The sequence below is a fragment of the Actinomycetospora sp. C-140 genome (genome assembly GCF_054796175.1).
In genome coordinates, this window is sequence record NZ_JBTWNF010000003.1 from 392,242 (window position 1) to 447,655 (window position 55,414).

The window sequence follows — 55,414 nt, forward strand, 5'->3', positions numbered from 1 at the left end:
TCGTGCCCACCGCGCGCTCCGGCCGGCGGGCGGCGGTGCGCCGGCCCCGGGGCCGCAGGTCCAGCACGCCGCCGACGTCGTCCTCGGCGACGGGGGAGAGCCCGGCGCCGCGCAGGGCCTCGAGGACGTCGACCAGCGGCTGCTGGCTCACGAGCACGGTCGGGGCGATGCGGCGCAGCTCCAGGCGCTCGGCCTCGGGGTGGGCGAGGACCTCCGCGATGAGGGCCTCGTCCTCGGAGCGCAGGAACGAGGCGGCCGCCCCGCCGCGGAGGCGTCCGTGGCGCCGGGCGACGTCGTCGACGAGGTACGTCAGCCCCTGGGGCACCGGCGTGGCGGAGCGCGTCGAGAACAGCTCGTGCAGGTCGGCGGCGGTCTGCCCGAGGTCGAGCGCGCGGCGCACCGTGGCCTCGCTGATGCGGTAGACGGTGGCGCTGCCGGCGGACTCGACGTCGGCGACGCGGTCGAGAGCGGCCGCCAGCCCGGGCTCGAGGCGACCGGGCGCGATGGCCGTGAGGTCGGCCTGCAGGAGCACGTGGTCGACCGGGTCGGGCAAGGAGCGCCGCAGGGCGGCGGCCGCGGCGCCGTCGGGATCGTCGCCGGGGCCGCGGGCCACGGTGAGCAGCTCCCGGGCCGCGGAGGTCAGCGCATCGTGGGCGACGAAACCGATCGTGGTGGCCTCGCGCAGCACCGTGCGGATCATCTCGTCGCGCTGCCGCCCGCCCTTGCGGGGGGCGCGCCAGGCCAGGGAGGCGACGAGGTCGTCGGCGGTGGGCGGGCCCTCGCCGTCGGGGAACTCGGCGAGCCGGTCGAGCACCCGGCGGCGCAGCGCGGGCGCCCAGGGCCGGCGGGCCTCGTCGGACAGCGGGCCGATGAGCTTGTCGCCGACGTCGCGGGCGCCGACCAGGGACGGGGCGCGGGGGGTGTCCAGCCAGCCGCGGGCGAGCGTCGTCCAGCGCACGTCGGGGCCCGCGGCGAACCAGCGGTCGACCGTCACCGTCGGGGTCCACGCCGCGTCCGCGCCCTCCGACACCGCGACCAGCCCGGCCCCGGCGAGCACCTCCACGAGCAGCGCGGCGTCCTGCTCGGTGAGGCCCTCGTCGCGGGCCACGCGGCGCAGGTCGCGCACGCCGAGCCCACCCGAGCGCAGGACGGACGGCGGGCGGTCGGACCACGCCGTGAGCACCGACTCCGCGTGCCGCACCAGCTCGAGGATCTCGCCCGCGGCCGTGGCGTCGACGTCGGCGGGGTCCTGGCGCCGCGGCGACGGCATGGGGTCGGCGAGGGGGACGTCGCCGAGCGGGCGGTCGGCCCGGACGCCGAGGGCGGCCTCGCGGGCGAGCTCGACGGTCTCGTGGTCGACGCGGTGCAGCAGGCCTGCCGCGAGCAACCGCCCGACCGGGCCGTCGTCAGGCCCCTGCGCCCGGCTGCGCCCGATCGGGCCGTCGGCGGCCAGCGCGTCCACCACCGAGCGCTCGTCGGCGGACAGGCCGGCGACGATCTCCGCGGGGTCGTCGGCCAGCGCGATCTCGGAGAACTCCGGGGCCGGGCGCCCGAGGCCGCCGGGGTAGCGCACCGACACGTCGCGCAGGGCCGGGACCGCGCGCCACCCGGCGGTCGCCGCGGGGTCGGCGTGCGGCAGCGCGGGCGGGACGGTGGAGCCGTCGGGCCACGCGAGAGCGCGGCGCTCGAGGTCGGCGAGCGCGGCGCGCCCGGCGTCGGCGCGGTCGGCGCCGAGCAGGGCCAGGACGTCGCCCGCGGCGGCGGGCGCCTCGTCGGCGCGCACGACGAGCAGCGCGTCGACCACCTGCAGGGTGAAGGCGTCGAGGTCCTCGCACGCCCGGCCGACCGACATCCGCACGCTCGCCCGGGTGGCCACGACGCCGGTGTCGGCGGGCGCGGGCAGCGCGAGGTCCGGGCGGGCACGCAAGAGCGCGCCCAGGGTGTCGTCGTCCTGGGCGCGCAGGTGGTCGAGCAGGGACTTGCCGGACATCGTCTCTCCACGGTAGTCGGGCTCCGGCGCGCACACCTCGCAGGTGCGGCAGACTGGGGCTCCGCCGTCCGGGCGGGCCGCACGTACGGCGGGAGGAGCCGGAGAGAGATGGCCGACGACCACGCGACCGGAGAGCAGCCGGAGCACGAGAGCCCCGTGCGCGGCGGGGAACCCTGGTGGCCCGAGGTCGAGGGCGACCACCCCGTCACCGAGCTCATGGCGCCGACCCAGGGATCGCCGTCGCCCTTCGGCGACACCGAGTTCCCGCTCCCGGCCGACCAGCTCGGCTACGTCCATCCGGTCACCGAGATCAACCGCTGAGCCGCCAGGTCGCAGGTCTCCTGCTCGCGGCCGGCGGCGGCCGGCGGATGGGCCGCCCGAAGGCCGCCGTCGAGCTGGACGGCGAGCCGCTGGTGCGCCGCGGGACCCGGGCGCTGGGCGCGGCGGGGCTCGACCCGGTGGTCGTGGTGCTCGGCGCCGGACTGCCCGGCACGGCCGACCTGCTCGACGCGGGCACCACCTGGGTGCCCGCGCCGGGGTGGGACACCGAGGGGCAGGCGGCGTCGCTGCGGGCCGGCCTCGACGCGCTGAGCGGCACGGACGCCCTCGCCGTGGTCGTCGCCCTCGTCGACACCCCCGGCATCGGTCCCGAGGCGCTCGCGCGGGTGGCCGCCCGCGCCACCGCGCCGGACGTGATCGCCCGCGGGGCGGTCGGCGGCCGCGCGGGCCACCCGGTGCTGCTCGGCCGCGACCACTGGGAGGCTGTGCGCGCGGCCGCCACCGGCGACGCGGGCGCGCGGGGCTTCCTGCGCGGGCGCGACGACGTGGTCGCCGTGGAGATCGGCGACGTCGCGGTCGACGACGACCTCGACACGCCCGAGGACCTGCAGCGATGGAGGGAGACAGCACGGTGACCGTCCCCGGACCGGGTTACGCGATCACGGCTCGCGTGGAGGCGCCCGCGAGCGCGACCGCCGCGGGTGACCTCGCCGTCGCCGTCGGGCGGGTCGGCGGTGTCATGACGGCGTTCGACGTCGTCGAGTCCCGCACCGACTCGATCATCGTCGACATCAGCTGCAACGCCCTCTCCGAGGAGCACACCCACCAGATCACCGACGCGCTCGACGCCCTCGACGGCGTGCGGGTGCGCAACGTCTCCGACCGCACGTTCCTCGTCCACCTGGGCGGGAAGATCGAGGTCACGCCCAAGGTCGGCCTCCGGACCCGCGAGGACCTCTCGCGCGCCTACACGCCCGGGGTCGCCCGCGTGTGCCAGGCGATCGCGGCCCGTCCCGACGACGCCCGCAGCCTGACGATCAAGCGGAACACCGTCGCCGTCGTCACGGACGGCTCCGCCGTGCTGGGGCTGGGCAACCTGGGGGCCGCCGCCGCGATGCCGGTGATGGAGGGCAAGGCGGCGCTGTTCAAGCGCTTCGCGGGCGTCGACGCGTGGCCGGTCTGTCTCGACACCCAGGACACCGAGGAGATCATCCGCACCGTCGAGGTGCTGGCGCCCGGCTACGGCGGGATCAACCTCGAGGACATCGCCGCCCCGCGCTGCTTCGAGATCGAGGAGCGGCTACGGGAGAAGCTCGACATCCCCGTCTTCCACGACGACCAGCACGGCACCGCGGTGGTCGTGCTCGGCGCGCTGCGCAACGCGCTGCGCGTCATCGGCAAGGAGATGAACGACTGCCGGATCGTCGTCTGCGGTGTCGGCGCCGCCGGCTCGGCGATCATCCGGCTGCTGCTGCCGCTGGCGCCCGCCGATCTGCTCGCCGTCGACGTCGAGGGGATCATCCACCCCGACCGACCCGGCCTGCACCCGAGCCTGCGCTGGGTCGCCGAGCAGACCAACCGCGAGCACCGCACCGGCGACCTGCACGACGCGATGCCCGGGGTCGACGTGTTCATCGGGGTCTCCGCGCCGGACCTGCTGCACGAGGCCGACGTCGCGGGCATGGCCGAGAAGGCTGTCGTGTTCGCGCTGGCCAACCCCGACCCCGAGATCGACCCGTCGATCGCCCAGCGGCACGCGTCCGTCGTCGCCACCGGGCGCTCGGACTACCCGAACCAGATCAACAACGTGCTCGCCTTCCCCGGCATCTTCCGCGGACTGCTCGACGCGCACGCCCGCGGCATCAGCGACGTCATGCTGCTCGCGGCCGCCGCGGCGATCGCCGACGTCGTGAGCGAGCCGAACCCGCTGTTCATCGTGCCCAGCGTCTTCGACAGCACGGTGGCCACGGCCGTCGCCGCCGCCGTCCGGAAGGTCGCCGAGCAGGACCGCGCGGGCGAGGGCGTCCCGGTCGGCGAGGCCCTGGCCGTCGGCGAGGAGACCGCCCGCGCCGCGGAGGACACCGATGAGTGAGGGCTCCGGGCTCACGCACGTCGACGCGACGGGCGCCGCGCGGATGGTCGACGTCGGCGACAAGGAGGTCACGCGGCGCACGGCGACCGCGACCGGCGTCGTGCGCACGACACCCGAGGTCACCGCGGCCCTGCGCGACGACACCGTGCCCAAGGGCGACGCGCTCGGCGTCGCGCGGGTCGCGGGCATCATGGGCGCCAAGCGCACGCCGGACCTCGTCCCGCTGTGCCACCCGATCCCGCTGGCCGGCGTGACGGTCGACCTCGAGGTCGGCGACGACCACGTCGCCATCACCGCGACCGCCCGCAGCGCCGACCGCACCGGCGTGGAGATGGAGGCGCTGACCGCCGTCGCCGTCGCCGGGCTGACGCTCCACGACATGATCAAGGCGCTGGATCCGGCGGCGACGCTGGACGCGGTGCGTCTCGAGCGCAAGGAAGGGGGCCGCTCCGGTGTCTGGACCCGACCCGACGGCCGGTGACCCGACCCGCCGCGCCCGGGTGGTGACGGCCTCGAACCGCGCCGCGTCGGGCGTCTACACCGACCGCGGTGGGCCGATCATCGTCGAGTGGCTCCGCGGGATGGGCTTCACGACGCCCGACCCGGTCGTCGTGCCCGACGGCGAGCCGGTGGCCGCCGCGCTGCGCGAGGCCGTCGCCGACGCGACCCACGTCGTCGTCACCACCGGCGGCACCGGGATCTCGCCCACCGACGCGACGCCCGAGGCGACCCGCGCGGTCATCGACTACGAGATCCCGGGCCTCGCCGACGCCGTGCGGCGCGCCGGCGCCGACGCGGTCCCGACCTCGGTGCTCTCGCGTGGCGTGGCGGGCGTCGCCCGGCGCACCCTGGTGGTGAACCTCCCCGGTTCCCCGGGCGGGGTGCGCGACGGCCTGGCCGTGCTCGAGCCGATCCTGGCCCATGCCGTGGACCAGATCCTGGGAGGGGACCACACATGACCGGGACGCGAAGCAGTGAGGGGAGCACGCCGATAGGGGAGCCGGGCCCGACGGTCCGGGCGCGGGTCCTGCGGGCGACCGTCACCGAGGAGTCGCTCGACGTCTCCGAGCACGCCGCGCTGGTCGACGACGCCGCCGCCGGCGCCGTGGTGACGTTCGCGGGCGTCGTGCGCGACCACGACCACGGCCGGTCGGTCACCGCGCTGGACTACGAGGGCCACCCGAGCGCCGCGACGGTCGTGGAGAAGGTGGCGGCCGAGGTCGCCGGGCGGTTCCCCGGCGTGCGGGCGCTCGCCGTGACCCACCGGGTCGGCGCGCTCGGGATCGGCGACGTCGCCCTGGCCTGCGCCGTCGCCGCCGAGCACCGCCGCGAGGCGTTCGACGCGTGCAGTGAGCTCGTCGACGCCGTGAAGCGGGAGCTGCCGGTGTGGAAGCGCCAGGAGTTCACCGACGGCACCGAGGAATGGGTCAACTGCCCCTGACCCGTTCCCCGGTCCCGGAGCGAAGGCGCCCCTGACTGCGTGGGACGCAGCGAGGGACGCCCTCGCTCCACCTCGGGAGCCGCGTCAGCTCATCGCGAGCGTCTGCCCCGGGAAGATCATGTTCGGGTCGGTGATGACGTCGCGGTTCGCCTGGGCGATCGACTGCCAGGACGCCCCGTGCGAGGAGGCGATCGAGCCGAGCGTGTCGCCCGCGCGCACCGTGTAGCTGCCCCCGGACGCGGGGGCGGTGTCGCGCACGGCACGGGTCTCGCCGTCCGAGGAACTGCCCGACGAGGCGTCCGAGGAGCTGTCCGAGGAGTCGTCCGCCTCGTCGTCGGAGGACGACGACGAGGAGGACGACGAACCCGCCGAGGGCACGCTGCTGTTCGGGGAGTCGTCGGTCTGGCCGGTCTTGCGCGAGCAGGTCGGCCAGGCGTTCATGCCCTGCTCGGCCTTGACGCGCTCGGCGACCTGGATCTGCTCCTCGCGGCTGGCGTCCTCCGGGGAACCGGAGCCGCCGAAGGCGTTCCAGGTCGAGTCGGTGAACTGCAGGCCGCCGCCGAAGCCGTTGCCGGTGTTGATGCTCCAGTCGCCGCCGCTCTCGCACTGGGCGAGGGCGTCCCAGTCGGTGTCGGCGTGGGCGGCCGGGGCGGCGAGCAGCGCCGCGGGCACGACGGGGGCGCCCGCCGCGACGACGGCCAGGGTGGCCCGGCCGAGGCGACCGGGGCGGTGGGGGGCGCGGTGGCGCCCGGGGCGCGCTGCGGGCAGCACGGAACGGTTCTCCACGAATCTCCACGAGGCCGCGCCTGCCGCGTCCGCCGGGCCGTCGCGAGGGGGAGCGGACGGGGGGAGTCCCGGGGCTGTCGGGTCCTGTCCGGGCACTGCTCCGGCGGGGCGGATCCCGCCGGACAGGACGGCGCTCGGGTTCCGGTCGGCACCGCCGCACGGGCCGACGACCTGACGCTAGATCCGTCGACGAGTCACGGCTTGTCGCTCTCAGTTTCGTGAGGAGGGCGCTGAGGTCACGAACGAGTGACGAACGTGCAGCACAGAGGACTCGGTGTCACCGACGGTTCTGACCGGCGCACGCAGTGTCGCTGAGAGCTGTGACGCGGATCACCAGCAGAGACACGACGACCCCGGCTCCGGGGCTCGGGAGCCGGGGTCGTCCGCGCCGGGACGAAGCCTCAGTCGTCGTCCGAGGAGGACGAGGAGGAGCTGTCGCTCTGCCCCGTCTTCTTGGAGCAGGTCGGCCAGGCGTTCATGCCCTGCTCGGCCTTGACGCGCTCGGCGACCTGGATCTGCTCCGAGCGGCTGGCGTCCTCGGGCTGGCCGGAGCCGCCGAACGCACGCCAGGTGGAGTCGGTGAACTGCAGACCGCCGCCGAAGCCGTTGCCGGTCTGGGTGCTCCAGTCGCCGCCGCTCTCGCACTGGGCCAGTTGGTCCCAGTCCGTCGTGTCGGCGGACGCGAGCCCGGTGGTGAAGGCCATCGGGGTGGCCGCGACCGCGCCCACCAGGGCGACCTGCGCCGCCCGACGTCCGAGGGCGCGCGCCAGCGACTCATCGGTGTTGCGAAGCATGACCTCTCTCCGTACCGCGCCTCGCGGGAGGGACCTCTCGGTCGGGTCGACGGCCGGTTCCACGCGGCCTCACCGCCCGCGGTGCTCTGCGCACCCGGGTCACACGTCCTCGCGCCCGTCCGGTCCGCCACTTTCGTCTCGGGGCAGTCACCCGGGTCGCTGGACGGGCGCCGGCGCGGCGACCTCGGGGGTGTCCGGCCTCCCCCGCACCGGATTCGGTGCCGCGTCGGGGAGCCGGACGCGAACGGTACGGAGGACACGGCGTGTTTCAACCCGGCGGTCGTGCGAGCGATGTCACCCGAACGACACGGTCCCGTGACTCCGTCGGGAGAAGCTGCGCAGCTCAGAAGCAGAGATGATCTCGGCGTGCCGGGAATGTGACGCCCTGTCGCAGATCCGTTGTGTGCACGGCCTCACGGCCGGAACACCGCCGTTCAGAGCAACCCGAGGCCTCCACGGGTGGCTCCCCGATCAGCGCTGCGGGATGCTGGTGGGGTGACAGCGAGCACCGCACCCACCAGCCCGGACGACCTGGCGCAGGCCCTCGACGGCACCGGCTACCTCGCCGACGCCGGCCTGGCGTCCGCGGCGTTCCTGGCACTGCGCATGGGCCGCCCGCTGTTCTGCGAGGGCGAGCCGGGCACCGGCAAGACGGCGCTCGCGCAGGCGCTGTCCGAGGCGCTGGCGCTGCCGCTGGTCCGGCTGCAGTGCCACGAGGGCATCGACGCCTCGCAGGCCCTCTACGACTGGGACTTTCCGCGCCAGCTGCTGCACCTGCGCGCGCTCGAGGCGTCGGCGAGCGCCTCGCGCTCCGAGCTGGACGTCGACGCCGTCGAGTCCTCCCTCTACGACCGCCGGTTCCTGCTCGCGCGCCCGGTGCTGCAGGCGCTCCAGGACGCGCCGTGCGTGCTGCTCGTCGACGAGGTCGACCGTGCCGACGACGAGTTCGAGGCCTTCCTGCTCGAGGTGCTCGCCGAGAACTCCGTGACGATCCCCGAGATCGGCGTCGTGCGGGCCGAGACCCCGCCGCTGGTGGTGCTCACGTCCAACCGCACGCGCGAGGTGCACGACGCCCTCAAGCGCCGCTGCCTCTACCTCTGGCTCGAGCACCCCGACCTCGCGCGCGAGACCGCGATCCTGCGCCGCCGGCTCCCCGGGCTGCCCGAGGAGCTGGCCGAGCAGGTCGCCCAGGCGGTCCACGGGCTGCGCGGGCTCGATCTGCTCAAGCCGCCCGGGGTCGCCGAGTCGATCGACTGGGCGCAGGCGCTGCAGCTCGTCGGCGCCCGCCGGCTCGACCTCGCGTCGGCCACCGCGACGCTCGGCGCGGTGCTGAAGTACCGCGAGGACGCCGACCGGGCGCGCGACAAGCTGGACGCCCTGCTCGCCTCATGAGCACCAGGGGCGAGCGGAGCGACCTGGAATGACCACAGCCGACCAGGGCGGGAGCAGCGACGCGCCGGCTCCCCGCCCGCACGCGGGCGCCGTGCTGGCCGCCGACGTCGTCGACAGGCTCGGCGGCGGTGCCCCGCCCGACGACGAGGCGGTCCTCGAGGACTTCGTCGCGTTCACCCGCCTCGTGCGCAACGCGGGCGTCCCGGTGACCACCGACCGCGTCGCGGCCTACCTCCAGGCGCTGCGGCTCTCCGACCTCACGAGCCAGGTCGCCACCTACTGGGCGGGCCGGCTGACGCTGTGCGCCGACCCCGACGACGTGGTGCGCTACGACCACGCGTTCTTCGCCTGGTTCTCCTCCGACCCGCGCGACCAGCGCATGGGCCGCCCGGGGCCGCCCAAGCCGCGCATCTCGACGATGGCCGCGCTCACCGACCCGCCGCCGGGCTCGGGGGAGGGCGAGGACGAGGAGACCCCGGAGCTGCGGGTCGCGGCCTCCGGCGAGGAGGTCCTGCGCGACCGCGACATCGCCGAGCTCTCGATCGGCGAGCGCGAGCACCTCAAACAGCTGCTCGCGCTGCTGCGCCCCGCCCCGCCGCGGCGCCGGGCCCGACGCCGCCGGCCCGCCCGGCGCGGCGAGCCCGACCCGCGGCGCACGCTGCGGGCCGCGCTGGCCAACGGCGGCGAGATCGGTGACCTGCGCCGCCGCGCCCGCCGCGAGCGCCCCCGGCGGGTGGTGCTGCTCATCGACGTGTCGGGCTCCATGAGCCCGTACGCGGACACGCTGCTGCGCTTCGCCCACGTCGTCACCCGGCGCACGCCGCAGGCCGTCGAGACGTTCACGCTCGGCACCCGGCTCACGCGCGTCACCCGCGAGCTGCGCCAGCGCGACCCGGAGCGCGCGCTGGTCGACGCGGGGAAGGCGATCCCGGACTGGTCGGGCGGCACGCGGCTCGGCGAGGTGCTGCGTGCGTTCCTCGACCGCTGGGGCCAGCGCGGTGTGGCCCGGCGGGCGGTCGTCGTGGTGTTCTCCGACGGCTGGGAGCGCGGCGGGGCGGAGCTGCTCGGCGAGCAGGCCGCCCGGCTCGCCCGTCTCGCGCACCGGGTGGTCTGGGTCAACCCCCACGCCGGCAAGCGGGGATACGCGCCGGTGCAGGGGGGAATCGCGGCGGCCCTCCCGCACGTTGACCGTTTGCTGGCGGGACACTCCCTGGCCACGCTGGCCGAGCTGCTGGAGGTGCTGCGGGATGCGTGACGTTCTGCCGACGCTGGAGTCGTGGTGGGCCGAAGGCCGCCCCACGGCGCTGGCCACGGTCGTCGGGACCTTCCGGTCCGCCCCGCGCCAGCCGGGCGCCTCGATGCTGGTCGGCAACGACGGGCAGGCCGTGGGCAGCGTGTCGGGCGGCTGCGTCGAGGGCGCGGTCTACGAGCTGGGCTCGGGGATCCTCGAGGGCACCGACGAGGCGACCCTGCAGCGCTACGGCGTCTCCGACGACGACGCGTTCGCCGTGGGGCTGACGTGCGGCGGCATCCTCGACGTCTACGTCGAGCAGGTCGACCGCGAGTCCTTCCCGCAGCTCGGCGAGATCGCGAAGGCCGTGCGCGAGCACCGGTCGGTGGCCGTGGCCACGGTCGTCTCAGGCCCGGCCGAGCGCATCGGGCGCCGCCTGGTGGTATGGCCCGAGGAGGTCGAGGGCAGCACGGGCTCGGAGCGCCTCGACGACGCGCTGCGTGACGACGTGCGCGGGCTGCTCGCCGCGGGCCGGTCGGCGCTCGTGTCCTACGGCACCGACGGGGAGCGCCGCGGCGAGGGTCTGCAGGTGTTCGTGGAGGCGTTCGCGCCGCCGCCCCGGCTGATCGTCTTCGGTGCCATCGACTTCGCCGCCGCCGTCGCCCGGATCGGCACCTTCCTGGGCATGCGCGTCACGGTGTGCGACGCGCGCCCGGTGTTCGCGACCTCGAGCCGCTTCCCGGAGGCCCACGAGGTCGTCGTCGAGTGGCCGCACCGCTACCTGGCGAAGGAGGCCGAGGCCGGGCGCATCGACGGCCGGACCTCGCTCGCCGTGCTCACCCACGACCCCAAGTTCGACGTGCCGCTGCTCGAGGTGGCGCTGCGCCTGCCCGAGATCGGCTACATCGGGGCGATGGGGTCGCGGCGGACCCACGAGGACCGCCAGCAGCGGCTGCTCGAGGCCGGGGTCACCGAGGCCGAGCTGGCCCGGATGTCCAGCCCGATCGGGCTCGACCTGGGTGCGCGCACCCCCGAGGAGACCGCGGTCTCCATCGCGGCGGAGATGATCGCCCAGCAGTGGGGCGGCCGCGGCACGCCGCTCTCGGACCGTCAGGGCCCGATCCACAGCGAGTCGAACGTCGAGCCCGCGATCTCGGCGGCGTCGCTCACCGCGGCGGGCGGATCCTGACGGACCCACCCGCCGCGAGCGGGGACGTCACCCGTCGGCGGTGGCCGGCCCGAACTCGCCGCCGACCTCGGTGACCCGGTCCGCGGGGAAGCCGCCGCGGCGCGCGTGCTCACGCACCACCTCCGCCGACACCGCGGAGTGGACGCAGTAGATCGTGTCGCCCGCCGCGAAGCTCTCGTGCCAGGTGTAGGGGGTGTCCAGCCCCTCGACGACGGCGTTGGACGTGCGGGCGATCTCCCGCAGCTGCTCCGGGCCCAGGTCGCCCGCGCCGGGGACGGTGCGCTCGATGATGAACTTCGGCATGGCGTCACTCCTCGTGATCCCTGACCGGCCCCCTCGGCCGGTCACGGGAGGAGCGTCGCCCGACGGCCGGGCCCCGATCGTCGGGACGAGCTCCCCATCTTCGGCGCGGCCGCTCCCTACACGACGCGGGCGGTGACCAGCAGGTACTCCCAGTCCATCGTCCCGCCGCCGCGGTCGTGGCGCGCCGCCACACCGGCGATGTCGGCCTCGAGCGCGGCCGTGCGCTCGGCGTCGTCGGCGACGTTGCGGTACGCGACGATCGTCGGCCCGTAGGTCTCCTTCCAGTAGGCGCGGAACGCGTCGGGCGTGGCGAACGCGGACACGGTGACGGTCTGCCGGCGCGTCTCGAGGTCGGTGACGCGGTCCCCGAGCAGGGCGCGGACGTGGGCCTCGTCGCCCCAGAGCGGCGGCGGCTGGGCACCGGGCGGGGGCGGCGGCGCGTACGGCTTCATGGTCTTGAACAGGTCCCCGACGAAGCCCTCGGGCGTCCAGCTGATGATCCCGATGCGCCCGCCGGGGCGCACGACGCGGACGAGCTCGTCGGCGGCCTGCTGGTGGTGGGGGGCGAACATGACGCCCACGCAGGACGTGGCCACGTCGAACGCGTCGTCGGCGTAGGGCAGCGCCTCGGCGTCCCCCTCCTCCCACGCGACCGCCACACCCGCACGCTCCGCGGCGGCCCGCCCCGCGGTGAACAGCTCGGGGGTCAGGTCCGACGCCACGACGTCCGCGCCGGCGCGCGCCGCCGGGATCGCGACGTTGCCGGTGCCGGCCGCGATGTCGAGCACCCGCTCCCCGGGACGGATCCCCGTCGCCGTGACCAGGCGGGGTCCGAGCTCGGCGATGAGGGTGGCGGCGACGTCCGGGTAGTCGCCCAGGCCCCACATCGTGCGGTGGCGTGCCTTGAGGGCCTGATCGGCCGCGCTGCCGATGCTGGTGTCGGTGCTGGTCTCGGTGGTCGTCTCGCTCACGATCGTCTCCTCGTTCCGGTGACCGGATGGTGGGCCGACGCTCTGTGCGGCCCGTCACAGTCAGCGTGGTGGAGGGTGACGAATCGGTCATGGGGAGGCGCTCCCCATGTTTCGACGGACCGTGACTAGGCCGTTCGGGACATTCCCCGGGTGAATTCGATCACGTACCGTGATCAGTGTGGAGCTGCTCGAGCGCGACGACGAGCTGCGCCTCCTCGACCGGGCCTGGCGGGAGGCGCGAGGCGGGTCCGGATCGATCGTGCTGCTCGCCGGCGAGTCGGGGATCGGGAAGACGTCGCTCGCGCGGCGGTTCGCCGACGGCCTCGACGTCGGCGAGCTCCTCTGGGGCGTGTGCGACCCGTTGGGCGTGCCCCGTCCCCTCGGGCCCCTGCACGACGTCGCGGCCGACCTCGGCGACCCCGTCGCGTCGCTGCTCCACGTCGGCGCCCCGCCGCACGAGATCCACCGGGCGCTGCTCGAGGCGCTGTCCGCCCGGCCGCGGGTCCTCGTCGTCGACGACCTGCAGTGGGCCGACGAGGCGACGATCGACCTGCTGCGCTTCCTGCTGCGCCGCATCGCGGGCACCCGCTCGCTGGTGCTGGCCACCTACCGCGCCGACGAGCCCGACCCGCAGCCCGAGCTGCGCGCGCTGCTCGGCGACGTGGCGCGCACCCCCGCGGCCACCCGTCGTGAGCTCGGCCCGCTGTCCGTCGCCGCGGTGACCGCGCTGGTGGGTGAGCGCGACATCGACCCCGCCCGCCTGCACCACCTCACCCGTGGCAACTCCTTCTTCGTCACCGAGGTCGTCAGCCAGGGCGGGGAGCTGCCGCTCTCGGTCCGCGACGCCGTCCTGGCGCGCACCGCGGGCCTCGACGCCGACGCCCGCGACCTCGCCGACCTGCTTGCGTGCGCGCCCGGTCCGGTCCCCGACACGCTGCTGCCCGCCCTCGGGGTCGGCATCGCCCCGCTGCGCACGCTCGACTCGGCCGGGCTCCTCGCCCGCGACCGGCGCGGCATCACCTACCGCCACGACATCTGCCGGCTGGCCGTCGCGGACGCGATCCCGCCCGGCGGGGAGGTCGCGCTGCACCGGCGGATGCTCGACGCGCTCGAGACGCTGTCCGACGCCGACCCGGCGGTGCTCGCCCACCACGCGCTCGCCGCGGGCGACGACGGCCGCGCGTTCCGCTACGCCTCGCGGGCCGGCCGGGTGGCGGCCGGGTCGGGAGCGCACACGGAGGCCGCGCGGTTCTTCGCCACGGCGCTCGAGCGCGCCCCGCGCGACGCCCGCGGGGCGCGGGCGGGGCTGTGCGAACTGATGGCCAACGAGCTCTACCTCACCGACCGGCTCGACGAGGCGGTCGCGGCCTGCGAGTGCGCGGTCTCCTGGTGGGAGGCCGACGAGGACCCGGACGGCGTGGGCACCGGGCGCCAGTCGCTGGCGGTGTTCGAGTGGTACCGCGGCAACCGCCGCACCGCGGAGGAGAACGCCGCGGCCGCGGTCGCGGTGCTCCGGCCGCGGGCCACCCCCGGGAGCCGCGCGGGCGGCCTGCTCGCCAGCGCGCTCACGGTGCAGGGGTTCCTCGCCCTGCACGGCAGCGACCTGGCCGCCGCGCGCCGCCTCCACGACGAGGCCCGTGCCGCGGCGGCGGGGGTCGTCCACCGCGACCTCGACGTCCAGCTCACCGTGGTCGACGCGGTGGCCGCCGTCCTGGCCGGCGACCTCGCCGAGCGCGACCGGCTGCTCGCCGTCCTCGACGCCGCCGGGGACGGCTTCACGGAGTCGCACTCCACGGGCTGGAGCAACATGGTCAACGTCGACGTCGAGCAGCGGCGCCTCGACGCGGCCGAAAAGGCCCTCGACCGGGCGCTGCCGCTGTCCGTGCAGTGGGACGTGCCGCTCTGCTACGGCTGGCAGCGCGGCGTGCGCGGCCGCCTGCGGATGCTGCGGGGCTCCTGGGACGAGGCCGTGCTCGACGCGGGAGCGGTGCTCGGCGAGAGCGCCTCGCTGCTCACGCACACCTGGCCACGCCTGGTCCAGGGCGTCGTCGCGCTGCGCCGCGGCGAGCCCGGATCCGACGCCGACCTCGAGCGCGCCTGGGACCTCGCCGTCCGCTACGCCGAGCCGCTGCGCCTGCTGCCCGCGGTGTCGGCGCTGGCCGAGCGGAGCTGGGTGACCGGCGAGCCGGACATCCGCCTCGACCGCGCGCCCGAGATGCTGGCCGACGCGGGCTCCCGCCCGGGCGCGGAGTGGTCGGCGGGCGAGCTCGCGGTGTGGCTGACCCGCCTCGGGTACACCGTCGACGCGCCGGCGCTGCCGGCCGACTGCCCGTTCCGGTTCTCGCTCGACGGCGACCACGCCGCGGCGGCCGAGCGCTGGGCCGAGCTGGGCGCGCCCTACGACCGGGCCCTCGCGCTGGTCGACGCCGGCGAGCCGGCCGACGTCTTCGCGGGCCTGGAGACCCTCGACCGGCTCGGCGCCGAGGCGGTGGCGGCCAAGGTGCGCCGCGACCTGCGCGGGCGCGGTGTCAGCGGCGTGCCCTCCCGGCCGCGCGCGGCCACCCGCGCCAACCCGGCGGGGCTCACGGCGCGCCAGGTCGACGTGCTGCGCCTGCTCGCCGAGGGCCTGACCAACGCGGGCATCGCGTCGCGGCTGTTCATCTCGGAGAAGACCGCCGACCACCACGTCTCGGCGATCCTGGCCAAGCTCGGCGTGGGCACCCGGCGCGACGCCGCGTCCGCGGCCCGCTCGCTCGGCCTCGCCCCCGACCGTCGCCGGGTGCCCACCGGCATGTGAGCACGCGGCGCACCCCGACGTAGGGAGTGACGCAGCGCAATGTAGGGAACGGTCGCCGATGCCGTGACTCCCCGTCCGGCCGCATCGTTCTCGGCATGGATATCACCCTGCGTCACACTCCCGCCGCCGAGGTCCGGGTCGCGCTCCGCGATCTCGCCTCGGTCGCGGTGGGTCTCGCCCCGTTCGCGGTGCTGATCGGCGTCACCGCCGTGCGCACCGGCGCCGGTGCCGGCGCGGGCGTGCTCTCGTCCGTCACCGTCTTCGGCGGGAGCGCCCAGCTCACCGCGCTCGCGATGATCGGGGACGGCGCGTCGCCCCTCGCCGTGATCGCGGCGGTCACCCTCGTCAACGCGCGCTTCCTGCTCTACGCCGCGGCGCTGGAGCCCGGCTTCCGGGACCAGCCGTCGTGGTTCCGGTGGCTGGCACCGCACTTCGTCGTCGACCCCTCGTACGCGATGGCGTCACGGCGCCCCGATCTCCTCGAGGACCCGTCCCGGTTCCGCCGCTACTGGCTGACCGCGGGCCTCGGGCTCGCCGCCACCTGGGTCGGGCTCACGGCCGTCGGCGCCCTGTTGGCGCCGGTGCTGCCGGCCTCGTCGGCACTCGACGTCGCCGCCCCGGCCATGTTCCTCGCGGTGCTCGTGCCGCAGCTGCGCGCCCGGCCCGCTCGAGCCGGCGCCGCGGTGGCCGCGGTCGTCGCCGCGACCGCCTCGCCCCTGCCCGACGGCCTCGGTCTGCTGTGCGGCATCGCCGCCGGCGTCGCCGCGGCCACGCTGTCCGACCGGAGTGCGTCATGATCATGCTCGGTGCGGCCGCCGCGACCTACGCGCTGCGCGTCCTGCTCATCACCGTCGTCCCCGCCCGCCGCCTGCCGCCGGCCCTGCGCCGGGGCCTGGGCCACCTCGCCCCGGCCGCGCTCGCCGCGCTCGTCGCGACCGCCCTCGTCGGCCACCGCGGCCTCGGCGCCCTGGTCACCCTGAGCCCCGCCCACGTCGGGCTCGCCGTCGCCGCGCTCGTCGCGCTGCGGTTCCGCAACCCCGCCGTGGGAGTCCTGGCCGCCGTCGCGGTCGTGCTCACCTGGGAGGTCCTGACGTGACCCGCACCCTGCTCGGCGTCTGGGCCCACCCCGACGACGAGACGTTCCTGTCCTCCGGGCTCGTCCTGGCCGCCCGCGAGCGCGGCGACCGGGTCGTGCTCGTCACGGCCACCCGCGGCGAGCGGGGCACCGACGACCCCGCGGCCTGGCCGCCCGAGCGGCTCGGCCGGCTGCGGGAGCGCGAGCTGGCCGACGCCCTCGCCGTCCTCGGCGTCGACGAGCACCGCTGGCTCGGGCACCGCGACGGCGATTGCGCCCTCGCCACCGAGAAGCTGGCCGCGCGGGCCGTCGCGACGATCATCGAGGAGGTCCGTCCGGACACGATCGTGACCTTCGGGCCCGACGGCGTGACCGGCCACGACGACCACCGCGCGGTCGGCCGCTGGACCACCCGCGCCCGCGACGCGGTCGCACCGGAGGCGGAGCTGCTGCGCGCCGTCCTCGTCCCCGACTTCACCCGCCGGTTCGCCGACGTCAACGACGCCCTCGGCATCTTCATGGACGAGCCGGCCGCGGAGGTCGTGCCGGACGTGCACACCCGTCTGGAGGGGGATCGACTCGACCGGAAGATGGCAGCGATGCTCGCCCAGGACAGCCAGACCCGTCGTCTGGTCGACGCTGTCGGGTTTCCGGCGTTCCGACGCTGGTGGGCAGAGGAGGCCTTCCTGCGTACCCCGCCCGCGGTCACCGCCATGGCGGCCTGACGTGCGATGACGCACCGTGGTCGTCCGTGCGGGACCTGACGTCGATCGGACGCGACCGAACCCCGTCGTCACCCTGCCGTCGCCCGCCGGTCCTCTGTAACGTGGCCTACATCGTGCACCGGCAGGGAGGGGGCAGCGTGGTCCTCGTCGACAGCGTCACCCGCGCGGGAGGTTCGGTCATCGCACACCGCCGCTCCGGAGAGCAGCCGGTGGGCGGTGCGACCGTCGCCCCGACGCGGAGCCCGGCCGACCGGGCGACGACGCGTCCACGCACGGGCACGCCGCCCCGGCTCGCGAAGTTCCACGTCCCGGAGATCCTCTTCGGCCCGGGCTCGCTGTCGGAGGCCGCGCACGCCGCGGTCCGGCTCGGCGCCCGCCGCCCCCTGCTGGTCACCGACCCGGGGCTGTGCGCCGCCGGCTGGCCCACCCAGCTCTGCGCGTACCTCGCCGAGGCCGGTCTCGTCCCCACGGTCTGGGAGGGCGTGACGCCCAACCCCAAGGACCACGAGATCGCCGCCGGCCACGTCGTCTACCGCGAGCAGGGCTGTGACGTCATCGTCGCCCTCGGGGGCGGCTCGGTGATCGACGCGGCCAAGGGGATCGCGCTGCTCGCCGGCAACGGCGGGCTCATCACCGACTACGAGGGCGTCGACCGGATGGCGCTGCCGATCCCGCCGATGGTGATGGTGCCGTCGACGTCGGGCACCGGCGCGGACGTCTCGCAGTTCTGCATCGTCACCGACACCGCGCGCAACACCAAGATCACGATTCTCGGCCGGGCGCTGGTCCCGGACATGTCGATCGTCGACCCGCACCTGCTGACGACGATGCCGGACTGGCTCAACGCCGCCACCGGCCTCGACGCGCTCACCCACGGCATCGAGGCCTACGTCTCGCGCGCCCACAACCCGCTGACCGACCACCACGCCCTGCAGGCGATCGCGCTGGTCGGCGAGCACCTCGAGCGCACCATGGACCACCCCGCCGAGGAGGCCGCGCGCACCTGCATGGCGCAGGCGGCGCTCGAGGCCGGGCTCGCCTTCACCAACGCGATCCTCGGGGCCGCGCACGCCATGAGCCACCAGGTGGGCGGCCTGCTCGACCTGCCGCACGGCGTGATCAACGGCGTCCTGCTGCCGCACGTCATCCGGTTCAACGCCGAGCCCGACCCGCACCGGTTCGTGCCGATCGCCCAGGCCCTCGGCCTGCCCGGCGACATCACGCCGGACTCCGACGCCGGCGCCGCCGAGGCCGCCGAGTGGGCCGCGGTGGAGGTGCGCCGTCTCGCCGACGAGCTCGGGGTGCCCAAGGGGCTCGGCGAGATCGGGGTGACCGAGTCCGACGTCTCGGTGCTGTCGGCCATGACGCTGGCGGACGCCTGCCTGTCGACGAATCCCCGCGAGGCCGACCAGGCCGACATCGAGACCCTCTTCCGGGCGGCGCTGTAGTGGGGTCGCGCGGTACGGCGGCCGTCTGATGAGCGTCGACCACCACGATCTGGACCAGCTCACCGGCATCCGGTCGGGCAAGCCGTCCTTCTACATCGAGTACCTGGCGTCGGCCGAACGGCTGCGCCGGGTGATCCACGCGCTGGACCGGATCTCGCGCGCCCTCGTGCGCACCACCGAAGGGCCGGGCACGCTCGTGCGCTCGGTCGCCGAGGCGGCGGCCGACCACCTCACCGCGCACTGGGTGGTGTTCGCGCTCGCCGAGGGCGCCCTGCCCGAGGCCGCCCCCCGCCACCTCGTGCTCGGCCCGGCCGGCGAGGAGGTCGACGCGGCCGACCCCGACCTGCCGCCGTGGGTCGTCACGCACCTCGAGGCGGTGCGGTCCGGCGCGGGCCACGTGCACCACGACTCCACCGGGGACGTCAGCCGCAGCAACGGCGCGGACGGCGACCACGCGCACGACCCCCACCACCTGCACGTCCCGGTGCACCTCGACGGCGACGTCGTCGGCGAGATCGTGGCCTGGACCGGGGCCGAGCGGGCGATCGACGCCACCGACGCCTCGGTGCTGCGCGTGCTCGCGGGCCAGACGGCCGCCGCCCTGCAGAACTCGGCGCTGCACCAGCGCACGATGACGCTCTACGGCGAGGCCAGCCGCCACGCCGAGGACCTCGCGGCCCGCAACGACCAGCTCCAGCGCACCCGCGACGCGCTCACCGTCGCCCGCCAGCGCGAGACCCTCGACGCCGAGCGCCACCGGATCGCCCGCGAGCTGCACGACTCGGTGACCCAGTACGCCCTCTCGGCCGGGATGCAGATCGAGGTCGTGCGCTCGGAGATCCGTGACGAGCGCCAGCGCGAGCGCCTCGAGACCGCGAAGGCGCTGACCCGGCGCGCGGTGGAGCAGCTGCGCTCGGCGATCTACGCGCTGAACCACTCCGGCGACCGCGGGCCGCAGAGCCTGCCCGCGATGCTCGAGGAGCTCGGCACCGTCCACATGCCCTCGGACCTGCGCGTCGAGGTGCGGCTGGAGGGCCGCCCGGTCGCGCTGTCGTCCGGCGCCGAGCGCTCGCTGTTCCGGGTCGCGGGCGAGGCGCTGTTCAACGCCGCGGTGCACGCCGAGGCGAGCGTCGCCGTCGTGCGCCTGGCCTACCGCAAGGACCGGCTCGTGCTCTCGGTGTCCGACGACGGCACCGGCGACCCGGAGCACGTCCGCCGCTCGCTGCGCGTCGCCGCGGCCGGCGACCTCGACGGCTCCCACCGGGGCCTCGCCAACATGGCCGACCGCGCCCGCGAGATCGGCGGCACCCTGCGCATCCGCCGCGCACCCCAGGGCGGGATCCGGGTCGAGGTCGGCGTGCCCCTGGGCTCGCCTGCTCCCGCCGAGACCGCCGAAGAGTCCAGGAGCCGGTCATGACCGAGATCCGCGTGCCCGCACGCACCACCGCCAAGCGCGGCGAGGTCCGCATCGTGCTCGTCGACGACCACGCGATCGTGCGCCAGGGCCTGCGCTCGGTGCTCGAGCGCGAGCCCCAGTTCTCGATCGTCGGCGAGGCGTCCAGCGCCGCCGAGGCCCTCGCCGTCGTCGCCCACCAGCGCCCGACGATCGTCCTGCTCGACCTCAAGCTGTCCACGAGCTCCGACTCCGAGGGCCTGCAGCTGTGCCGCCAGCTCACCCAGGCCCACCCCGGCGTCGGCGTGCTGGTGCTGACGACGTTCCTCGACGACCGCCTCGTCGTGGAGGCCGTCCACGCCGGCGCCCGCGGCTACGTCGTCAAGGACGTCGACACCACCGAGCTCACCGGCGCCATCCGCGCCGTGTCCCGGGGCGAGTCGGCGTTCGACTCGCGCTCCGCGGCCGCCGTCGTGCGCTCGCTCAACGGCCAGCAGCCCCACGGCGACCCGCTCACCGGCCGCGAGCTCGACGTCCTGCGCCTGCTCGCCCGCGGCATGTCGAACCGCACCATCGGCCGCGAGCTGTTCATCTCCGAGACGACGGTGAAGTTCCACGTCGGCAACCTCATGCGCAAGCTCGACGTCACCCGCCGCGCCGAAGCGGTCTACGCCGCCTCGAAGATGGGCCTGATCTAGCCGGAGACCGGGGTCGACGTGGTTGTCAGCCTGGCGTCCATGCTGATGTCAGACATCAGGAAAGCCACCACGATCACTCAGAGCATCGTGACGTCCAGCCCGGCGAGCATCTCCGGGTCGGCCATCATCTCGATCGCCGCGATGCGCCCGTCGACGACGACGATGTCGAACGCCGAGTAGAGCTTCCCGCCCGGCGCGAACGCCGCCCCGAGGAGGCCGTCGACCAGCGCCGGTTGCGCCGCCCGGGCGCGCCCGCAGAACACGCGGGCGACGGCGTCGGCGCCGCTGACGGTCTCGGTGACGTCCGGCGCGCCCGGGTTGCGGGCGGCGGCGGCCACGGCGACGCGGTCGGCGCGCAGCTCGACGTCGGGGTCGAGGACGGCGAGCAGGCCGGCGAAGTCGCCCTCGCGGGCGGCGGTGAGGAAGGCGTCGACGACCTCGCGGCGCCGCGCCGGGTCGGCCTCGGCCGTGTCCGACCCGCCCTGCACGCGCCGCCGGGCCCGGCTGGCGAGCTGGCGCGCCGCGGCGGGGCTGCGCTCGACGACCGTGGCGATCTCGGCGAAGGGCACCGCGAACAGGTCGTGCAGCACGAACGCGAGCCGCTCGGCCGGGTCGAGGCGGTCGAGGACGACGATCAGCGCGGCGCCGAGGGCGTCGGCCTGCGCCGCGCGCGCCTCCGGGCTCGGCTCCGGGTCGGTGGCGTCCGGGGCGTCGTCGATCGGCGACTCGGCCCGCGTGCCGCGCGACCGCAGCATCGACAGCGCCACGCGGCCGGCGACGGTGGTCAGCCAGGCGCGGAGGTTCTCCACCTCGGAGACGTCGGTGCGCGCGAGGCGCAGCCACGTCTCCTGCACGGCGTCGTCCGCCTCGGCCGAGCTGCCCAGCAGGCGCAGCGTCACGGCGCGCAGGTGCGGTCGGTGGGTCTCGAAGGTCGCGGCGAGTGCGGTCTCGTCCATCGGTCACATCCTCGCGTCGTGGGGCGTCACCAGGGAGACCGCCGCGCACCGGCGGATGTGACCACGAGCGAGGAGTTCGTCATGACCGCACGACTCGAGCACTTCACCCGCGCGCTGCCCGGCTTCGGCGAGGCGGTGGGCGCGATGATCGGCACCATCCGCGCCGCGGGCGTGCCGGACACGACGCTGGAGCTGGTGCACCTGCGGATCAGCCAGATCAACGGCTGCGCGTTCTGCGTCGACACCGGGACGAAGGGGCTGCGCAAGAACGGCGAGTCCGACGAGCGCCTCGACCACCTGCCGGTCTGGCGGGAGGCGACGGTGTACTCGGACGGCGAGAAGGCGGCGCTCGGGCTCGCCGAGGCGGCGACGCGCATCGCGGACCGCCCGGACGCCGTGTCGGACGCGGTGTGGGGCGAGGCGGCCCGGCACTTCGACGAGACCGCGCTGGCCGGGCTCGTCGCCCAGATCGCCCTGACGAACCTGTTCAACCACGCCAACGTCGCGATCCGACGGCCGATGGGCGCCTGGTGACACGTGAGCGAACTTCCGGGCTATAGCCCGGAAGTTCGCTCACGTAGGTCAGGGCAGCGGCGTCAGGAGGCGGTGGGGGCGGCGGAGGGCGCGGCTGACGGCGTCCTCGCGCTCGCGGGCCGAGCGCTCCCCGTCGTCGGGGTCGAGCGGGCGGGTCTCGAGCGACGCCGGACCCGGCAGCGTCCCGCACGCCGGACACACGGCGCCGGCGGCGAGGTCGGCGCCGCCGGCGGGGCAGTCGGCGTGGCGGAACCGGCGCCGCCCGTGCGTCGGGCCCACCCGGTGCCGGTCGCCCCAGTGCGCGAGCGTGAACAGCACGGGCCAGAGATCGAGCCCGGTCTCGGTCAGCACGTACTCCTCGCGGCCGGGGGCGTACGGGCGCCGTTCGAGGATGCCGGCGTCGACGAGCGTCGCGAGCCGGTCGGAGAGCACGGCACGGGGGACGTCGAGGTGGGCGCGCAGGTCGGCGAAGCGGCGCACGCCGAAGAAGCAGTCGCGCAGCACGAGCAGCGTCCAGCGCTCGCCCACCACCTCGAGCGCGCGGGCGAGGGCGCACTCCTGGCGGTCGTAGTCGCGGCCCAGTGGCACGCCGACCACGGTAGCGCGTCACACCGCATCAGGTTCAATGACCGAACCGAAGCTGCTAGCGTCGCTGCTCGTGACCTCGCCCCGCGCCACCCTCACCGTCGCCGCGGCCGCGACGTTCCTCGCGCTCGTCGTCTTCACCACGCCGCTGGCGACGCTGCCGTCGACCGCCGGCGCGCTCGGCGCCGGCCCGGAGGCGCAGGCCTGGATCCTCAGCTCGATGAGCATCGGTCTCGGCGTCGCGCTGCTCTCGGTGGGCGCGCTGGGCGACGACCTCGGGCGGCGCCGCGTCCTGGTGCTCGGCGCCGTCGTGCTGGCGGCGTCGTCGGTGCTCGGCGCGCTGGCGCCGAACGCGCTCGTCCTCGTCGTCGCCCGGATCCTGCAGGGGATCGGCGCCGCGGCCCTGGTCGCGTGCAGCCAGGGGTTGCTCGGCCACGCCTTCCCGGCCGGCACGCACGAGGCGCGCACGGCCAGCGGCATCTGGGGCGCGAGCCTCGCCGCCGGGATCGCGGTCGGCCCGTTCCTCGCCTCGGGCCTGGACCGCGTGGTCGGGTGGACCGGCGCCTACTGGGTCGCCGCGGTCGCGTCCGTCGTCCTCGCGCTCGCCACCCAGCGGCTCGTGGCGGAGTCGCGCGCCGCGGAGCCACGTCCCCTCGACCTGCCGGGCGTGATCGTCCTGGCGGCGGGGCTCGCGGCGCTGCTGGCCGGGCTGACCGAGGGCCGCTCCGGGTTCGGCCGGCCCGGGGTGCTGGCCCTGCTCGCGGCGGGGGTGGTGCTGCTCGTCGTCTTCGTCGTCGTCGAGCGACGCCGGACCGCGCCGATGCTCGACATGGGGCTCTTCGCGACGCCCGCCTTCGTCGCCGCGACGGTCGGCGCCCTCGCGACCGGCCTCGGGATCATCGCCTCGTCGTCGTTCCTCTCGACCGTCGTCGAGCGCGGCCTGGGCAGCACCGCCCTGGTGGGGGCGACGCTGCTGTTCGCGTGGTCGGGCACGAGCGTGGTCACGGCCCTGCTCGCCCGGCGCCTGCCGGCCGCCTGGTCCGGGCGTCTGCTGCTCGCGGGCGGCCTGCTCGTCATCGCCGCCGGCCAGCTCCTGCTCCTGGGCCTCGAGCCGGGCGACTCCCCGGCGACGCTCGCCCCGGGTCTCGCCCTGGCGGGCGCGGCCACCGGCGTCGTCAACGCCGCCCTCGGACGCGAGGCGGTCGCCAGCGTGCCGCCGGGGCGCGGCGCGATGGGCGGCGGGGCCAACAACACCGCCCGCTACGTGGGCTCCGCGATCGGCGTCACGATCGTCGCCGTCGTGGCCACCCGCCCGTCCCTGGGCGCCGGCCCGGCCGCCCTCGTCGCCGGCTGGAACGACGCGGTGCCGATCGCCGTCGCGTTCTCGCTGCTCGGTGCCGTCGCCGTGGCGGCCTGCCGACCCCGGCGGGTGCGGACTCCCGTGACGACCGGGTGACGCAGAGCCACGTCCGGGGGAGGATCACGGGTATGGACAAGACGAAGCTCGCCGAGACCCAGGGCCCGCTCAAGTCGCAGTACAAGGAGGACCCCGAGTCGGCGGTCGTCACGCTCAAGGCCGACGGTGACGTCGACGGCTCGGGCATCGCCTGCCGCGTGCAGACGTCCCAGGCCCTCGTCGAGGCCGGCCTGCACCCCGCCACCGGCGGCGACGGCACCCAGCTCTGCTCGGGCGACATGCTGCTCGAGGCGCTGGTGGCGTGCGCCGGCGTCACCCTGCGGGCGGTGTCGACGTCGATGGGCGTCGAGATCCGTGGCGGGAACGTGCACGCCGAGGGCGACCTCGACTTCCGCGGCACCCTCGGTGTCGCCAAGGACGCACCGGTCGGGTTCCGCGAGGTGCGGCTGCGCTTCGACATCGACACCGACGCGGACGCCGACACCCTCGCGACGCTGCACAAGCTCACCGAGCGGTACTGCGTCGTGTTCCAGACCCTCGCGAAGCCGCCGGAGCTCTCGGTCGAGATGACCCCGCGCCAGGCCGCGAGCGCCTGAGGCACCGACACGACGAAGGCGCCGCCCGGCGGGCGGCGCCTTCGTGTGTGATCAACGGGGAGTTCAGACGCCTAGAAGCAGCGAACAGCGCGTTCGCTGCAACACCGGGACCTCGCTCAGTCCGTGTGGTACGGGTCGTAGTGGATGTTGAGGAACGGCGTGCCGACGTCGAGGAGCGCGCCGACGGTCGCGCGCACCATCGGCGGCGAGCCGCTGACCGTGATCTCCCGATCGGCCCAGGCACCGTAGCGCGCGACGACCTCGCCGAGCGTCCCCGTCTCGGCCCCGTACTGCCGTCCGTCGTCCTCGACGACCGGCACGACCGTGAGCCACGGGTTCTCCTGCGCGGACCGGCGCAGGGCGTCGATGTCGTAGAGGTCGGCCCAGCTGCGACCGCCGACGAACAGGGCGACCTTGCGGTCGGTGCCCTCGGTGACCAGCTGCTCGATGATCGCGCGGGCCGGTGCGAGGCCGGTGCCGCCGGCGACCATGAGCAGGTCCGACTGCGAGCGCGGGTCCAGGGTCATCTGGCCCATGGGCGGCCCGATGCGCCACACGTCGCCGACGCGGGCGTGGGAGACGATCGCCCGGCTGACCCAGCCGCCCGGCACCGTGCGGACGTGGAACTCGAGCACGCAGTCCGGCCCGGGGGCGTTCGCGGGCGACATCGAGCGCCACATGCGCGGGCGCTGCGGGGTCTCGACGCTGACGTACTGGCCGGCGAGGTAGGGCACCGGCTGGCTGGTCTGCACCCGGACCACCGCGAGGTCCTGGGAGACGCGGCGGTGCTCCATGACCCGGGCCATCCACACCGCGGGGCCGCGCTCGGCCTCGGCGGCCTCGCGCATCAGCTGCGAGACGATGCCGTAGGCGCCGGTCCAGGCGTCCTCGACCTCGCGCGTCCACAACGGCCCGGCGATCTCGCGCAGCGCGCCGAGGAGCGCCTCGCCGACCTTGTCGTAGTGCTCGCCGACGACGCCGAACTTGCGGTGGTCGCGCCCGAGCTGGCGCAGGAAGACCGAGAGGTCGTCGGGGCGGTCGACCATCTGCACGACGTGCACGAGCGCCCGCAGCAGCCGGGTGCGCTGCAGCTCCATGGTGACCGGGAACAGCTCGCGGGTCTCCGGCGCGATGCGGAACAGCAGGCCGTAGAAGAGCTGCGTCAGCTCGTCGGACCGGTGCGCGACGGCGTCGAAGCTCGACCTGATGATCGAGACCATGTCGTTGACGTCGTTCGACGCGGCCTCGCGCGGCGTGGGCAGGCCGACACCGTCGGCCCCGGGGGGCGCCGAGGGCACGGACGGCGTCGCCGGCGGCGAGGGCATCGGCGGCGGGGGCGCCGTCGGGATCGGGCCGACCGACGTCGGCCCCGAGGGCGGGCCCGTGTGCCGGCCGGTGAACGGCGGCGGCGGCGCGGCCGCGGGGGTGGACCCGGGGTAGGGGGTGCGCAGGCCGGCGGGGGGACCGTGCGGCCCGGGCGGGTAGGTCATCGAGCTCCCCTCGGAACGGTGGGAACCCGGGAGGCCGGGTCCGGGCACGGACGACGCGGTGGTGTCCAGTCGTCCGTCGCGACGGTCGTCCGCGATGTCGAAGACCGAGCTGTCGTGTTCACCGGGGGCGCCGGGACGGCCACCCTCCGCGGGACGGAACGAGGTCTCGTAGCCGTCGGGTTCGCGGCGCGAGCCGTACCACGGCTCCCGGCCCCGGCCGTCGGTCTCGCGATCGTGCGCACCGGTGGCGCGGCCGAGCGGTCCCCCGGCCAGGGATCGATCGTCCCTCGCTGCGGTCACGTCTGGTCGACTCCTCGTCCCGGATGGCTGGGCTCCCCGGCGCCGCGCCACCCTAGCGGTTGTCCCCGCTCGGGAAACGCTACTCCGTGTCGTTCCTCGCGCCGCACTGTCGTGTGTTCGTGCGGTCAGCGTACGGCGACGCCCGGTGAGCGGGACCTTCGCGCGCCCGGATCGGGTGACGCGGCCGAACGGCGGCGTCATCCGTCGTCGCCCGGCGACCGTTCCCCGTGCAGGCGGGGACGACGGGGGCGACGAGCGTCGCCGGGCGGGCGTCAGTTCGCGGTGACGTCCCCGCCGTCGGATGGGGACGACGTCGTCGACGAGCCGCCGAGACCGTCGAGGCCCGGGTTCGCGACCGCGGCGTTGCGCTCCGGAACGCCCGTCCCGCTCGGGCCGCTCGCGCCGGTCGTCGTGCCGTCGTCGTCCGCGCGCGGTGTCGGCCGCGGGGTGGTCGAGCGCGGGGTGGGCGACGACGACGGGGGCCGGCTCGCCGTCGGCCGCGGCGTGCTCGTCGCGCGCGGCCGGGAGGTCGGAGTGGTCACCCTCGGCGGTCCCGCCGGGGACGGCGCGCGGGTGGCCGCGGCCGACGAGGGCCCGGCATCGGGCGCCCGGGTCGGGGGCCGGTCGGGCTGGGCGGGCTGCAGGGCGTCGACGACGCCGGTGCCGACGGTCGGCACGGTGCTCTCCGGCGTCTCGGGGACCGGCGTCTGCTCGGCCGGCACGTTCGGCGCGCCGGGGAGCGCGAGCTGCTGACCGGCCTGCTGGGCGTCGAGGCCCATCGCGATGCCCACGCCCCCGACCGCGACCGCGGCGAGGACCGCGGCGGCGGCCGGCAGCGACGACGACACCCCGCGGCGGGCGCGCCCGGCCGGCGCCGCCCGGGCGAGCAGGTGCGCCATCTCGTCCGCGCGGGCGCGCATGTGGCGTGAGGGACGCGGGCGGCGCCGGGCCGCCGGCTCCTCGGGTGCGACGACCGCGTCGACCGCCGGGCGGCCGGGCGCGGCGATGTCGGCGATCGCCGGGACCTCCGGCACCGCGCCCGCGGACCCCGCGCCGGTGGTGCCGCTCGGGGAGCCGGCGGCGTCCGCTGCGTCCAGGGCGGCCGCGGCGGCCGAGCCGGACATCGGCGGCGCCGCCGCGGGAACGGCGGGCAGGACCGTGGTCGGTGCGTCCCACCAGCTCGTCCCGCGGCCGGCGGCGGACGCGCTCCCCGGCGGCGGGGTGGCGTGTGCCGCCCCTGCGCCGTCCGGTTCGTCGCCCGCGGGCCCCGGGGCTCGCGTCACGGTGCACCTCCCGGCCCCGCGGGCGCGTCGTCCCCGACGACGTGACGCGCTGTGTACGAGGCCATCACACGTTGTTGATCGGACAGCGTGCCAGACGTGGTCGACCGGCGGCGGACGACCCGGTGCCGCGGGCGGCCCCCGGAAGCCCCCGGTGTGTGCGGGTGGTGGCCGGACCACCCTCTAGAGTGGCCGCACTGTGGAGCCGTCACGAGGCGCCGACGGGCGTGCGGAGCCGGGAGCGCGACACCGCGTGACCCTCGTCCTCCTCGCGTACTCGTTCGTGGTCACCGTGCTCGGCACATCGTTGTCGACCTTGCCGCACCCCGCTCACCAGCGCAGACGGGGTCGCGAGCGCGTGATCGGACCGGTGCGGCTGCACCGAACGGACCATCAAGGTTCGGATGACCACGTCGGGGATTGATCCGATCGGCGAGATCCGGGCCGGATACCGGACCGGCAGAGTGGACCGGCGGCCGCGCGGGGACGGCACGACACACGGAGGTGGCATGACGCGCGGCGTGGCGTTCGATGTCGTCGGCACCGAGGACAGCACCGCGACTCCGGCGACTCCGGCGACCCCGGCGACCCCGGCGACCCCGGCGAGCCCGACGGCACCCGCGGTCCCGACCCCGCACCCCCGGGACCGCCGGCCGCGCCCCCACCCGACCGGTGGCGGCGAGCCCCCCGAGGGGACGCCCGCGGGACCGGGGACGCCACACACGTCGCGCCCCGGCGGCGCGCACGGCCCGGCCGCGTCGGTGTCGGCATCGGCATCGGCATCGGCGGCCTCGGTGTCCACGCCCGCGTCGGCTCCGGCGGCGTCCCCGACGTCCCCGGCGTCCGCCACGCCGAGCGCCGGCACGGCGACGGCCGACCCCGCGATCCCCGCGCCGTCCACCGGCGAGGCCGACGCCGGTGCCGCGAGGGGCCCGGAGACCCGCCCCTTCGCGCGCGCGGTCGAGCGGGCCGACGGGCACACGACGATCGAGGTGCCGCCGGAGGAGACGGCCGCGGCCGCCCCGCCGGCCACGGCGGCCCCGGTGTCGGCGGTCGACCCGCGGGAGGCCGAGGAGTTCCTCCGGCTCTTCCACGACGAGAACCCGGCGGCCGGCCCGGTCGAGCCGCGCGTCGCCGCGGTGCTCGACGAGATCGCCCGCACCGGCACCTACGTCCACACCGCCGACGAGCTCGCGTTCGGGGCGCGGGTCGCGTGGCGCAGCTCGGCGCGCTGCATCGGGCGCCTCTACTGGCGCAGCCTGCACGTGCGCGACCGGCGGCACGTCACGACACCGGACGAGGTCGCCGCCGAGTGCGTCGGGCACCTGCGGGAGGCCACGCGCCGCGGCCGCATCCGCTCGACGATCACGGTCTTCGCTCCCGACGGCCCGTCCGGCCCGGGCCCGCGCGTCTGGAACGAGCAGCTGGTCCGCTACGCGGGCTACCGCGCCGGAGGCCGGGCGCTGGGCGACCCCCGCTACGTCGGGTTCACCGACACGGCGCGCTCGCTGGGCTGGATGCCGCCGAGCCCGATGGGCCAGTTCGACGTGCTGCCGCTGGTCGTCAGCGGCGGCGGCGAGCACGCCGCGGGCGGTCCGCAGGTGTTCGAGGTGCCGCGCGACGCGGTGCTCGAGGTGGAGCTGACCCACCCCGAGCACGCCTGGTTCGCCGACCTGGGCCTGCGCTGGCACGCCCTGCCGGTGATCAGCAACATGCGTCTTGACATCGGCGGCATCTCGTATCCGGCCGCGCCGTTCAACGGCTGGTACATGGCCACCGAGATCGCCGCGCGCAACCTCGCCGACGCCGACCGCTACGACCTGCTGGGCGACGTCGCCGAGGCCATGGGGCTCGACACCTCCAGCGACCGCACCCTGTGGCGCGATCGCGCGGCGATCGAGCTCACCGCGGCCGTGCAGCACTCCTTCGACGAGGCCGGCGTGTCGCTCGCCGACCACCACGGCGAGTCCCAGCGCTTCCTGCGCTTCGTCGAGAAGGAGGAGGCGGCGGGGCGGAAGTGCCCGGTCGACTGGAGCTGGATCGTCCCGCCGATCTCCGGCGGCCTCACCCCGGTGTTCCACCGCTACTACGACGAGCCCACCGACACCGGGCCGATGTTCCGGCTCGACGACCTCGCCAAGGCCCGGGGGCGCGGCTGCCCGGTCTGAGCGGCGCGGTCAGTCACGCTCGTCGAGGAAGGCCTCGACGAGGGGTGCGAGTTCGCCGGCCTCGGTGACCAGCGCGAGGTGGCCGCCCCGGTAGAGGTGCAGGCGCGCGTCGGGCAGCAGCCGCTTCATGATCTTCGCGTTCACCACCGGGATGATCGGGTCGTCGTCGCCGGCGAGGATGAGCGTGGGCTGTCGCAGCGCCGGCAGCACCGGGAGCGTCGTCCACCACGACCCGGCCACGAGCTGGTAGAGGTAGCCGCGCAGGGAGGTCTCGCTGCGCCCGGTGTGCAGGAGGTCGACCGCGCGCTCGGGGTGCGACCGCATGGTGCCGCCGTAGATCGACCCGGCGACACGGGCCGCGTACCCGGGATCGCGGTGCCGCCGGGCGGACACCATCCGCGCCAGCACGCGGGGGCGTGCGGGGACCATGAGCGAGCCGGTCCCGGTGGCCACGAGCACCAGGCGCCGGCAGCGCGAGCGGCACTGCAGGGCGAGCTGCTGCGCCAGCCCGCCGCCCCACGAGATGCCCAGCACGTCGACCCGGTCGTGGCCGAGCCGGTCGAGCAGCTTCGCGACGAGCGGGGCGAACGTGGTCATGTGATAGGGCACGAGGGGCTTCGCGGAGCCACCGATCCCGGGGACGTCGAACCGGATCACCCCACGATCCGGGTCCAGCGCGTCGACGAACGGGTCGAGCAGTTCGAGGCTCGAGCCGATGCCGTTGAGGAGCAACAGCGGGGGCGCGGCACCGTCGCCCGGCCGCTCGACCACCCGGAGCTCGCGGCCGCGCACGACCACGGTGCGCGGCGGGGGATCAGGCCGTCTCGCGGACGTAGCCACCGGGCGCCTCCCCGAGCACCGGGTGGTCGGCCGATCCCGGCTCGCGCGGCGCGGGCCGCCACGACCCCGACCGCTCCCCGAGCCACGCCGACAGGTGCGGCCACCAGCTGCCCTCGGTCTCGTGGGCGCCCTCCTGCCACTCGTCGGGATCGGCGGGGTTGTCGGCGCGCGTCCGGAAGCTGGCCGAGGAGTCCTGCGGCGGGTTGACGGTGGCCACCACGTGGCCGCTCGTCGACAGTACGAAGCACGGCTGCGAGCCGAGCAGCTGGGTCGTGCGGTAGACGTTCGCCCACGGGGCGATGTGGTCGTCGACGGCGCCCACGACGTAGCTGTCGACGGTGACGTCCGAGAGGTCGACCGGCGTGCCGAGCACCGTGATCCCCCCGGGCCGGGGCAGCGGGTTCTCCAGCCCCAGCTGCACGAAGTCGCGGTGCAGCGCGGCCGGCATGTTCGTCTGGTCCTGGTTCCAGAACAGGATGTCCCAGGCCGGCGGGTCCTGGCCCAGCAGGTAGTTGTTGATCCAGAAGTTCCAGATCATGTCGGTGGGCCGCAGGAACGAGAACATCGCCGCGAGCCCGGCGCCGTCGAGGTAGCCCTTGCGGGCCGACTCGGCCATCGCCGCCGCCCCCGTGACCCGGTCCAGGAAGGCGCCGTGGGTGCCGGCCGCCTCCCAGTCGAGGATGGTCACCGAGAGCACCAGCCCGGCGATCCGGTCCTGCCGGCCCACGGCCGCGAGGTGACCGAGGACCATCGCGGAGAGGGTCCCGCCCGCGCAGAGGCCCATCAGGTGGGTGGAGGACGTCCCGGTGATCTCCTCGACGGCGTCGAGCGCGGTGAGCACCGCCTCCGCGTAGGTGTCGAGGTTCCAGTCGGCGTGGCGGTCGTCGGGGTTGCGCCAGGAGATCGCGAAGACCTGCTGACCCTGGGTGACGGCGTACTCGAGCAGGCTCTTCCCGGGCGCCAGGTCCGCGATGTAGTACTTGTTGATCATCTGCGGCACGAGCAGCAGCGGGGCCTCGCGCACCTGGTCGGTCTGCGGGTCGTACCGGATGAGCTCGAAGACCTCGGTCCGGGCGACGACGGCGCCGGGCGTGGCCGCGAGGTCCTCGCCCACCGTGAACTGCGAGGTGTCGACCGTCGAGGGCAGCAGCGAGCCGGAGCGCAGGTCGCCGACGAGGTTGCGCACCCCCTGGAGGAAGTGCAGCCCGCCGGAGTCGACGGCCGCCTTGAGGACCGTGGGGTTGGTCAACGGGAAGTTCGACGGGGCGAGCGCCTCGAGGACGTTCCCGGCCGCGAACCGCAGCCGCTCCTGCGAGCGCTGGTCGAGGTCCGCGTCGTCGATCAGGTCGTCGACCGCGCTCCCGGTGGCCACGTAGGCCTGCACCAGGCGCCGCAGGGCCGGATTGTGCCGCCACGCGCGGTCCTTGAACCGCCGGTCACCCTTCTCGGGCCCCACCTCCGACCGACCCGCGACGATCTGCCCGAGCTCGCCCGCCCACCGCAGACCGTGGCGGGCCACGCGGTCGGGGCGCGACAGGAGCGCGAGGGCCGCGCGGGCCGGCGCGAGGCCGGGGGGATGGGTCGGGCCGTCGCCGTCGACGACGTCGTGGAGGACCGCATCGGCGGTGCTCCGCTGGCCGCTGCGCGGCTCGCCGACGCCGTTCGCTCGCTCGGTGGTGCTGGTGATGGCGCTCTCCTCGGGCCCGGCCACTGGGGGTACGCAACCGACCACATGCGGTGTTCCCCGTCAAGCTGGGCCGTTCGGGGGGATCTGTTCCGCGGAATGGGGTTGGGCGGGTGCTCCACCGGGCACCGGACCGCCCACCGCTGCGGCACCACGGGGAGGGCGAGGCATGCGCACGACGTGGGACCCGGTCGAGTACGCGGTCGGCCGCGAGAAGATCCAGGAGTTCGTCTCCGTCATCGGCGAGCGACACGCGGTGTTCCGCAGCGCCGCCGCCGCCCGCGAGGCGGGGTACCGCGACGTGGTCGCGCCGCCCATGTTCGCGGTGGTCTACGCGGGCTCGGCCGTCTACCCGGCCGTCTTCGACCCGCGCGCCGGGATCGACACCGAGAAGATGCTGCACGTGGGCCAGCGGTTCGCGTGGGGGGAGCCGGTCTGCGCGGGGGACACCGTGACGACCGAGACCGAGATCGCCGACGTCTCGAGCAAGGGCCGGAACACGCTCTACGTCTTTGCTTCGGTCTCACGGAACCAGGCCGACGACGAGGTCGTCCGCGGCCGCTGGACGATGATGGTGAGGGGCTGACGTGGACATCGGAGAGCACGTGCCCGACCTGCGGATCACCCCGGACCGGTACCTGCCCCACCGCTACGCCGGTGCCTCGCTGGACTTCAACCCCATCCACATCGACCCGGAGGCGGCGCGGGCCGCCGGCCTCCCGGGGAATGTCCTGCACGGGCTCTACACCATGGCCGTGCTCGCCCGGTCCGTCGGCGAGCTGGCCGCGGGCGACCCGAGTGCCCTGCGCAGTCTCGAGGTCGAGTTCACCGACGTCGCCGTCCCCGGGAGCGAGTTCGCGACGGCGGGCGAGGTCACCGAGGTGGCCGACGGCCGAGCAAGCATCGAGGCCTCGATCGTGCAGGACGGCACGGTCGTGGTCCGCGGTCGCGCCGAGATGGACGACACCACTGCTGACGAGCACCCATCCGACACCGGGAGTCGACGATGACGAATCTGGCGACAGCGCTGGTCGAGACCGCCGAGGAGCACGGCGACCGGCCGGCACTCCGGCTCGACGACCAGACGGTGACCTACCGCGAGTTCCTCGAGGCCGCGCGCCGGGCCGCGGGGTTCCTGCGGTCCCGCGGGCTGGAACCCGGTGCCCGCGTGGGGCTGGTCTTCCCGAACGTCCCGGCGTTCCCGATCGTCTTCTACGGCGCCCTCATGGCCGGGTGCGTGGTCGTCCCGATGAACCCGCTGCTCAAGGGCCGGGAGATCGAGTACTACCTCGACGACGCGGGCATCTCCGTGGTGTTCGCCTGGGACGACGCCGCGGACGCGTCGCGCGAGGCGGCGCAGGGCCGGGACGTCGAGGTGGTCGCCGTCGGCGCCGCGGGCCCCGACGACGGCGTGCTCGAGGGGGCCGACCCGCTCGACGGGCCCGTCGACCGCAGCGACGACGACACCGCCGTCATCCTCTACACCTCCGGCACCACCGGCTCCCCCAAGGGCGCCGAGCTGACCCACGCGAACCTGGCGACGAACGCCCGGGTCTCGGCGCGGACGTTGACCGAGATCACCACCGACGACGTGGTGATGGGCTGCCTGCCCCTGTTCCATGTGTTCGGTCTGACGTGCGGCCTGAACTCGGCGGTGCTGACCGGGGCCTGCCTGACGCTGCTCCCGCGCTTCGACGGGGCGAAGGCCCTGGCGATGATCGGCCGCGACGGGGTCACCGTCTTCGAGGGCGTGCCCACCATGTACTCGGGCCTGCTGCACGTGGAGGACCGCGAGCAGTACGACGTGTCGTCCCTGCGCTGCTGCATCTCGGGGGGATCGGCCCTGCCGGTCGAGGTGCTCCGTGAGTTCGAGGAGACGTTCGGGTGCGTCGTCCTCGAGGGCTACGGCCTCTCCGAGACCTCACCCGTCGCCTCGTTCAACCACCCCCACGCGGAGCGCAGGCCGGGCTCGGTCGGCACCCCGGTGGACGGGATGGAGCTGCGCCTGGTCGACGACGAGGGCAACGACGTGACCGGCGACGACGCCGGGGAGATCGCCATCCGCGGCGAGGGCCTGATGAAGGGCTACTGGGGTCGCCCCGACGCGACCGCCGAGTCCGTCCCGGACGGTTGGTTCCGCACCGGCGACGTCGGTCGCCGCGACGAGGACGGCTACTACTTCATCGTCGACCGCAAGAAGGAGATGATCATCCGCGGGGGCTACAACGTCTACCCCCGCGAGATCGAGGAGGCGCTCTACGAGCACGCGGCGGTCGCCGAGGTGGCCGTGGTCGGCATCGAGAACCGTGACCTCGGCGAGGAGGTCGGTGCGGCCGTCGCCCTGCGGCCCGGCGCCGAGGTCGACGTCGAGGAGCTGCGCGACTTCGCCAAGGAGCGCGTCGCGGCCTACAAGTACCCGCGCCACGTGTGGCTCCTGGACGAGCTGCCGAAGGGACCGACGGGCAAGATCCTCCGCCGCGAGATCGTGCCGCCGGACGAGGTGCGCTGACGCGCAGGTGAGCACTTCGAGGTGCCAGAGCACTCCGAAGTGCTCACATGGCCGTCAGGCCACGTCGATCACCAGCCAGCCGCCGTGGTCGTCGCTGACGCGGAACCCGTGGCCGGTGCGCTCGCCGAGGGCGTGCAGGACGGCGTGGTCGAACGTCCTGAGGTGCCCGTACACGGGCTCCGGGAGGTCCTCGTAGGGCACGGCGACCACGACGCGGCGCCGGGCGACGCGCAGCATCTCGTCGAGCACCCGGACCGTGTCGGCCACCGGCAGGTGCTCGAGGAGGTGCACGGCCGTCACGGTGTCGACCGCGCCGCTGCGGGCGGGCAGCGTCCGGGCGTCGGCGACGACGGTGCGCACGGCCTGTCCGCGCCGGCTCGCGACGGCACCGAGCAGGCCCATCGTGCCGGGCGTGTGGTCGGTCGCGACGACGTCGAAGCCCTCCTGCGCCAGCCGCAGCGGCAGGAAGCCGAAGCACGAGCCGACGTCGAGCACGGTGCGTCCGCGGATCTCGGCGAGCGCCCGCTCGTGGACCGGCGCGAACGCGGCCAGCGACGACTCGGGCGCCACGTCCGGGTCCACGTCGTGCGCCGGCGAGCGCAGCACGGCGAGGCTGTTGGCGTAGAACGTCGACCACGCGGTCAGCGGGTCGCTGACGGTCGAGCGCACGATCCCGGTGAACACCCGCTCGAAGTCGCCGGCGGAGGTGACGACACCGGTCAGCTCGCGGGCGACGAGCCCGGCGATGTCGTCGTCGAGCTCGTCGGCGCGCAGCCGGTGCAGCACGAGCAGGCGGTCGCCGGGCCGGTGCACCTCGAAGTGGTCGGTGACCCGCTCCGGCGGGCGGGCCGCGACCAGCCGGACCGGCACCGGAGCGCGGTCGACGTGGCAGACGACGACGTGGTCGTCCTCCCACCGGCCGGGGTGGGACGGGGCCAGGGGGTCGATCCGGACGGCCCCGGCGGGCACGGGGGAGTCGCGCAGGCCCGTCACCGGGCTCAACGCCCGATCATCTCGGCCGCCATGTCGTGGCTGACCTCCGAGAGACCCGTGAGGTCGCGGACGACCCGGATGCGGTCGACGAACTCGGCGTACTGCGGCAGGTCGCACGAGCCCAGGCCCCAGGAGTAGCGGGGCTCGGGCGTGAGCCAGATGGTCTCCCTCGCCCGGCGGGTGATCTCGGCGAACGCCTCCATGTTGGCGTCGTTGCCGTTGCCCCGGCCGTCGCCGAGCACGATCACCGTCGAGCGCCGGTTGACCGCCGAGCCGTGGTCCTCGAGGAACGTGCCGAACGCCGTGCCGTAGTCGGAGTTGGCGTCGACGTCGATCATGTCACCGCCGAAGATCAGCCCGAGGGCGTCCTCCACGGTGTGGTCGGAGAACAGGTCGGTGACCTCGATGAGGTCGGCGACGAACGCGAACGAGCGCACCTGGCCGAACATGTCCTGCAGACCGTGCACGAGGTGCAGCGTGAACCGGGCGGTCGCCCGCACCGACAACGAGACGTCGGCGAGGATCACCAGGCGCGGCTTGTCCTCGGCGCGCGCGACGGTGACCGGGCGGAACGGGACGCCGTCGAAGCGCATGTTGCGGCGCATCGTGCGGCCCGGGTCGATGCGCCCGCGCGGGGACTCGCGCCGCTTGTGGGTCAGGGCGCCGTGCAGCGTCTTGGCGAGCCGGCGCAGGGAGTCCTCGAGCTGCTGGCGCTCGTGCTCCTCGGCCCGGTCGACCTCGGCCTTGTGGGCCTCCTCGTCGCCGTCGCCGCCCTCGACGATGCGCTGCTCGATCTCCATGAGCTTCTCGAGGTGGCGCTTGATCGCCTCGGGGAGGTTCTCGAGCATCCCGGCCAGCCGGCGGCGCAGGGCCATCGCGTCGCTCTCGTCGCCCTCGTCGTCGATACCGTCCTCGACCCCCTGCAGCCAGCCGAGCAACGCCTCCTGCTGGGCGACGGTGAGGTCGGCGTCGACCTTGGTGCCGGCCTGCTCCGCGATGTCGCCGGGCAGACCGGCGCCGTGCAGGCTGTCGGTCTCGATCTGCACCTTGTCCTGGGCGCCGATCTGGTCGGTGGCGCCGTCCTTCGAGAAGACGATCTCGTCGGTCATCGACGCGAGGTCGATCTTGTTGGCCTCCTGGTGCAGGTTGTACTGCTCGGCCAGGTCCTCCGGGTCGAAGAAGTCCTTGATCGACACCGGCTTGCCGTGGTCGTGGCCCTGCTGCGGGGTCTCGCCGGGCTCCTCGGAGAGCGTGAACTCCTCGAGCGCGCCGCCGTCGGAGAGGTCCTCGTGACCGTGCCCGTGGCCGTGCCCGCGGTCCTCGTCGCCGATCTTCACCAGCGCGAAGTACGCGTCGAAGATCTCGTCGAAGGTCGCCTCGTCGCGGATGTCCTTGACCAGGGCGACCCGCAGCGCCGCCCGGAGCGTCTCGCGGTCGGCGAGGACGCCCGGCTCCCGCGCGCAGCGCATCGCGTCGAGGACCTCCGAGGTGGAGACCCGGACCTGCCGGATGCGCAACAGGCGGACGAACCGGTGGATGCTGGCCTCCATGCCGGGGGCCTCCTCTCGGTGCTCGCCGGTCCCTAGAGCGCGCGCTTCTTGCCCAGGCCGAACGACCGGCTGCCCTGGCTCGAGCTCACGTTGCGGGGCTTGGCCGGCTCCAGCTCGCCGTTGCGGGCCTTCTCCTTCTGCTCGACGCCGGCGGCGTAGTGCCCGACGTGGCGGCCCTCCTGGTCCTTCGCGGCCCGCACGGAGCGTCCGTCGGGGCCGTCCTCCTCGTCGTCGTCGGGCACCCGCCGCGACGTGGCCGGGGCCGGTCCGCCGGAGTGCCCCTCGTCGTGGCCGTGCCCGTGCCCGTGGCCGTGCCCGTGACCGTGACCGTGGTCGTCGATCTCGGCGTTCGGGTCGACCAGTTTCGGCAGCGCGCCGAGGGCCTTGGTGACGTCCTTGTCGTACTTCACCACGACGCTGACGGTGTCGGAGAGGATCGAGCTCGAGAGCTCGTCGACCCCCAGCACGGCGAGCGTGCGGGCCCAGTCGATCGTCTCGGAGATGCTCGGGGCCTTGCGCAGTTCGAGCTCGCGCAGGCCGCGGACCACCTCGACGAGCTCGCGGGCAGCCGCCTCCGGCAAGCCTGTGTCCTTCGAGCGGACGATCTCCAGCTCGCGCTCCGCGCTGGGGTAGTCGAGGAACAGGTGCAGGCAGCGGCGCTTGAGCGCGGCGGCCAGGTCACGGGTGTTGTTGCTGGTCAGGATGACGTAGGGCGCGTTCTGCGCCGCGAACGTGCCGACCTCGGGCACGGAGATCTGGTACTCACCGAGGGTCTCCAGCAGCACCGCCTCGAGCGCTTCGTCGGCGCGGTCGACCTCGTCGATCAGCAGCACGACGGGATCGTCGGAGCGGATGGCCTCCATCAGGGGCCGCTCGGCGAGGAACTCCTCGGAGAAGAAGACGCTGTCCTGCGCGGCGATCCGCTCGACCGAGGTCTTGATGTCGGGAGCGTCCTGGACGATCTCGGCGATCTTCTCGCGCAGCATCTGGGTGTAGAGCAGCTGCTTGCCGTAGTCCCACTCGTAGAGGGCCTTGGTCTCGTCCTGGCCCTCGTAGCACTGCAGCCGCAGGAACCGGCGCCCCGTGGCCAGCGCCAGCATCTTGGCCAGCTCCGTCTTCCCCACGCCGGCCGGTCCCTCGAGCAGCAGCGGCTTCTCGAGGCGCGTCAGGAGGAACACCGTCGTCGCCAGGCGCCGGTCGGCGATGTAGCCCTGCTTCGCCAGCGCGTCGATGACCTCCTCGACCGAACCGAACGGGGCAGCGGTGTCCGTGCTGGTCACGCGGGGTCCTTCCGTGGAGTGGCAGATCGAGGGAAACACACCGGTGCCCGGCGGGCCAGCGCAGAGGCCGACCCGCCGGGCACCGGCGCGGCGATCAGCTGAGCAGGTCGTCGAGGTCGCCGTTGAGGCAGTGGTCGACGACGGGGCGCACGGTCGTGAACGTGCACTCCTTGGGGTTGCCCGGGGTGCAGGCGTCACCGAGGACGTGGTTGGTGATGCGGTCCACGTCCGCGTCGTTACCCGTGATCGTCTTCTCGTTCTCGTAGAACTTCGTCGGGCCCTGGCCGAGACGGTTCTTCGAGTACGAGTCCTGGGTGACGTCGGTGAACTTCTCCGGGATGCCCACGTCGCGCAGCAGACGGATGGACGCGGCGAGCGCGGCCTCCGCGGCCTGGACGTCGGTCATGTGCGTGGTGTCCACGCCCATGGCCTCGGCGATCCGGGCGAACCGCTTGTAGGCGACCGGCATGTTGAACGCCCACACGCGGGGGAGCGCGACGGCGTTGTTCAGGCCGTGGTGGGTGTCGTAGAAGGCCGACACCGCGTGCGAGATCGAGTGGATGATCCCGAGGCCACCGGAGTTGAACGCCTGGGCGGCGATGTACTGCGCGTACATCATGCCCTCGCGGCCGGGGAGGTCCTGGCCGTTCCACACGGCCTCGCGCAGGTGCTGCGAGGTGAGCTCGATGGCGCGGATCGCGTTGCCGAGGCTCGGCTCGAAGTTCAGGCGCGAGACGTAGGGCTCGGAGGCGTGCGCGAGGACGTCGAAGCCGCACTGGGCGGTGAAGTCGATCGGGCAGTCGTAGTAGAGCACCGGGTCGTCGATGGCCAGCGTGGTCACCGACGCGTCGTCGAACGCGACGTACTTGTGCGGGTTGTTCGGGTCGGTCGTGGTGTCGGTGATGACGTAGGCCCAGGAGGTCTCCGAGCCCGTGCCGGCCGTGGTCGACACCGCGATGTGCGGCGGGTTCTTCGGGTTCTCGGACTTGTTGAAGCCCTCGAACTCGTTGACGTTGCGGCCGTCGTGGGCCACCGAGACCCGCGCGCCCTTGCAGGCGTCGTGCGAGGAGCCACCACCGATGGACACGAAGCTGTCACAGGAGTTCTCCTGGTACATCTTCACGGCGTCCATCGAGTTGTAGTCCTTGGGATTCGACTCGACCTTGTCGTAGATGACGGTGTCGATCCCGTGGTACTTCATCGACTCGCTGATCTTGTGCACGATGTCGGTGCCGCGCAGGCCCGACGTCATGATCAGGGTCTTCTTGAAGCCGAGCTTCAGCGCCTCCGGCCCGATCATCTCGTGCGAGCCGGGCCCGAGGAGCGCCCGCGGGAAGGGGTGGAACTCCTTGATCGGGAACGGCTTGAGCAGCTCGTCAACCTGCATGGCTGTCCTCTCGTCGGGTCCAACCGAGGGAACGCCGTGCATGACGGTCCTCTCGGGATCCGGCGCGACGCTAAGCGTGGCGCCGGTCACCGGAACAGAGGCATGCGGTGATCCCGACCACGGCGACGGTGCCTGTCCTGGACCTTCGGACAGGTTTCCTGCTGGCCATCCTGCTGCGTTGCTCGGGCCGGGTTGTTGCCATTGATACGCGATAAGTCGGGCGGATGGAAGAGGGCGCTCGCGGGAACCACGGGCGGGTGACCGACGGCCCTTCCGACGGCCCTCCCGGGGGAGCCTCCGACCTCGCCGGACGCACCGCCCTCGTGACCGGCGCGAGCCGCGGGCTCGGCCGGGCGATCGCCGCGGCGCTGGCCGGCGCCGGGGCGTCGGTGATCGGGATGTCGCGGGACGGGGCGGCGCTCGAGGAGGCCGTGGGGTCGTTCGGTGGGCGGGCGCTCGTGCACGACCTCGCCGACGTCGACGGCATCCCCGCCCGCGTGGACGGTCTCGAGGTCGACGTGCTGGTGAACGCCGCGGCGGTGATGAGCTCGCGGCGCTCGAAGACCCTCGACGCGACCCTCGCCGAGTGGCGCGACGTGCGCGCCGTCGACCTCGACGCTCCCTTCGCGCTGATCTCCGCGCTCGTGCCGGGGATGGCGGCGCGCCGGTGGGGCCGAGTGGTCAACCTGACCGCCTGCCTGGGGCGCATGACCGGCCCGGGGACGGCCGGCGGGCTCGCCCCGTACCGCGTCGCGAAGGCCGGGCTCAACGCGCTGACCCGCACCCTCGCCCACGAGCTCGCCCTCGGTCGTCGCGGAGTCCTCGTCGACGCCACCTGCCCCGGCCACTGCCGCACCGACATGGGCGGGCCCGGCGCGCCCCGGTCGGTCGACCAGGGCGCGGACACGGCGATCTGGCTCGCGACACGCGCCTCGACCCCCTCCGACCCGGTGCCCACCGGGCGACTGTGGGAGGACCGTGCCGAGGTGCCGTGGTGAGCCGGCCGCGCGACGGTGGTAGCCAGTGACCCGAGACGGGCCGGCGTCAGAGGTCGGCGAGGGCGGCGCGGGCCAGGTCGAGGGCGCGCTCCCGGGAGACGCCGAGCGCGGTGACCCGGCGCGCGTACTCGGCGGCGAGCTCGCGGGCCGGGTCGGCGGCGGTGTCGGCGCCGACGACGAAGGTCCCGAGCCGGCCCCGGGTCTCGACGACGCCCGCGGCCTCGAGCTCGCGGTAGGCGCGGGCGACGGTGCCGGCGGCGAGGTTCAGGTCGGTCGCGAGTCGGCGCACGGCGGGCAGGCGCGTGTGCGGGGCGAGGGCGCCGGTGCGGGCGAGCTCAGTGACCCGGGCGCGGAGCTGCTCGTAGGGCGGATCGGGGGAGTCGGGGTCGAGGTCGATGAGGTCCTCGGGCGCGCTCACCGGGTCGCGAACCCCCGCCCGAGCTGGTCGAACGCCTCCTCGACCAGCTCGCCGAGCACCTCGCCGTCAGCGTCCGCCCGCCCGTGCCAGGCGCTGAACACCGCGCGCATCGAGGCCACGACGGCACGGCCGAAGACCTGCGCGCGCAGCGACCCCGGGTCGTCGCCCCAGCGCCCCGCGGCGTCCCTGGCGAGCGCGCTCTCCCAGTCGCGGTAGCGCACCGTCGCCCGCGCGGCGAGCTCGGGCACCTCCTCGATCAGCCCGAGACGCCGGCGCAGCGCGGGCAGCTCGGCGTCGGCGTAGCGGTTGACGGCGAGGAAGGCGGCGCGAGCGGCGGCGACGGGGTCGTCGCCGACCTGGTCGGCGAGCACCGAGGCCAGGGCGGCCAAGCCGTCGTCGAGCTCACCGAGCACCACGTCGAGCTTGGTCGGGAAGTACCGGAAGAACGTCCGCCGCCCGACGCCGCCCGCGACGGCGAGCTCGTCGACCGTGGTCTCGTCGAAGCCCTGGGCCGCGAACAGCTCGAGGGCGACGTGCTCGAGGCGCTGGGCGACGGGCACACGCCGCGCACTTCTCGTCGTCACCACCACAGCATCCTCTACCACGGGGAGGGGCCCGCCGTCCCCGCTGAACGGAGGGGTGTTTCCCACCCGGACCGGGCCTGGTGGTGGCACCGAGTGCCGCTTAGCGTTCCGAGCGCCCGAGGCACCGGTGGTGAGGAGGACGCGATGGAAGAGAACGAGCTCGTCGAGGAGACCCTCGTGGAAGAGGTCTCGATCGACGGCATGTGCGGCGTCTACTGATGTCGACGACGGCGGCGGGGGCCGGTCCGACGGCCCCTGCCGGCGTCGGTGACTTCGACGCCGACCTCCCGTACCGGATCTCCGGTTCGGTGTCGGTGCGCCCGGAGTCCTTCGGCGCCCTCGTCTACGACTTCCACACGCGGCGACTGTCGTTCCTCAAGACCCGGCCGCTCGTCCGGGTCGTCGAGTCGCTCGCCGACCACCCCGACGTCCACGGCGCCCTCGAGGCCGCCGAGGTTCCTGCACACCAGCGGGAGCAGTACCTCAAGGCCCTCGCCGGGCTCGCGCAGGCGGGGACGATCAAGCGCCGGGAGGCCGTGGCATGAAGCTCGTCGACCACTTCGTCGAAGGCCTGAACTCCCCGATCTGCCTGACCTGGGAGCTCACCTACGCCTGCAACCTCTCCTGCGTCCACTGCCTGTCCAGCTCCGGCCGCCGCGACCCGAACGAGCTCTCCACCGAGGAGGCCAAGGCGGTCATCGACGAGCTGCAGCGGATGCAGGTCTTCTACGTCAACATCGGCGGCGGCGAGCCGACGGTGCGCAGCGACTTCTGGGAGCTGCTGGACTACGCGATCGCCCACGACGTCGGGGTCAAGTTCTCGACCAACGGCGTCAAGCTCGACAAGGCCCGGGCTGCGCAGCTGGCGGCGACCGACTACGTCGACGTCCAGATCTCCCTCGACGGCGCGACGGCCGAGGTCAACGACCACGTCCGCGGCCCCGGGTCGTACGACACCGCGATCCGCGCGATGGAGAACCTGCACGAGGCGGGCTTCGGCCAGTTCAAGATCAGCGTGGTCGTGACGCGCCACAACGTCGACCAGCTCGACGAATTCAAGGCGATCGCCGACAAGTACGGCGCCCAGCTGCGGATCACCCGCTTCCGCCCGTCGGGCCGAGGCGCCGACTCGTGGGACGAGCTGCACCCGACCCACCAGCAGCAGCGCCAGCTCTACGACTGGCTGGTCGCCCGCGGCGAGGACGTCCTCACCGGTGACTCGTTCTTCCACCTGTCCGCGTTCGGCCAGGAGCTGCCGGGGCTCAACCTCTGCGGTGCGGGCCGCGTGGTGTGCCTGATCGACCCGGTCGGCGACGTCTACGCCTGCCCGTTCGCGATCCACGAGCAGTTCCTCGCCGGCAACGTCCGGTCCGAGGGCGGGTTCCAGACGGTGTGGCAGGACTCGGAGCTGTTCGCGGAGCTGCGCGGGCCGCAGTCGGGCGGGGCGTGCACCAAGTGCTCGCACTACGACGCCTGCCAGGGCGGCTGCATGGCGGCGAAGTTCTTCACCGGCCTGCCGCTCGACGGTCCCGACCCGGAGTGCGTGCTCGGCAACGGCGAGCGCGAGCTGGCCAAGCTGGAGATGGACACGATCGTCCCGAAGCCATCGCTGGACCACTCGCACCGCACGACGCCGCGCGATCGGGAGCCGGTGCCGCTGACGCTGTCGGTACGGCGTCCGGATCGGGCCTGCGACTCCGACCCCCTCGCCGGCGAGGGCACGCGCCTGCCCGCCGGGATCCGGGTGGGCTGATCCTCCGGAGCCAGGCCGGAGGTGGGTCGGCTGAATCTCCCCCGGTGCCGCGGGCGATCCTCGCGGCACCGGGGTGAGTCCCCATGACGTGGGGACGTACGCAGTTCCCGCACGGTCGTTCCTCGGCGTCCGAGGGCGCGCCAGTCTCGCGCGATGGCGACCATCGACGTCAACGGGACCACGCTCTACTACGAGCAACGTGGCGACGGCCCACCGCTGCTGTTCGTCTCCGGCGCGCTGGGCGACGCCGGGTACTGGACGGACGTCGCCGACGCCCTCGCCGACGAGTACACGGTGGTCACCTACGACCGTCGGGCGAACTCACGCAGCCCGAGGCCGGAGAACTGGACCGGTACCTCGGTCGAGGAGCAGGCCGACGACGCCGTCGCACTCCTCGAGGCGCTCGATCTGGCTCCGGCCGTCGTCTACGGGAGCAGCGCGGGCGGGATCTTCCTGACGAACCTGGCGCTCCGCCGGCCCGATGTCCTGCGTGGCGCGATCTTCCATGAACCGGCCTACCTCGCGGTGACGTCGGTGGTGGGGGAGGTGGGCGGCATCCTCGAGCAGCTGATCGGCGACGGGATGGCGCAAGGCGGGCCCGAGAAGGCCGTCGAGCTGTTCCTGCGGTGGGTGTGCGGCGACGACGTCTACGAGTCGTTCGATCCCGCCCTGCGCGGCCGTCTGCTGGGGAACGGGGACGTCATGCTCGGGGTCGAGATGGAACCGATGCTGGCCTACCTACCGGCGCCGGAGCAGCTGGCCGCGGTGGCGACGCCGAGCGTCGTCGCTGTCGGCGTCGACCAGCGCGACGGCTCTGCGCGGGGGCTCTGGTTCGTCGAGGCGTCGCAGTGGGTCGCCGACGGTCTCGGGGTCTCCTTGATCGACACCCCGGGGCGTCACGTCCCGCAGGCCACCCACCCCCAGGAGCTCGTCACGCTCCTGCGCCCGATCCTCGCCCGTCTCGCGGCGTCCTCTCCGGTCACGGCATGACTCCGATCCGCCGAGCCTCTTCCGTCCGCTGCTGAGACAGAACGGGCCGTCTGTACCCACTTCCGATCCGGTTTCTTGATCAACTCGTTTGACCCTGCATGACCGGGTCATCACCGTCCGCAGCCGAGCCCGAGCCCCTCGCCGCCCTGCCGCTGCTCGCGGAAGCCGGCGTCAGCGTCTACTGGGTCCCGCTCGACGGGCGGACGGCCTGGGTCGCCGACGCGGACACCCGGCAAGTGTGGATCTCCCGCACCGTCCCGCGCGAGGGGCTGCTGCACTGCCTCGTCGAGGCGCTGACGGTGATCGACCAGGGGGTCGCGCCGTCGGAGCCCGACCGCCCCGGGCTGCGCCTGGTCCACGACGGCGAGCCCGTCGAGGACGCCTCGGAGTCCACGCCGTCGCTGCGACTGCTCCGCGAGGGCTGAGGACGCCGGATCAGTCCGACGAGCTGCTCGACGACGATCCGGAGTCGCTGCTCGAGTCGCTCGACGACCAGGAGTCGCCGCCCGAGGAGCCCGAGTCGCTCCACGAGCCGGAGTCCGACCAGCCGCCGTGGTCGTGGTGCCCGTGGTGGTGGTGCCCGTGGTCGTACGGCCCGGGATCGGCCGACGGATGGTGGTGCTGGTGGTGGCCGGGCCAGTACTCCCCTGTCGGGTCGGGCCAGGGGCTGCCACCGCCACGCACGCCGCCGAACCCTCCCGCGAGACCGCGACCGCCGCCGGCGACGCGGAACCCGCCCGGTCCGGCGCCCGCCACGGCGGCCCCGGCGACGCCGGCCATCGCGGCACGGAACCGCGAGCGCGCGTAGGTGATCACGGCGAGCACGGTGAGCATCGTGCTGAGGACGAACGCCAGGACGGCGGCGAGGAACCAGCCGGTCGGGATCGACGTCACCGTGACCACCGCCGTCACGAACGCCACGACCGCGACCACTTCGACGGCCACCGCCACGCCGACCAGGAGTCGCGTACGCCCGGGACCGCTGTCCTGTGACGCAGCGTCGAACGGGAAGGTCATGGTCGGCGAGTATTGCCCTGTTCGGACCTCTTCGACAAGACGCTGAGTAGTCGACCCCGGTGTCAGCGAAGTGCCGCTACGGACACTCAGCGTCCGTGACGGCGCTTCGCTGACACATCCCCCGCCCGCTCCACCGTGATGGGGAGGCCGTGGCGCGGCCGGGTTCCTAGCGTCGGGGGCAACCGACGCCGAGGAGACCGCCGTGACGACGACAGCCACGACGACCGCCGCACCGACGACCGCCGCTCCCGAGGGGCTCCGCGCCACCGCCGCAGGGCTGGTCGCGGACGGGCGGGGCGTCCTCGCCGCCGACGAGAGCCCGTCGACGATGTCGCAGCGCCTGAAGGCCGTCGGCGTCCCGCCGACCGAGGAGCACCGCCGCGCCTACCGCGAGCTGCTCGTCACGGCCGATGACCTGGCGACCGACGTCAGCGGCGTCATCCTCTGCGACGAGACCGTGCGCCAGCACCTCGCCGACGGGCGGCCGTTCCCCGCCGCGATCGCCGCGGCCGGTCTGGCCACCGGGGTCAAGGTCGACACCGGCACGGAGCCGCTGGACGACGCCGACGACGGCGAGACGATCACCCGGGGCCTCGACGGGCTGGCCGAGCGCGTCGCGGAGTACGTCGTGCTCGGCGCGCGGTTCGCGAAGTGGCGCGCGGTGCTGCACCTCGGCGCGGGCCGGCCGTCGAGCCGGGCGCTCGAGGCGAACGCCGAGGCGCTCGCCCGCTACGCGCGCACCTGCCAGGACGGCGGGCTCGTGCCGATCGTCGAGCCCGAGCTGCTGTCCGCGGGCGGGCACCGCCTCGAGGTCTGCGCCGCGGCGACCGCCCGGACGCTCGCGACCCTGGCCCGCGCGCTCGAGGCCCACGGCGTCGACCCGGCGGCGATGGTGCTCAAGCCGAACATGGTCACCGCGGGGGAGGGGTCCCGGGCGCCCGCGGGGCCGGCCGAAGTGGCGCGCGCGACCGTCGACGTGCTGCGCGCGACGATGCCGACCGACCTGGCGGGCGTCGCGTTCCTCTCCGGCGGCCAGTCGTCGGAGACCGCGGCGGCCAACCTCGCCGCGATCCGTCGTCGCGGCGGGCCGTGGCCCCTGACGTTCTCCTTCGGCCGCGCGCTCGTCTCGCCCGCCCTGCACGCCTGGCGCGGCGACCGCACGCGGGTCGCGGAAGGCCAGTCAGCGCTGCTGCGCGAGGTCGCGCGGGTGACGTCCTAGGCCCCTCGCCACCCGAGCTCCCCGTCGTCCAGCAGGTGGCGGACGAGGAGCTCGGTGCTCGCGGTGGCGTCGGGGTGGGTCACGACGTGCCAGGGCCGCGACAGCGGGACCCCGGCCACCGGCAGCTCCACGAGCGCCCCGTCGGCCAGCAGGTGCTCGGCGCCCTCGCGCGCCACGAGCGTCACCCCGAGCCCGGAGCGGGCCGCGGCGATCGTCGCCCCGTGCGAGCCGAGCACCAGCTGCGGCGGGTCGCCCGGCAGGTCCTCGAGCAGCGCGGTGAGCGTGGCGCGGATGCCCGAGCCCGCCTCGCGCAGCAGCCACGTCGCGGTCGCGGGGTCGAACGCGACGGCCGCGGAGGGTGCGCCGACGACGGTGAGGGTGTTGGCGCGCCGGGCCCGCACGCGCGCGTCGAGGTCGCCGGGCGGGCTCCCGGCGACGACGACGTCGACCTCGTGGTGGCGCAGCATCGGCCACACCGCGGCGCTCGGGGCGACCTCGACGCCGAGGGTGACGTCGGGGTGGTGGGCGCGGAAGGACGCGAGGAGGGCGGGCAGGAGGTGCTCGCCGGCCGTGGTGACCGCCCCGACCCGCACGTGGCCGTGCTCCGGGTCCGCCTCGCCGCGCGCGGCGGCCGTGGCCTCGTCGAGCAGGCCGAGGATGCGCCGGGCGTAGCCCGCGTACCGCGCGCCCGCCGGGGTCAGGCGCACCCCGCGCCCCTCCTTCTCGAGCAGCGCGACGCCGACCTCCTCGCCGAGCGCCCGCACGGCCGCGGAGACCGTGGACTCGGTGACCACGAGCGCCGCCGCCGCGCCGCGCACCGACCCCCGGTCGGCGAGCGCGACGAACGCCCGCAGGCGTGCGGTGGTGGTCACCCCCCGAACCTATGTGAGCGAACTTTGGGGCTATAGCACCAAAGTTCGCTCACATGGGACTCAGCCGCGGTGGCCGCCGGCGAAGACGCGGGAGGCGCGGAGGTCGGCGTCGGTGAGGGTGATGAGGTCGGCGAGACCCACCGACCTCGACGCGCCCTCCCCGAGCCGGCGGGCCTGGCGCATCCGGGCGCGGTCGAGGGCGTTGCGGACGCTGCGCGCGCCCGCGAACCACTCCTGCTCGCGGCGCAGCGCCAGGTACTCCGTCAACGCGACGGAGGCGTCCGGGGAGAACCCCAGCCCCTGCTCCGACGCCATCCCCTCGGCGATCGTCACCAGCTCGTCGGTCGAGAAGTCGGGGAAGTCGACGTGGTGGGCGATCCGGCTCTGCATCCCCGGGTTGGCCTCGAAGAACGTCGCCATCCGGTCGCTGTAGCCCGCGAGCACGACGACGAGGTCGTCGCGGTGCTCCTCCATCGCCTGCAGGAGGATCTCGATGGCCTCGCCGCCGTAGTCGCGCTCGTTGCCCGGCCGGTGCAGGTAGTAGGCCTCGTCGACGAACAGCACGCCGCCGCGGGCCTTGCCGACGATCTCCTTGGTCTTCGGCGCGGTGTGCCCGACGTACTGGCCGACGAGGTCGTCGCGGGTCGCGGTGACGAGGTGCCCGCGGCGCAGGTAGCCCAGGCCGTGCAGGAGGCCGCCGAGTCGCTGGGCGACCGTGGTCTTGCCGGTGCCCGGGTTGCCGGTGAAGCACATGTGCAGGGTCGGGCGATCGGTCGTGACCCCGAAGCGCTCGCGCACCCGGTCGACGACGAGCAGCGCCGCGAGCTCGCGCAGCCGCTCCTTGACCGGCGCGAGCCCGATCAGCTCGCGGTCGAGGGCGTCGAGGACGTCGTCGACACCGGCGTCGCGGCGGATCGCGTCGAGGTCGACGGTGTCGTCGGGCCCCAGCGTCTCGGGAGCAGCGGGCTCGGAGGGTTCCGGATCCGCGACGGCCGGGCGGGACGACCGCCCGGCCGTCGCGAACGAGACCCGCGTGCCGTCAGCCGCGGCCATGTCCGTTCCCGTTCCCGTGGCGGGCCGCCGGCACCGACGGGGCGTAGCGCGAGCCCGACGGGCGCTCGGTGGCGTAGGAGTGGATCGAGTAGTGGACCTGCCGGTCCGCGCCCTCCTGGCGGTCGACGCGGAACCCGGGCTCCTCGCCCGGCCGGTTGACCAGGAACGACAGCGCCACGGTCTGGCGGCCCAGCGAGGCGTCGTAGGCGTTGACCCGCACGTAGTGCTCCGGGTGCTCCTCGCGGCAGGCGCGCACCTCGTCCAGCACGGCCGCGGGGTCCTGCAGGTCGAACAGCGGCAGCCCCCACATCTCCCAGTAGGTGTTCCGGGGGTGCGGGTCGTCGGTGTACTCCACCGAGCAGGGCCAGCCGTGCTCGAGCGCGTAGGCGATCTGCGCGGTGATCTCGTCGTCGGTCAGGTCGGGCAGGAACGAGAACGTCCCCTGGGTGATGCGCACGGTGTCCTCCGGTTACGACGGGGTCGCGACGGCGTCGACGGTGTCGGTCGAGGCGTAGTCGAAGGTGACGTCGCCCCAGGTCGACAGGGCCATGTCCAGCGGCTTGTTGCGCTTCGCGGCGGTGCGCAGGATCTCCGGGCCCTCGGCGAGGTAGTCCCGGCCCTCGTTGCGCGCCTTGATCATCGACTCGACGGCGACGCGGTTGGCCTCGGCGCCCGAGGCGATGCCCATCGGGTGGCCGATGGTGCCGCCGCCGAACTGCAGGACGGTGTCCTCACCGAGGTGGTGCAGCAGCTGGTGCATCTGCCCGGCGTGGATGCCGCCCGAGGCGACCGGCATCGTCGCGGGCATCGAGACCCACTCCTGGTCGAAGTACAGGCCCTTCGACGGGTCCGCGGCGTAGCTGCCCTTGCGGAGCACGTCGTAGAAGCCGTGGACCGACGCCGGGTCGCCCTCCAGCTTGCCGACGACGGTGCCGGCGTGGATGTGGTCGACGCCCGCCAGGCGCATCCACTTCGAGATGACGCGGAAGCTCACGCCGTGGTTCTTCTGGCGCGTGTAGGTGGCGTGCCCGGCGCGGTGCAGGTGCAGGATCACGCCGTTGCGCCGCGCCCACTTCGACAGCGACTGGATCGCGGTGTAGCCGACGGTCAGGTCGACCATGACGATCACGCTGCCGAGGTCGCGGGCGAACTCGGCGCGCTCGTAGATGTCCTCCATGTCCGCGGCGGTCACGTTGAGGTAGTGGCCCTTGACCTCGCCGGTCTCGGCCTGCGCGCGGTTCACCGCCTCCATGCAGGCGAGGTAGCGGTCGCGCCAGCGCATGAAGGGCTGGGAGTTGATGTTCTCGTCGTCCTTGGTGAAGTCGAGGCCGCCGCGCAGGGCCTCGTAGACGACGCGGCCGTAGTTGCGGGCCGAGAGGCCGAGCTTGGGCTTGGTGGTCGCGCCGAGCAGCGGGCGGCCGAACTTGTTGAGGTACTCCCGCTCGGTGACGATCCCGTGCGGCGGGCCCGGGAACGTCTTGACGTAGTGCGGCGGGATCCGCATGTCCTCGAGGCGCAGCGCCTTGAGCGGCTTGAAGCCGAAGACGTTGCCGATGATGGAGCTGGTCAGGTTCGCGATCGACCCCTCCTCGAACAGGTCGAGGTCGTAGGCGATGTAGGCGATCCACTGCCCCTCGGCGCCCGGGACGGGCTCCACGCGGTAGCACTTCGCCTGGTAGTGCTCGAACGTCGTGAGCCGGTCGGTCCACACGACGGTCCACGTCGCCGTGCTGGACTCGCCGGCGACCGCGGCGCCCGCCTCTTCGGGCGGCACGCCGTCCTGCGGCGTCACGCGGAACGCGCAGAGCAGGTCGGTGTCCTTGGGTTCGTAGTCGGGCTGCCAGTACCCCATCTCCGCGTAGGGGATGACGCCCGCGCTCCATCGATCGGCCATGGCACCGAGCGTGCGGCCCGTTGCTGTGGAGGACAATCAAGTGTTGTGGGCGGACTCTTCGCTGTCCGGCGAAGCGTGGAGCGGCGCCGTGACCGTCATGGTCGTCCCCGTGCCCGGCCGCGACGTGACCCGGACGGTGCCGCCGACGAGCTCCGCGCGCTCGCGCACCGAGGCGAGGCCGTGCCCGCTGCCGTCGCGCTCGGCGACCTCGAACCCGACGCCGTCGTCGACGAGCTCGAGGCGCACCCCGGCGCTCCCGGTGGACAGCCGCACGGTCACCTCGTCGGCGCGGGCGTGCTTGAGCACGTTCTGCAGGGCCTCCTGCGCGATCCGGTACAGCGCCACCTCGACGTGCTCGGGCAGCCGCTGCTCGTCGAGGTCGAGCACGGCGCGGACGTCGGGCAGCCCGCGCGCCAGCGCCGCGAGCGCGCCCGCGAGCCCGAGGTCGTCGAGCACCGGCGGGCGCAGCGCCCCGATCGCGGCGCGGGCCTCGTCGAGGGTGGTCAGCACGAGGTCGCAGGCCGTCCCGAGGTCCGCCTCCGCCGCGGCGGCGTCGTCGCGACCCACCAGCGTGCGGACCGCGTCGAGGTGGAACGACAACGTCACCAGGCGCTGCGAGATGCCGTCGTGGATGTCGCGCGCCAGCCGCTGGCGTTCGGCCTCCTGCGCGGCCACCATCTGCTCGGCGAACCGCCCGTGCGCCTCCTCACGGGCGGCGAGACGGCGGTGCATCCGCGCCTGGTGCAGCGCTCCGGCGACGAGGCGTCCGATGGCCAGCAGCACGCGCACGTCGCGGTCGTCGAACTCCCGGCGCGCGAGCGTGTGCACGTTGAGCACCCCGGCGAGCCCGGCCGGCTCCGACTGCATCGGCACCGAGAGCATCGAGGTGTACTGCTCGCCCTGCAGCGACGGGATGGCGACGTAGCGCGGGTCGGCGTGCTTGTCGTCGGGGATGACGACGGGCTCGCGGTGGCTCGCGACCCACCCGGTGACGCCGGTGTCGAGCGGCAGGTGGACCTCGCCGACCTGCGCGTCGAACGGCGGTGTCGCGCCGGCCAGGGTCAGGGCGCGCTCGGTGTCGTCGAGGACGTGCACGAAGCAGACGTCGGTCGCGGTCGCCTCGGTGATGACGCGGGCGACCGCCGCGGCCAGCGGTTCGACGCCCGGCCCGCTCGTCGCCGCCTCGATGATCGCCAGCAGGACCTCGTTCTCCCGTTCGGGATCGGCGAGCCCGAGACCTCGTGGCGTGCTCACCGGAACACCCCCTCGCGCAGCGCGGCGGCGACGGCCGCGGTCCTGTCGGGCACCCGCAGCTTGCGGAGCAGCGAGCGCACGTGGCTCTTCACCGTCTCGTCGCCGATCACCAGCTCGGCGGCGATCGCACGGTTGCTGTGCCCGGCGACGAGCAGCGCGAGCACCTCGCTCTCGCGCTGCGTGAGACCCAGGTGCGCGCCCGGCCAGAACTCGTCGCGCTCCAGCCGCGCCGCCGACGCCGCCGCGCGCCCCGCCATCGTCGCGTCGACCACCGTCGTGCCCGCGGCGGCGAGCTCGAGGTGGCGCACCAGCTCCTCGCCGCCGATGTGCTTGAGCAGGTAGCCGGAGGCCCCCGCGCGGAGTGCCTGGTAGAGGTACTGCTCGTCGTCGTAGACGGAGAGCAGCACGATCTTCTGCCCGGGTACGCGCTCGCCGAGGCTGCGGCAGAGGTCGAGCCCGCTGTCGCCGCGCAGGCGCACGTCGCACAGCACGATGTCCGGGGCGAGGGAGAGGGCGACGTCGAGGGCCGTCGCGGCGTCGTTGGCGGTACCCACGACCCGCACCCGACCGGCGAACGGGGCGAGCATCGCCTTGAGCCCGGCCACCACCATCTCGTGGTCGTCGACCAGCACCACGCGCAGCGGTGCGGCGGGGCTCATCCGTTCACCCTAGGTCGCTCTCCCGCTCGACGGGTCGAGCTCCGCTGCGCGTCGTCTCCCCCGAACAACCCCCCGTCACGGGGGAGAGGGCCGTACGAGCGGTCCCTAGCGTCGATCGGGTCGAGAGGAGGCCTCGTGCCCGACAAGTCCCTGCGCATGCGCCGTGCGGGTTCCGCGCCGGCCCGCCGCCCGGTGATGCTCGCGATCGCCGGGGACAGCGCCGCCGGCAAGACGACGATGACCCGCGGACTCGTCGAGGCGCTCGGTCCCGAGCGGTGCGTGTCGCTGTGCACCGACGACTACCACCGCTACGACCGGGAGGAGCGCAAGGACCTGCCGTTCACCGCGCTCCACCCCGACTGCAACCACCTCGAGATCATGGAGCAGCACCTGCAGCTGCTGGCGACGGGCGCGCCCGTGCTCAAGCCGGTGTACGACCACTCCACCGGTGAGCTCGTGCGCCCCGAGCTGGTCGAGCCCGCGGAGTTCGTCATCGTCGAGGGGCTCTTCCCGCTGTGGAGCAAGCTCTCGCGGGCGTGCTTCGACGTCACCGTCTTCCTCGACCCGCCCGAGGAGATCCGCCGTGGCTGGAAGGTCGCCCGGGACACGAGCAAGCGCGGCTACTCCGAGGAGAAGGTGCTCGCCGAGCTCGAACGTCGCGAGCCCGAGTCCGAGGCGTACATCCGCCCCCAGCGCGCGTCCGCCGACCTCGTCGTGCGCTTCGCCCCGATCGAGAGCCGCGACGACCCCGAGGACACCCCGCTGTCGGCGACGATGATGATGCGTCCGACCATCGGCCACCCCGACCTGACCGAGACCCTCCAGCCGGGGCTCTCCCGCGCCGTGCACCTCAAGCTCGAGCGCGACCGGGACGGCCGGCCGGTCGAGTCGCTGCACGTGCACGGGTACGTGCCCCGGGAGGAGAGCGTCGCGGTGGAGAAGGCGATCTGGACCTCGCTCGGGACGCCCGACACCGAGACCCCGGAGTGCCTCGGGCGCCTCGGCGACGGGCGCAGCGAACCGCTGGCCATCGCGCAGCTGCTGCTGCTCTACCACCTCACCGAGGCAGCCCGGTGAGGGCCGTGGTCTTCGACGTCGACGGCACCCTCGCCGAGACCGAGCGCGACGGGCACCGGGTCGCGTTCAACGAGGCCCTGGCGGCGCACGGCGTCGACCTGCACTGGGACGTCGTGCGCTACCGCGAGCTGCTCACGATCACCGGCGGCCGCCCGCGCCTGGCCGCCGACCTGCGACGGCACGGCATCGACGACGCCGACGAGGTCGCCGCGCGGGTGCACCGCACCAAGACCGAGCTGTTCGTCGACGTCGTCCGCCGCGGCGCGATCGCCCCGCGGCCCGGCGTCCCGGAGCTCGTCGACGACCTGCGCGCCCACGGCGTGCGGATCGCGATCGCGACCACGGGCCGGCGGGCGTGGGTGGAGCCGCTCGTGCGCCATCTCATCGGGGACGTCGAGGTGACCGTGTGCGGCGACGACGTCGCCGCCCTCAAGCCCGACCCCGAGGCCTACGTCCTGGCGCTGTCGCGGTTGGGCCTCGACGCCGCGCGGGTGGTCGCCGTCGAGGACTCCGGGCCCGGTCTCGCGGCCGCCCGCGCCGCCGGGCTCGCGACCGTCGTCGTCACCAACGACGACACGGCCCACCACGACGTCCGCGGTGCGGCGCTCGTGCGGGAGGCCTTCGACCGGCCCGGACCGCTCACCGCCGCCGATCTCGCCGACGCGCTGACGGGCGCCCGCGCGTAGCGGGCGCCCGCCGGCGTCGGGGCGGCACTCACCACCCCGACGTGCCCGTCGAGGTGCCGGTGCCGGAGCCGGTGCCGCCGTCGGTCGTGCCGGTGCCGGTGCTCGTGCCGCTGCTGGTCCCGGAGCTGGTGCCGTCGGTGGTGCCCGTGCCGTGGCCGTCGGTGGTGCCGTGCTCGCCGGTGGTGCTGCCGGTGTCGTGCGAGCGCGGCGGGTCGAGACGCGGCGTGGACGTCGAGGTCGTCGTGCGTCGCGTCGTGGTGGTGGTCGTCGTGGTCGGCACGGTCTCGGCGACGTAGACGGTGGGCGTGTGGGTCGTCGTCGTGGTGGTCGGGGTCTCGGTCGCGGGCGGTGGCGGCGGGACGTTGATGACGGGTCCCGGAGCGGCCACGGCCGGGGCGGCGGCACTCGCCAGGGCGATCGCCCCGCCGCCGAGGGCGCCGAGGGCCAGCACCGCGGCGGCCAGGCCCGTCGCCAGCCCGCGGCGGCGGGGCCGCGCCCTGCGGGCGGGCCCGGCCTCCGCGCCGTGCGCGACCGGCGCGACCCGGGTCGGGGTGGGGGCGGAGATCGGGGTGGAGATCGGGGCGGGACGCGGGGGCGCGCTGATCGGCGCGCTGATCGGACCGCTGGGGGCCCGGTCGACCGACGGCCGGACGGGGGTGCCTCCCGGCGCCGGCGCGCGGGCGGGCGTGCTCGACGACAGGCTGACCATCCGGGTCGCGCCGTCCTCGCGGAAGCGGGCGGCCAGACGGGCCGCGCCGAGGGCGACG

General features: G+C 74.5%; 55 protein-coding genes and 1 pseudogene (2 of these 56 running past the window's edge). 31 read left to right on the forward strand and 25 right to left on the reverse strand.

The genetic code is table 11. From position 1 onward, the window contains the following. Window positions 1-1,990, reverse strand: the 5' portion of a protein-coding gene (locus tag ACR9E3_RS07510; RefSeq protein ID WP_460379592.1) for a helicase-associated domain-containing protein. The gene continues 356 nt to the left of window position 1, outside the view; the window shows 1,990 of its 2,346 coding nt (coding positions 1-1,990); it begins with the start codon at window positions 1,988-1,990; its stop codon lies beyond the left edge, outside the window. Between the two features lie 108 nt (window positions 1,991-2,098). Here ACR9E3_RS07510 and ACR9E3_RS07515 point away from each other — a divergent pair, with 108 nt between their 5' ends. From ACR9E3_RS07515 to ACR9E3_RS07535, 5 genes and pseudogenes are all read left to right on the forward strand, one after another. Then, window positions 2,099-2,311 carry a hypothetical protein gene (locus ACR9E3_RS07515; protein ID WP_460379593.1) on the forward strand — a complete coding sequence of 71 codons (213 nt, stop codon included), beginning with the start codon at window positions 2,099-2,101 and terminating at the stop codon, window positions 2,309-2,311. Between the two features lie 47 nt (window positions 2,312-2,358). Then, window positions 2,359-2,904: a nucleotidyltransferase family protein gene (locus ACR9E3_RS07520; RefSeq protein ID WP_460379594.1), complete on the forward strand. Its 546-nt coding sequence runs from the start codon at window positions 2,359-2,361 to the stop codon at window positions 2,902-2,904. Then, window positions 2,901-4,361, forward strand: coding sequence for a malic enzyme-like NAD(P)-binding protein (locus tag ACR9E3_RS07525; protein ID WP_460379595.1), 1,461 nt, complete (start codon window positions 2,901-2,903; stop codon window positions 4,359-4,361). Before ACR9E3_RS07520 ends, ACR9E3_RS07525 begins: the two co-directional genes overlap by 4 nt. Continuing rightward, entirely contained in the window at window positions 4,354-4,842 is a 489-nt protein-coding gene (gene moaC, locus ACR9E3_RS07530) for a cyclic pyranopterin monophosphate synthase MoaC (RefSeq protein ID WP_460379596.1), read from the forward strand. Before ACR9E3_RS07525 ends, moaC begins: the two co-directional genes overlap by 8 nt. A gap of 19 nt (window positions 4,843-4,861) precedes the next feature. Further along, a pseudogene (locus ACR9E3_RS07535) lies at window positions 4,862-5,802 on the forward strand (molybdenum cofactor biosynthesis protein MoaE). A gap of 84 nt (window positions 5,803-5,886) precedes the next feature. Here the strand turns inward: ACR9E3_RS07535 and ACR9E3_RS07540 are convergent. Continuing rightward, window positions 5,887-6,588: a transglycosylase family protein gene (locus ACR9E3_RS07540; protein WP_460379597.1), complete on the reverse strand. Its 702-nt coding sequence runs from the start codon at window positions 6,586-6,588 to the stop codon at window positions 5,887-5,889. 401 nt (window positions 6,589-6,989) lie between these two features. Further along, window positions 6,990-7,382, reverse strand: a complete 393-nt coding sequence (locus tag ACR9E3_RS07545) for a transglycosylase family protein (RefSeq protein ID WP_460379598.1) — start codon at window positions 7,380-7,382, stop codon at window positions 6,990-6,992. A gap of 495 nt (window positions 7,383-7,877) precedes the next feature. Here ACR9E3_RS07545 and ACR9E3_RS07550 point away from each other — a divergent pair, with 495 nt between their 5' ends. Genes ACR9E3_RS07550 through ACR9E3_RS07560 form a run of 3 tightly spaced genes read left to right on the forward strand, consistent with a single transcriptional unit; the run spans window position 7,878 to window position 11,194 of the window. After that, window positions 7,878-8,774 carry an AAA family ATPase gene (locus ACR9E3_RS07550; RefSeq protein ID WP_285650798.1) on the forward strand — a complete coding sequence of 299 codons (897 nt, stop codon included), beginning with the start codon at window positions 7,878-7,880 and terminating at the stop codon, window positions 8,772-8,774. Between the two features lie 28 nt (window positions 8,775-8,802). Next, window positions 8,803-10,029 carry a vWA domain-containing protein gene (locus ACR9E3_RS07555; protein ID WP_460379599.1) on the forward strand — a complete coding sequence of 409 codons (1,227 nt, stop codon included), beginning with the start codon at window positions 8,803-8,805 and terminating at the stop codon, window positions 10,027-10,029. Further along, window positions 10,022-11,194 (forward strand): XdhC family protein, encoded by a 1,173-nt coding sequence (locus tag ACR9E3_RS07560; protein ID WP_460379600.1) that lies wholly within the window; start codon window positions 10,022-10,024, stop codon window positions 11,192-11,194. Before ACR9E3_RS07555 ends, ACR9E3_RS07560 begins: the two co-directional genes overlap by 8 nt. A gap of 27 nt (window positions 11,195-11,221) precedes the next feature. Here ACR9E3_RS07560 and ACR9E3_RS07565 read toward each other — a convergent pair whose 3' ends face one another. Next, window positions 11,222-11,497 carry a DUF4242 domain-containing protein gene (locus tag ACR9E3_RS07565; protein WP_285650789.1) on the reverse strand — a complete coding sequence of 92 codons (276 nt, stop codon included), beginning with the start codon at window positions 11,495-11,497 and terminating at the stop codon, window positions 11,222-11,224. Between the two features lie 116 nt (window positions 11,498-11,613). Then, on the reverse strand, window positions 11,614-12,468 hold the full coding sequence (locus ACR9E3_RS07570; RefSeq protein ID WP_460379601.1) for a class I SAM-dependent methyltransferase: 855 nt from the start codon (window positions 12,466-12,468) through the stop codon (window positions 11,614-11,616). A gap of 169 nt (window positions 12,469-12,637) precedes the next feature. Between ACR9E3_RS07570 and ACR9E3_RS07575 the strand changes: the two genes are divergently transcribed. From ACR9E3_RS07575 to ACR9E3_RS07605, 7 genes are all read left to right on the forward strand, one after another. Next, complete coding sequence (locus tag ACR9E3_RS07575) at window positions 12,638-15,265, forward strand: ATP-binding protein (protein ID WP_460379602.1); 2,628 nt, start codon at window positions 12,638-12,640, stop codon at window positions 15,263-15,265. Window positions 15,266-15,360: 95 nt separating this feature from the next. After that, entirely contained in the window at window positions 15,361-16,062 is a 702-nt protein-coding gene (locus tag ACR9E3_RS07580; RefSeq protein ID WP_460379603.1) for an AzlC family ABC transporter permease, read from the forward strand. Continuing rightward, a complete protein-coding gene (locus tag ACR9E3_RS07585; RefSeq protein ID WP_460379604.1) occupies window positions 16,059-16,361 on the forward strand; it encodes an AzlD domain-containing protein in 303 nt (100 codons plus the stop codon). Before ACR9E3_RS07580 ends, ACR9E3_RS07585 begins: the two co-directional genes overlap by 4 nt. After that, a complete protein-coding gene (locus ACR9E3_RS07590; RefSeq protein WP_460379605.1) occupies window positions 16,358-17,065 on the forward strand; it encodes a PIG-L deacetylase family protein in 708 nt (235 codons plus the stop codon). The genes ACR9E3_RS07585 and ACR9E3_RS07590 overlap by 4 nt, the downstream gene beginning before the upstream one ends. Window positions 17,066-17,274: 209 nt before the next feature. Then, window positions 17,275-18,513: an iron-containing alcohol dehydrogenase gene (locus tag ACR9E3_RS07595; RefSeq protein WP_460379606.1), complete on the forward strand. Its 1,239-nt coding sequence runs from the start codon at window positions 17,275-17,277 to the stop codon at window positions 18,511-18,513. 28 nt (window positions 18,514-18,541) lie between these two features. Next, window positions 18,542-19,930 (forward strand): MadS family sensor histidine kinase, encoded by a 1,389-nt coding sequence (locus ACR9E3_RS07600; RefSeq protein ID WP_460379607.1) that lies wholly within the window; start codon window positions 18,542-18,544, stop codon window positions 19,928-19,930. Next, window positions 19,927-20,604, forward strand: coding sequence for a MadR family response regulator transcription factor (locus tag ACR9E3_RS07605; RefSeq protein WP_460379608.1), 678 nt, complete (start codon window positions 19,927-19,929; stop codon window positions 20,602-20,604). Before ACR9E3_RS07600 ends, ACR9E3_RS07605 begins: the two co-directional genes overlap by 4 nt. 77 nt (window positions 20,605-20,681) lie before the next feature. Here ACR9E3_RS07605 and ACR9E3_RS07610 read toward each other — a convergent pair whose 3' ends face one another. Further along, a complete protein-coding gene (locus tag ACR9E3_RS07610) occupies window positions 20,682-21,560 on the reverse strand; it encodes a sigma-70 family RNA polymerase sigma factor (protein WP_460379609.1) in 879 nt (292 codons plus the stop codon). A gap of 81 nt (window positions 21,561-21,641) precedes the next feature. Between ACR9E3_RS07610 and ACR9E3_RS07615 the strand changes: the two genes are divergently transcribed. Continuing rightward, complete coding sequence (locus tag ACR9E3_RS07615; protein ID WP_460379610.1) at window positions 21,642-22,094, forward strand: carboxymuconolactone decarboxylase family protein; 453 nt, start codon at window positions 21,642-21,644, stop codon at window positions 22,092-22,094. A 48-nt stretch (window positions 22,095-22,142) separates the two neighbouring features. Here ACR9E3_RS07615 and ACR9E3_RS07620 read toward each other — a convergent pair whose 3' ends face one another. Next, on the reverse strand, window positions 22,143-22,682 hold the full coding sequence (locus tag ACR9E3_RS07620) for a winged helix-turn-helix transcriptional regulator (RefSeq protein ID WP_460379611.1): 540 nt from the start codon (window positions 22,680-22,682) through the stop codon (window positions 22,143-22,145). Between the two features lie 37 nt (window positions 22,683-22,719). Between ACR9E3_RS07620 and ACR9E3_RS07625 the strand changes: the two genes are divergently transcribed. Both ACR9E3_RS07625 and ACR9E3_RS07630 read left to right on the forward strand, forming a co-directional pair. Beyond that, on the forward strand, window positions 22,720-24,135 hold the full coding sequence (locus ACR9E3_RS07625) for an MFS transporter (RefSeq protein WP_460379612.1): 1,416 nt from the start codon (window positions 22,720-22,722) through the stop codon (window positions 24,133-24,135). A gap of 32 nt (window positions 24,136-24,167) precedes the next feature. After that, window positions 24,168-24,692, forward strand: coding sequence for an OsmC family protein (locus tag ACR9E3_RS07630; RefSeq protein ID WP_285650758.1), 525 nt, complete (start codon window positions 24,168-24,170; stop codon window positions 24,690-24,692). Between the two features lie 116 nt (window positions 24,693-24,808). On the opposite strand, the gene ACR9E3_RS07635 is transcribed toward ACR9E3_RS07630, so the two are convergent. After that, window positions 24,809-25,912 carry an FAD-binding oxidoreductase gene (locus ACR9E3_RS07635; RefSeq protein WP_460379669.1) on the reverse strand — a complete coding sequence of 368 codons (1,104 nt, stop codon included), beginning with the start codon at window positions 25,910-25,912 and terminating at the stop codon, window positions 24,809-24,811. Window positions 25,913-26,754: 842 nt separating this feature from the next. Further along, window positions 26,755-27,765: a hypothetical protein gene (locus tag ACR9E3_RS07640; RefSeq protein ID WP_460379613.1), complete on the reverse strand. Its 1,011-nt coding sequence runs from the start codon at window positions 27,763-27,765 to the stop codon at window positions 26,755-26,757. A 983-nt stretch (window positions 27,766-28,748) separates the two neighbouring features. Between ACR9E3_RS07640 and ACR9E3_RS07645 the strand changes: the two genes are divergently transcribed. Beyond that, complete coding sequence (locus ACR9E3_RS07645; protein WP_460379670.1) at window positions 28,749-29,930, forward strand: nitric oxide synthase oxygenase; 1,182 nt, start codon at window positions 28,749-28,751, stop codon at window positions 29,928-29,930. A 9-nt stretch (window positions 29,931-29,939) separates the two neighbouring features. Here the strand turns inward: ACR9E3_RS07645 and phaZ are convergent, their stop codons facing one another. Together phaZ and ACR9E3_RS07655 are read right to left on the reverse strand one after the other, a co-directional pair. Further along, the gene (gene phaZ, locus ACR9E3_RS07650) at window positions 29,940-30,722 is read right to left on the reverse strand and encodes a poly(3-hydroxyalkanoate) depolymerase (protein WP_460379614.1); all 783 of its coding nucleotides are present in this window, start codon (window positions 30,720-30,722) and stop codon (window positions 29,940-29,942) included. Between the two features lie 22 nt (window positions 30,723-30,744). Then, window positions 30,745-32,481, reverse strand: a complete 1,737-nt coding sequence (locus tag ACR9E3_RS07655; RefSeq protein WP_460379615.1) for a PHA/PHB synthase family protein — start codon at window positions 32,479-32,481, stop codon at window positions 30,745-30,747. Between the two features lie 142 nt (window positions 32,482-32,623). Between ACR9E3_RS07655 and ACR9E3_RS07660 the strand changes: the two genes are divergently transcribed. The 3 genes from ACR9E3_RS07660 to ACR9E3_RS07670 are packed head-to-tail and all read left to right on the forward strand — an operon-like array spanning window position 32,624 to window position 34,963. Next, a complete protein-coding gene (locus ACR9E3_RS07660) occupies window positions 32,624-33,040 on the forward strand; it encodes an FAS1-like dehydratase domain-containing protein (protein ID WP_460379616.1) in 417 nt (138 codons plus the stop codon). A gap of 1 nt (window position 33,041) precedes the next feature. Further along, window positions 33,042-33,464 (forward strand): MaoC/PaaZ C-terminal domain-containing protein, encoded by a 423-nt coding sequence (locus tag ACR9E3_RS07665; RefSeq protein WP_460379617.1) that lies wholly within the window; start codon window positions 33,042-33,044, stop codon window positions 33,462-33,464. Further along, window positions 33,461-34,963 carry a long-chain-fatty-acid--CoA ligase gene (locus ACR9E3_RS07670; RefSeq protein WP_460379618.1) on the forward strand — a complete coding sequence of 501 codons (1,503 nt, stop codon included), beginning with the start codon at window positions 33,461-33,463 and terminating at the stop codon, window positions 34,961-34,963. The genes ACR9E3_RS07665 and ACR9E3_RS07670 overlap by 4 nt, the downstream gene beginning before the upstream one ends. Window positions 34,964-35,017: 54 nt before the next feature. Here the strand turns inward: ACR9E3_RS07670 and mftM are convergent, their stop codons facing one another. From mftM to mdo, 4 genes are all read right to left on the reverse strand, one after another. Further along, entirely contained in the window at window positions 35,018-35,956 is a 939-nt protein-coding gene (mftM, locus tag ACR9E3_RS07675; RefSeq protein WP_460379671.1) for a mycofactocin oligosaccharide methyltransferase MftM, read from the reverse strand. Window positions 35,957-35,961: 5 nt separating this feature from the next. Continuing rightward, window positions 35,962-37,506 (reverse strand): VWA domain-containing protein, encoded by a 1,545-nt coding sequence (locus tag ACR9E3_RS07680; RefSeq protein WP_460379619.1) that lies wholly within the window; start codon window positions 37,504-37,506, stop codon window positions 35,962-35,964. A gap of 32 nt (window positions 37,507-37,538) precedes the next feature. Then, entirely contained in the window at window positions 37,539-38,786 is a 1,248-nt protein-coding gene (locus tag ACR9E3_RS07685) for an AAA family ATPase (protein WP_460379620.1), read from the reverse strand. A gap of 94 nt (window positions 38,787-38,880) precedes the next feature. Beyond that, entirely contained in the window at window positions 38,881-40,173 is a 1,293-nt protein-coding gene (gene mdo, locus ACR9E3_RS07690) for an NDMA-dependent methanol dehydrogenase (RefSeq protein WP_285650742.1), read from the reverse strand. A gap of 257 nt (window positions 40,174-40,430) precedes the next feature. Here mdo and ACR9E3_RS07695 point away from each other — a divergent pair, with 257 nt between their 5' ends. Next, window positions 40,431-41,171 carry an SDR family NAD(P)-dependent oxidoreductase gene (locus ACR9E3_RS07695; protein WP_460379621.1) on the forward strand — a complete coding sequence of 247 codons (741 nt, stop codon included), beginning with the start codon at window positions 40,431-40,433 and terminating at the stop codon, window positions 41,169-41,171. Between the two features lie 46 nt (window positions 41,172-41,217). On the opposite strand, the gene ACR9E3_RS07700 is transcribed toward ACR9E3_RS07695, so the two are convergent. Together ACR9E3_RS07700 and ACR9E3_RS07705 are read right to left on the reverse strand one after the other, a co-directional pair. Further along, entirely contained in the window at window positions 41,218-41,589 is a 372-nt protein-coding gene (locus tag ACR9E3_RS07700) for a GntR family transcriptional regulator (protein ID WP_460379622.1), read from the reverse strand. Next, window positions 41,586-42,173, reverse strand: coding sequence for an acyl-CoA-like ligand-binding transcription factor (locus ACR9E3_RS07705; protein ID WP_460379623.1), 588 nt, complete (start codon window positions 42,171-42,173; stop codon window positions 41,586-41,588). Before ACR9E3_RS07705 ends, ACR9E3_RS07700 begins: the two co-directional genes overlap by 4 nt. A gap of 144 nt (window positions 42,174-42,317) precedes the next feature. Here ACR9E3_RS07705 and mftA point away from each other — a divergent pair, with 144 nt between their 5' ends. The 5 genes from mftA (at window position 42,318) to ACR9E3_RS07730 (ending at window position 45,341) form a co-directional block, all read left to right on the forward strand. Next, window positions 42,318-42,392 carry a mycofactocin precursor MftA gene (gene mftA, locus ACR9E3_RS07710; protein WP_133826305.1) on the forward strand — a complete coding sequence of 25 codons (75 nt, stop codon included), beginning with the start codon at window positions 42,318-42,320 and terminating at the stop codon, window positions 42,390-42,392. After that, a complete protein-coding gene (gene mftB / locus ACR9E3_RS07715) occupies window positions 42,392-42,718 on the forward strand; it encodes a mycofactocin biosynthesis chaperone MftB (protein ID WP_460379624.1) in 327 nt (108 codons plus the stop codon). The genes mftA and mftB overlap by 1 nt, the downstream gene beginning before the upstream one ends. Beyond that, a complete protein-coding gene (mftC, locus tag ACR9E3_RS07720; protein WP_460379625.1) occupies window positions 42,715-43,926 on the forward strand; it encodes a mycofactocin radical SAM maturase in 1,212 nt (403 codons plus the stop codon). The genes mftB and mftC overlap by 4 nt, the downstream gene beginning before the upstream one ends. Window positions 43,927-44,079: 153 nt before the next feature. Next, entirely contained in the window at window positions 44,080-44,916 is an 837-nt protein-coding gene (locus tag ACR9E3_RS07725; protein ID WP_460379626.1) for an alpha/beta fold hydrolase, read from the forward strand. Between the two features lie 98 nt (window positions 44,917-45,014). Beyond that, entirely contained in the window at window positions 45,015-45,341 is a 327-nt protein-coding gene (locus tag ACR9E3_RS07730) for a hypothetical protein (RefSeq protein ID WP_460379627.1), read from the forward strand. 10 nt (window positions 45,342-45,351) lie between these two features. Here the strand turns inward: ACR9E3_RS07730 and ACR9E3_RS07735 are convergent, their stop codons facing one another. Further along, window positions 45,352-45,933: a hypothetical protein gene (locus ACR9E3_RS07735; RefSeq protein WP_460379628.1), complete on the reverse strand. Its 582-nt coding sequence runs from the start codon at window positions 45,931-45,933 to the stop codon at window positions 45,352-45,354. A 202-nt stretch (window positions 45,934-46,135) separates the two neighbouring features. On the opposite strand from ACR9E3_RS07735, the gene ACR9E3_RS07740 reads away from it, so the two are divergent. Next, window positions 46,136-47,152, forward strand: a complete 1,017-nt coding sequence (locus ACR9E3_RS07740; RefSeq protein ID WP_460379629.1) for a class I fructose-bisphosphate aldolase — start codon at window positions 46,136-46,138, stop codon at window positions 47,150-47,152. On the opposite strand, the gene ACR9E3_RS07745 is transcribed toward ACR9E3_RS07740, so the two are convergent. The 6 genes from ACR9E3_RS07745 to ACR9E3_RS07770 are packed head-to-tail and all read right to left on the reverse strand — an operon-like array spanning window position 47,149 to window position 52,884. Then, the gene (locus ACR9E3_RS07745) at window positions 47,149-48,024 is read right to left on the reverse strand and encodes a LysR family transcriptional regulator (protein WP_460379630.1); all 876 of its coding nucleotides are present in this window, start codon (window positions 48,022-48,024) and stop codon (window positions 47,149-47,151) included. The two genes, ACR9E3_RS07740 and ACR9E3_RS07745, sit on opposite strands and share 4 nt — an antisense overlap. A 60-nt stretch (window positions 48,025-48,084) precedes the next feature. Continuing rightward, the gene (locus tag ACR9E3_RS07750; protein WP_460379631.1) at window positions 48,085-49,077 is read right to left on the reverse strand and encodes an AAA family ATPase; all 993 of its coding nucleotides are present in this window, start codon (window positions 49,075-49,077) and stop codon (window positions 48,085-48,087) included. After that, entirely contained in the window at window positions 49,064-49,534 is a 471-nt protein-coding gene (locus tag ACR9E3_RS07755) for a ribulose bisphosphate carboxylase small subunit (protein ID WP_460379632.1), read from the reverse strand. The genes ACR9E3_RS07750 and ACR9E3_RS07755 overlap by 14 nt, the downstream gene beginning before the upstream one ends. Before the next feature lie 12 nt (window positions 49,535-49,546). Continuing rightward, on the reverse strand, window positions 49,547-50,971 hold the full coding sequence (locus tag ACR9E3_RS07760; protein WP_460379633.1) for a form I ribulose bisphosphate carboxylase large subunit: 1,425 nt from the start codon (window positions 50,969-50,971) through the stop codon (window positions 49,547-49,549). 36 nt (window positions 50,972-51,007) lie between these two features. After that, complete coding sequence (locus tag ACR9E3_RS07765; RefSeq protein WP_460379634.1) at window positions 51,008-52,225, reverse strand: GAF domain-containing sensor histidine kinase; 1,218 nt, start codon at window positions 52,223-52,225, stop codon at window positions 51,008-51,010. Continuing rightward, a complete protein-coding gene (locus ACR9E3_RS07770) occupies window positions 52,222-52,884 on the reverse strand; it encodes a response regulator (RefSeq protein ID WP_460379635.1) in 663 nt (220 codons plus the stop codon). Before ACR9E3_RS07770 ends, ACR9E3_RS07765 begins: the two co-directional genes overlap by 4 nt. Window positions 52,885-53,019: 135 nt before the next feature. On the opposite strand from ACR9E3_RS07770, the gene ACR9E3_RS07775 reads away from it, so the two are divergent. Beyond that, window positions 53,020-53,961: a phosphoribulokinase gene (locus tag ACR9E3_RS07775; protein ID WP_460379636.1), complete on the forward strand. Its 942-nt coding sequence runs from the start codon at window positions 53,020-53,022 to the stop codon at window positions 53,959-53,961. Further along, window positions 53,958-54,647 carry an HAD-IA family hydrolase gene (locus ACR9E3_RS07780; RefSeq protein ID WP_460379637.1) on the forward strand — a complete coding sequence of 230 codons (690 nt, stop codon included), beginning with the start codon at window positions 53,958-53,960 and terminating at the stop codon, window positions 54,645-54,647. Before ACR9E3_RS07775 ends, ACR9E3_RS07780 begins: the two co-directional genes overlap by 4 nt. A gap of 28 nt (window positions 54,648-54,675) precedes the next feature. Here the strand turns inward: ACR9E3_RS07780 and ACR9E3_RS07785 are convergent, their stop codons facing one another. After that, on the reverse strand, window positions 54,676-55,414 hold the 3' portion of the coding sequence (locus ACR9E3_RS07785) for an Hsp70 family protein (protein ID WP_460379638.1). It continues 794 nt past the right edge of the window; the window shows 739 of its 1,533 coding nt (coding positions 795-1,533); its start codon lies off the right edge, out of view; the stop codon is at window positions 54,676-54,678.

Bases quoted from the DNA above. Each gene is read 5' to 3' on its own strand.
- ACR9E3_RS07515 (WP_460379593.1), top strand. From the start codon at position 2,099: ATGGCCGACGACCACGCGACCGGAGAGCAGCCGGAGCACGAGAGCCCC.
- ACR9E3_RS07520 (WP_460379594.1), top strand. From the start codon at position 2,359: ATGGGCCGCCCGAAGGCCGCCGTCGAGCTGGACGGCGAGCCGCTGGTG.
- moaC (WP_460379596.1), top strand. From the start codon at position 4,354: ATGAGTGAGGGCTCCGGGCTCACGCACGTCGACGCGACGGGCGCCGCG.
- ACR9E3_RS07545 (WP_460379598.1), bottom strand. From the start codon at position 7,382: ATGCTTCGCAACACCGATGAGTCGCTGGCGCGCGCCCTCGGACGTCGG.
- ACR9E3_RS07555 (WP_460379599.1), top strand. From the start codon at position 8,803: ATGACCACAGCCGACCAGGGCGGGAGCAGCGACGCGCCGGCTCCCCGC.
- ACR9E3_RS07560 (WP_460379600.1), top strand. From the start codon at position 10,022: ATGCGTGACGTTCTGCCGACGCTGGAGTCGTGGTGGGCCGAAGGCCGC.
- ACR9E3_RS07565 (WP_285650789.1), bottom strand. From the start codon at position 11,497: ATGCCGAAGTTCATCATCGAGCGCACCGTCCCCGGCGCGGGCGACCTG.
- ACR9E3_RS07580 (WP_460379603.1), top strand. From the start codon at position 15,361: ATGGATATCACCCTGCGTCACACTCCCGCCGCCGAGGTCCGGGTCGCG.
- ACR9E3_RS07585 (WP_460379604.1), top strand. From the start codon at position 16,059: ATGATCATGCTCGGTGCGGCCGCCGCGACCTACGCGCTGCGCGTCCTG.
- ACR9E3_RS07600 (WP_460379607.1), top strand. From the start codon at position 18,542: ATGAGCGTCGACCACCACGATCTGGACCAGCTCACCGGCATCCGGTCG.
- ACR9E3_RS07605 (WP_460379608.1), top strand. From the start codon at position 19,927: ATGACCGAGATCCGCGTGCCCGCACGCACCACCGCCAAGCGCGGCGAG.
- ACR9E3_RS07610 (WP_460379609.1), bottom strand. From the start codon at position 21,560: ATGGACGAGACCGCACTCGCCGCGACCTTCGAGACCCACCGACCGCAC.
- ACR9E3_RS07615 (WP_460379610.1), top strand. From the start codon at position 21,642: ATGACCGCACGACTCGAGCACTTCACCCGCGCGCTGCCCGGCTTCGGC.
- ACR9E3_RS07625 (WP_460379612.1), top strand. From the start codon at position 22,720: ATGACCGAACCGAAGCTGCTAGCGTCGCTGCTCGTGACCTCGCCCCGC.
- ACR9E3_RS07630 (WP_285650758.1), top strand. From the start codon at position 24,168: ATGGACAAGACGAAGCTCGCCGAGACCCAGGGCCCGCTCAAGTCGCAG.
- ACR9E3_RS07635 (WP_460379669.1), bottom strand. From the start codon at position 25,912: ATGGTCTCGATCATCAGGTCGAGCTTCGACGCCGTCGCGCACCGGTCC.
- ACR9E3_RS07660 (WP_460379616.1), top strand. From the start codon at position 32,624: ATGCGCACGACGTGGGACCCGGTCGAGTACGCGGTCGGCCGCGAGAAG.
- ACR9E3_RS07670 (WP_460379618.1), top strand. From the start codon at position 33,461: ATGACGAATCTGGCGACAGCGCTGGTCGAGACCGCCGAGGAGCACGGC.
- ACR9E3_RS07680 (WP_460379619.1), bottom strand. From the start codon at position 37,506: ATGGAGGCCAGCATCCACCGGTTCGTCCGCCTGTTGCGCATCCGGCAG.
- mdo (WP_285650742.1), bottom strand. From the start codon at position 40,173: ATGCAGGTTGACGAGCTGCTCAAGCCGTTCCCGATCAAGGAGTTCCAC.
- mftB (WP_460379624.1), top strand. From the start codon at position 42,392: ATGTCGACGACGGCGGCGGGGGCCGGTCCGACGGCCCCTGCCGGCGTC.
- mftC (WP_460379625.1), top strand. From the start codon at position 42,715: ATGAAGCTCGTCGACCACTTCGTCGAAGGCCTGAACTCCCCGATCTGC.
- ACR9E3_RS07725 (WP_460379626.1), top strand. From the start codon at position 44,080: ATGGCGACCATCGACGTCAACGGGACCACGCTCTACTACGAGCAACGT.
- ACR9E3_RS07730 (WP_460379627.1), top strand. From the start codon at position 45,015: ATGACCGGGTCATCACCGTCCGCAGCCGAGCCCGAGCCCCTCGCCGCC.
- ACR9E3_RS07735 (WP_460379628.1), bottom strand. From the start codon at position 45,933: ATGACCTTCCCGTTCGACGCTGCGTCACAGGACAGCGGTCCCGGGCGT.
- ACR9E3_RS07750 (WP_460379631.1), bottom strand. From the start codon at position 49,077: ATGGCCGCGGCTGACGGCACGCGGGTCTCGTTCGCGACGGCCGGGCGG.
- ACR9E3_RS07760 (WP_460379633.1), bottom strand. From the start codon at position 50,971: ATGGCCGATCGATGGAGCGCGGGCGTCATCCCCTACGCGGAGATGGGG.
- ACR9E3_RS07770 (WP_460379635.1), bottom strand. From the start codon at position 52,884: ATGAGCCCCGCCGCACCGCTGCGCGTGGTGCTGGTCGACGACCACGAG.